General features: G+C 60.3%; 54 protein-coding genes (2 of these 54 only partly in view). 23 read left to right on the forward strand and 31 right to left on the reverse strand.

Going from position 1 to position 56035, the window contains the following annotated elements:
* The 3 genes from BKX93_RS01255 to BKX93_RS01265 all read right to left on the reverse strand — a co-directional run.
* Positions 1-105: the 5' end (the start) of a GMC family oxidoreductase gene (locus BKX93_RS01255; RefSeq protein ID WP_046155843.1), read on the reverse strand. It extends 1794 nt beyond the left edge of the window; only the first 105 of its 1899 coding nucleotides appear in the window; the start codon lies at positions 103-105; the stop codon falls past the left edge of the window.
* 33 nt (positions 106-138) lie between these two features.
* On the reverse strand, positions 139-585 hold the full coding sequence (locus tag BKX93_RS01260; RefSeq protein ID WP_070978257.1) for a hypothetical protein: 447 nt from the start codon (positions 583-585) through the stop codon (positions 139-141).
* An 820-nt stretch (positions 586-1405) separates the two neighbouring features.
* The gene (locus tag BKX93_RS01265; protein WP_052717529.1) at positions 1406-1828 is read right to left on the reverse strand and encodes an SRPBCC domain-containing protein; all 423 of its coding nucleotides are present in this window, start codon (positions 1826-1828) and stop codon (positions 1406-1408) included.
* A gap of 366 nt (positions 1829-2194) precedes the next feature.
* On the opposite strand from BKX93_RS01265, the gene BKX93_RS01270 reads away from it, so the two are divergent.
* A complete protein-coding gene (locus tag BKX93_RS01270; protein ID WP_070978259.1) occupies positions 2195-3169 on the forward strand; it encodes a glycoside hydrolase family 18 protein in 975 nt (324 codons plus the stop codon).
* Between the two features lie 272 nt (positions 3170-3441).
* Here BKX93_RS01270 and BKX93_RS01275 read toward each other — a convergent pair whose 3' ends face one another.
* Positions 3442-3978, reverse strand: coding sequence for a hypothetical protein (locus tag BKX93_RS01275; RefSeq protein ID WP_244887220.1), 537 nt, complete (start codon positions 3976-3978; stop codon positions 3442-3444).
* A gap of 70 nt (positions 3979-4048) precedes the next feature.
* Between BKX93_RS01275 and BKX93_RS01280 the strand changes: the two genes are divergently transcribed.
* From BKX93_RS01280 to BKX93_RS24310, 3 genes are all read left to right on the forward strand, one after another.
* Positions 4049-4513: a MarR family winged helix-turn-helix transcriptional regulator gene (locus tag BKX93_RS01280; RefSeq protein ID WP_046167778.1), complete on the forward strand. Its 465-nt coding sequence runs from the start codon at positions 4049-4051 to the stop codon at positions 4511-4513.
* Between the two features lie 131 nt (positions 4514-4644).
* Positions 4645-4830 carry a hypothetical protein gene (locus BKX93_RS01285; RefSeq protein ID WP_144408824.1) on the forward strand — a complete coding sequence of 62 codons (186 nt, stop codon included), beginning with the start codon at positions 4645-4647 and terminating at the stop codon, positions 4828-4830.
* A gap of 93 nt (positions 4831-4923) precedes the next feature.
* Positions 4924-5346: a hypothetical protein gene (locus BKX93_RS24310; protein WP_046167776.1), complete on the forward strand. Its 423-nt coding sequence runs from the start codon at positions 4924-4926 to the stop codon at positions 5344-5346.
* Between the two features lie 79 nt (positions 5347-5425).
* Here the strand turns inward: BKX93_RS24310 and BKX93_RS01295 are convergent, their stop codons facing one another.
* Positions 5426-6094 carry a BRO-N domain-containing protein gene (locus BKX93_RS01295; RefSeq protein WP_046167775.1) on the reverse strand — a complete coding sequence of 223 codons (669 nt, stop codon included), beginning with the start codon at positions 6092-6094 and terminating at the stop codon, positions 5426-5428.
* A 478-nt stretch (positions 6095-6572) separates the two neighbouring features.
* On the opposite strand from BKX93_RS01295, the gene BKX93_RS24315 reads away from it, so the two are divergent.
* Complete coding sequence (locus BKX93_RS24315) at positions 6573-6983, forward strand: CDI toxin immunity protein (protein WP_145929193.1); 411 nt, start codon at positions 6573-6575, stop codon at positions 6981-6983.
* 94 nt (positions 6984-7077) lie between these two features.
* On the forward strand, positions 7078-7359 hold the full coding sequence (locus BKX93_RS24320) for a hypothetical protein (protein WP_145929194.1): 282 nt from the start codon (positions 7078-7080) through the stop codon (positions 7357-7359).
* Positions 7360-7695: 336 nt separating this feature from the next.
* On the opposite strand, the gene BKX93_RS24325 is transcribed toward BKX93_RS24320, so the two are convergent.
* The 12 genes from BKX93_RS24325 to BKX93_RS01340 all read right to left on the reverse strand — a co-directional run bounded on the left by BKX93_RS24325 (position 7696) and on the right by BKX93_RS01340 (position 19759).
* Positions 7696-8253, reverse strand: a complete 558-nt coding sequence (locus BKX93_RS24325; RefSeq protein ID WP_145929195.1) for a hypothetical protein — start codon at positions 8251-8253, stop codon at positions 7696-7698.
* A gap of 179 nt (positions 8254-8432) precedes the next feature.
* A complete protein-coding gene (locus BKX93_RS24330; RefSeq protein WP_145929196.1) occupies positions 8433-9314 on the reverse strand; it encodes a hypothetical protein in 882 nt (293 codons plus the stop codon).
* 158 nt (positions 9315-9472) lie between these two features.
* Entirely contained in the window at positions 9473-10216 is a 744-nt protein-coding gene (locus BKX93_RS23290; RefSeq protein ID WP_083340379.1) for a class I SAM-dependent methyltransferase, read from the reverse strand.
* On the reverse strand, positions 10200-10844 hold the full coding sequence (locus BKX93_RS24335; RefSeq protein WP_145929197.1) for a hypothetical protein: 645 nt from the start codon (positions 10842-10844) through the stop codon (positions 10200-10202). The genes BKX93_RS23290 and BKX93_RS24335 overlap by 17 nt, the downstream gene beginning before the upstream one ends.
* A 24-nt stretch (positions 10845-10868) precedes the next feature.
* The gene (locus BKX93_RS01305) at positions 10869-11951 is read right to left on the reverse strand and encodes a ribonucleotide-diphosphate reductase subunit beta (protein WP_070978265.1); all 1083 of its coding nucleotides are present in this window, start codon (positions 11949-11951) and stop codon (positions 10869-10871) included.
* A 45-nt stretch (positions 11952-11996) separates the two neighbouring features.
* Positions 11997-12218, reverse strand: coding sequence for a hypothetical protein (locus BKX93_RS01310; protein ID WP_046156440.1), 222 nt, complete (start codon positions 12216-12218; stop codon positions 11997-11999).
* A 14-nt stretch (positions 12219-12232) separates the two neighbouring features.
* Positions 12233-12628, reverse strand: a complete 396-nt coding sequence (locus BKX93_RS01315; protein WP_070978267.1) for a hypothetical protein — start codon at positions 12626-12628, stop codon at positions 12233-12235.
* A gap of 61 nt (positions 12629-12689) precedes the next feature.
* Positions 12690-13115, reverse strand: coding sequence for a nuclear transport factor 2 family protein (locus BKX93_RS01320; RefSeq protein WP_070978268.1), 426 nt, complete (start codon positions 13113-13115; stop codon positions 12690-12692).
* A gap of 489 nt (positions 13116-13604) precedes the next feature.
* Complete coding sequence (locus BKX93_RS01325; RefSeq protein ID WP_070978270.1) at positions 13605-16451, reverse strand: ribonucleoside-diphosphate reductase subunit alpha; 2847 nt, start codon at positions 16449-16451, stop codon at positions 13605-13607.
* 936 nt (positions 16452-17387) lie between these two features.
* Positions 17388-17849: an RICIN domain-containing protein gene (locus BKX93_RS01330; protein WP_046156444.1), complete on the reverse strand. Its 462-nt coding sequence runs from the start codon at positions 17847-17849 to the stop codon at positions 17388-17390.
* A 201-nt stretch (positions 17850-18050) separates the two neighbouring features.
* The gene (locus tag BKX93_RS01335; protein WP_070978271.1) at positions 18051-19337 is read right to left on the reverse strand and encodes a Y-family DNA polymerase; all 1287 of its coding nucleotides are present in this window, start codon (positions 19335-19337) and stop codon (positions 18051-18053) included.
* Positions 19334-19759 carry a LexA family protein gene (locus BKX93_RS01340; protein WP_082107194.1) on the reverse strand — a complete coding sequence of 142 codons (426 nt, stop codon included), beginning with the start codon at positions 19757-19759 and terminating at the stop codon, positions 19334-19336. The genes BKX93_RS01335 and BKX93_RS01340 overlap by 4 nt, the downstream gene beginning before the upstream one ends.
* A 306-nt stretch (positions 19760-20065) precedes the next feature.
* Between BKX93_RS01340 and BKX93_RS01345 the strand changes: the two genes are divergently transcribed.
* The 8 genes from BKX93_RS01345 to serC all read left to right on the forward strand — a co-directional run bounded on the left by BKX93_RS01345 (position 20066) and on the right by serC (position 28492).
* Complete coding sequence (locus BKX93_RS01345) at positions 20066-20815, forward strand: endonuclease/exonuclease/phosphatase family protein (protein WP_046167770.1); 750 nt, start codon at positions 20066-20068, stop codon at positions 20813-20815.
* 310 nt (positions 20816-21125) lie between these two features.
* A complete protein-coding gene (locus BKX93_RS01350) occupies positions 21126-21863 on the forward strand; it encodes a methionine ABC transporter ATP-binding protein (protein WP_046167769.1) in 738 nt (245 codons plus the stop codon).
* Complete coding sequence (locus tag BKX93_RS01355) at positions 21864-22550, forward strand: methionine ABC transporter permease (protein ID WP_021476763.1); 687 nt, start codon at positions 21864-21866, stop codon at positions 22548-22550.
* A gap of 24 nt (positions 22551-22574) precedes the next feature.
* Positions 22575-23384, forward strand: a complete 810-nt coding sequence (locus BKX93_RS01360; protein ID WP_070978274.1) for a MetQ/NlpA family ABC transporter substrate-binding protein — start codon at positions 22575-22577, stop codon at positions 23382-23384.
* Positions 23385-23663: 279 nt separating this feature from the next.
* On the forward strand, positions 23664-26369 hold the full coding sequence (gene gyrA / locus BKX93_RS01365; protein WP_046156448.1) for a DNA gyrase subunit A: 2706 nt from the start codon (positions 23664-23666) through the stop codon (positions 26367-26369).
* Positions 26369-26836, forward strand: coding sequence for a PaaI family thioesterase (locus tag BKX93_RS01370; protein ID WP_021476766.1), 468 nt, complete (start codon positions 26369-26371; stop codon positions 26834-26836). Before gyrA ends, BKX93_RS01370 begins: the two co-directional genes overlap by 1 nt.
* Positions 26833-27273: a PaaI family thioesterase gene (locus BKX93_RS01375; RefSeq protein ID WP_046156449.1), complete on the forward strand. Its 441-nt coding sequence runs from the start codon at positions 26833-26835 to the stop codon at positions 27271-27273. The genes BKX93_RS01370 and BKX93_RS01375 overlap by 4 nt, the downstream gene beginning before the upstream one ends.
* A gap of 130 nt (positions 27274-27403) precedes the next feature.
* Positions 27404-28492 (forward strand): 3-phosphoserine/phosphohydroxythreonine transaminase, encoded by a 1089-nt coding sequence (gene serC, locus BKX93_RS01380; protein WP_070978276.1) that lies wholly within the window; start codon positions 27404-27406, stop codon positions 28490-28492.
* A 114-nt stretch (positions 28493-28606) separates the two neighbouring features.
* Here serC and BKX93_RS01385 read toward each other — a convergent pair whose 3' ends face one another.
* The 4 genes from BKX93_RS01385 to fliD all read right to left on the reverse strand — a co-directional run bounded on the left by BKX93_RS01385 (position 28607) and on the right by fliD (position 34466).
* Entirely contained in the window at positions 28607-29014 is a 408-nt protein-coding gene (locus tag BKX93_RS01385) for a hypothetical protein (RefSeq protein ID WP_021476769.1), read from the reverse strand.
* A 322-nt stretch (positions 29015-29336) separates the two neighbouring features.
* Positions 29337-31781, reverse strand: coding sequence for a S9 family peptidase (locus BKX93_RS01390; protein WP_070978278.1), 2445 nt, complete (start codon positions 31779-31781; stop codon positions 29337-29339).
* 86 nt (positions 31782-31867) lie between these two features.
* On the reverse strand, positions 31868-32851 hold the full coding sequence (locus BKX93_RS01395; RefSeq protein ID WP_235429462.1) for an LD-carboxypeptidase: 984 nt from the start codon (positions 32849-32851) through the stop codon (positions 31868-31870).
* A 238-nt stretch (positions 32852-33089) separates the two neighbouring features.
* Complete coding sequence (gene fliD / locus BKX93_RS01400; RefSeq protein WP_046156454.1) at positions 33090-34466, reverse strand: flagellar filament capping protein FliD; 1377 nt, start codon at positions 34464-34466, stop codon at positions 33090-33092.
* A gap of 345 nt (positions 34467-34811) precedes the next feature.
* Here fliD and cysD point away from each other — a divergent pair, with 345 nt between their 5' ends.
* Entirely contained in the window at positions 34812-35738 is a 927-nt protein-coding gene (gene cysD, locus BKX93_RS01405) for a sulfate adenylyltransferase subunit CysD (protein ID WP_046167764.1), read from the forward strand.
* A complete protein-coding gene (cysN, locus tag BKX93_RS01410; protein ID WP_070978279.1) occupies positions 35738-37171 on the forward strand; it encodes a sulfate adenylyltransferase subunit CysN in 1434 nt (477 codons plus the stop codon). Before cysD ends, cysN begins: the two co-directional genes overlap by 1 nt.
* Before the next feature lie 60 nt (positions 37172-37231).
* On the opposite strand, the gene BKX93_RS01415 is transcribed toward cysN, so the two are convergent.
* Positions 37232-39352 (reverse strand): putative bifunctional diguanylate cyclase/phosphodiesterase, encoded by a 2121-nt coding sequence (locus tag BKX93_RS01415; RefSeq protein WP_052717528.1) that lies wholly within the window; start codon positions 39350-39352, stop codon positions 37232-37234.
* A gap of 215 nt (positions 39353-39567) precedes the next feature.
* Here BKX93_RS01415 and BKX93_RS01420 point away from each other — a divergent pair, with 215 nt between their 5' ends.
* From BKX93_RS01420 to BKX93_RS01440, 5 genes are read left to right on the forward strand one after another with little or no spacing between them, the layout of a single operon-like run.
* On the forward strand, positions 39568-40599 hold the full coding sequence (locus tag BKX93_RS01420) for a PTS fructose transporter subunit IIC (RefSeq protein WP_070978281.1): 1032 nt from the start codon (positions 39568-39570) through the stop codon (positions 40597-40599).
* Positions 40600-40630: 31 nt separating this feature from the next.
* Positions 40631-40924: a PTS fructose transporter subunit IIB gene (locus BKX93_RS01425; protein ID WP_046156458.1), complete on the forward strand. Its 294-nt coding sequence runs from the start codon at positions 40631-40633 to the stop codon at positions 40922-40924.
* Positions 40925-40968: 44 nt separating this feature from the next.
* Complete coding sequence (ptsP, locus tag BKX93_RS01430) at positions 40969-43461, forward strand: phosphoenolpyruvate--protein phosphotransferase (RefSeq protein ID WP_070978283.1); 2493 nt, start codon at positions 40969-40971, stop codon at positions 43459-43461.
* Positions 43458-44654 carry a mannose-6-phosphate isomerase, class I gene (manA, locus tag BKX93_RS01435; protein WP_070978284.1) on the forward strand — a complete coding sequence of 399 codons (1197 nt, stop codon included), beginning with the start codon at positions 43458-43460 and terminating at the stop codon, positions 44652-44654. The genes ptsP and manA overlap by 4 nt, the downstream gene beginning before the upstream one ends.
* A 35-nt stretch (positions 44655-44689) precedes the next feature.
* The gene (locus BKX93_RS01440) at positions 44690-45508 is read left to right on the forward strand and encodes a helix-turn-helix transcriptional regulator (RefSeq protein ID WP_082107190.1); all 819 of its coding nucleotides are present in this window, start codon (positions 44690-44692) and stop codon (positions 45506-45508) included.
* Positions 45509-45545: 37 nt separating this feature from the next.
* Here BKX93_RS01440 and BKX93_RS01445 read toward each other — a convergent pair whose 3' ends face one another.
* The 3 genes from BKX93_RS01445 to BKX93_RS01460 all read right to left on the reverse strand — a co-directional run bounded on the left by BKX93_RS01445 (position 45546) and on the right by BKX93_RS01460 (position 49797).
* Positions 45546-47516, reverse strand: a complete 1971-nt coding sequence (locus BKX93_RS01445) for a peptidoglycan D,D-transpeptidase FtsI family protein (RefSeq protein WP_244887222.1) — start codon at positions 47514-47516, stop codon at positions 45546-45548.
* A gap of 36 nt (positions 47517-47552) precedes the next feature.
* Positions 47553-48818, reverse strand: a complete 1266-nt coding sequence (locus tag BKX93_RS01450; protein WP_145929198.1) for a tyrosine-type recombinase/integrase — start codon at positions 48816-48818, stop codon at positions 47553-47555.
* Between the two features lie 343 nt (positions 48819-49161).
* Positions 49162-49797, reverse strand: coding sequence for a nucleoside/nucleotide kinase family protein (locus BKX93_RS01460; RefSeq protein WP_070978290.1), 636 nt, complete (start codon positions 49795-49797; stop codon positions 49162-49164).
* A gap of 310 nt (positions 49798-50107) precedes the next feature.
* Between BKX93_RS01460 and BKX93_RS01465 the strand changes: the two genes are divergently transcribed.
* Complete coding sequence (locus BKX93_RS01465; protein WP_070978292.1) at positions 50108-50758, forward strand: hypothetical protein; 651 nt, start codon at positions 50108-50110, stop codon at positions 50756-50758.
* A gap of 176 nt (positions 50759-50934) precedes the next feature.
* Here BKX93_RS01465 and BKX93_RS01470 read toward each other — a convergent pair whose 3' ends face one another.
* From BKX93_RS01470 to BKX93_RS01490, 5 genes are read right to left on the reverse strand one after another with little or no spacing between them, the layout of a single operon-like run.
* Positions 50935-51231 carry a hypothetical protein gene (locus tag BKX93_RS01470; RefSeq protein ID WP_070978293.1) on the reverse strand — a complete coding sequence of 99 codons (297 nt, stop codon included), beginning with the start codon at positions 51229-51231 and terminating at the stop codon, positions 50935-50937.
* Positions 51224-52249, reverse strand: a complete 1026-nt coding sequence (locus tag BKX93_RS01475; protein WP_070978294.1) for a hypothetical protein — start codon at positions 52247-52249, stop codon at positions 51224-51226. Before BKX93_RS01475 ends, BKX93_RS01470 begins: the two co-directional genes overlap by 8 nt.
* Complete coding sequence (locus BKX93_RS01480) at positions 52237-52614, reverse strand: hypothetical protein (protein WP_070978295.1); 378 nt, start codon at positions 52612-52614, stop codon at positions 52237-52239. Before BKX93_RS01480 ends, BKX93_RS01475 begins: the two co-directional genes overlap by 13 nt.
* Positions 52614-53030 (reverse strand): hypothetical protein, encoded by a 417-nt coding sequence (locus tag BKX93_RS01485; RefSeq protein WP_070978296.1) that lies wholly within the window; start codon positions 53028-53030, stop codon positions 52614-52616. The genes BKX93_RS01480 and BKX93_RS01485 overlap by 1 nt, the downstream gene beginning before the upstream one ends.
* Positions 53031-53032: 2 nt before the next feature.
* Complete coding sequence (locus BKX93_RS01490; RefSeq protein ID WP_222103277.1) at positions 53033-53818, reverse strand: hypothetical protein; 786 nt, start codon at positions 53816-53818, stop codon at positions 53033-53035.
* A gap of 33 nt (positions 53819-53851) precedes the next feature.
* On the opposite strand from BKX93_RS01490, the gene BKX93_RS01495 reads away from it, so the two are divergent.
* A complete protein-coding gene (locus tag BKX93_RS01495; protein WP_070978303.1) occupies positions 53852-54097 on the forward strand; it encodes a hypothetical protein in 246 nt (81 codons plus the stop codon).
* A gap of 24 nt (positions 54098-54121) precedes the next feature.
* Here the strand turns inward: BKX93_RS01495 and BKX93_RS25650 are convergent, their stop codons facing one another.
* Positions 54122-56035: the 3' portion of a DNA cytosine methyltransferase gene (locus BKX93_RS25650; protein WP_070978304.1), read on the reverse strand. It continues 3 nt past the right edge of the window; the window shows 1914 of its 1917 coding nt (coding positions 4-1917); its start codon lies beyond the right edge, outside the window; its stop codon occupies positions 54122-54124.

Consider the following 56035-nt stretch of genomic DNA (forward strand, 5'->3'; position numbering starts at 1 on the left):
CTCCAGCATCAGCACCCGCTTGCCTGCCCGGGTGAGATTCTTGGCCAGCACGGCTCCGGCAATGCCCGTGCCGACGATGACTACGTCGTATTGTTGGTCGCGCATGGTGTGCTCGCTTGGCGGTAATCGAAAGAGAGGTCAGCCGGCGCCGAGCGGTTTTTCCGCCCAGGAGCCGAAGCCGGGTTGCTTGGCGCCGGGCGGATGGGTTTGCGCCGCGTTCCACACCAGGCCCTGGACATAGGCCTCTGGGCTGACGTTGTGCTGCATGGCCAGGCTGAGGCTCTGGTTGGCCGGCGGCCATTGGCCGAAGTACCAGAGATTGATGATGTTCTGCGCCAGGCAGCCGAACTTGTCTGCGGGGAACAGTTGCGAAGCCATCATCTGGTGGATCTCGTCTTCATTGCCGCGGCCATCCTTCAGGATTTGCCTGCCGCAGTTGAGGAAGCCATCCAGCATCGAGGGGGCGCTCTGGTACTGGACCGTGTCCCAGTAGACGCCGGACATGCCGGTGGCTTCCAGTTCCGTTACGCTGAAGCCGGTCAGATGAGATGAAATATCCAAAAACAAAAGCAGGGGCTCGTTCATTGGCTTTTCCCTCCAGATGCGTGAATGACGGCGTGTTTGAGCCGGAAATGCCAGGCGCGATCCCAGCCAGGCATGGCGCGGACTATTGCTGATTTTTACGGATTGATGCGGCGGGCGAGGTGCGGGGTGGATGTATTCAAGAGAGGAGATGCCGCCATGCGGCAATATTGAATATGCGATTCATTTGCATTTGTCCCCCTCTTGTTTTTTTATGAATGGCAAGAATTTCCGGGTATTCGCTTTTCACAACATATTGGTTATAAATTTCGCCGCAATGGAAATTCAATTAGTACTTATACGCAGCAGTTAAGCCGCGAAAAAGCCAGAAGGGAGGTCTGCAAGGGGGTGGGCGACAGGCGCCGCCATGCGCAGCCGATTAGATTGGATTGACTTTAGAGTCTGTTCAAAGTCTTTTTGCGGCAGCGGCCATTTTTTGCCGCGTTGCCGGGCTTGGAATAAGCCGGATCGATGACCGCTTCGAGCTGCGCCCAAGGCATGACCTTATCCATCTCGGCCAGGAAAATTTCGCGGAGGGTGCGTTTCTTCTTGCGGCGAGTTCGAGATCGAAGACGGTCATCTGCTGTCGGATGGCGGCGTCCCGGGGCTGGCTGAGATGGGGGCAGTTTACGGCAAGGCCGGGGGCTTGTTCAGACCTACTCTAGGGATGATCAATACCTACGCCTTGCATCTGGACAGCAACGATCTGATTTCGCATGTTTTTGCATGCATGTTCTGATCCAGCCTCATGAGCCGCCTCTGGCGCAGGAGCGGCGCCATCCTGCAGCGGCCTTGGAGGGACATCGCGCGCGGAACCTACTGGCTAGGGGTGTAGAACCTCGGCCTCCAGCCGCTTCAGGTTTTGTTCGTTGGCGGGAATGACGATGGAGGCCAAGCCCTCGGCCTGGCCGGCGTCTTCAAATAGTTGAGACCAGATCACCCGGGTGGAGCCCAGCCGGGTTTCCAGCGCAATCGTCAGGCGGAACGCGGGGCTGGAGACATGCTCCACAACTACTTTCTCCGGTTCGGCCACCTCGGCGAACACGCTTTCATTGGGATAGTTTTTGCCATCCGGACCATGCATGGTGAACGACCAGCGCCCGCCAGTCTGGAACTCGCATACATCGAAGGTGTTGCTGAAGCCGGCGGGGCCCCACCAGCGCGCCAGCCGCTCCGGCGAGCTGATCGCGGCGAAAATTTGCTCCCGGCTGGCGGGGATGTCGCGAGAGGCGGTGAACGTGGTCATCGTTTGCTCCATCTTTTGGTGGAAGTCAGTGAGAGACATCTACTGCTCGGCTTCATCCTATTCTAGCAGCATGCGGGCGATGCCGTTTTCTGCTTGATTGGATGGAAGAGAAAGGGCGCATCCCGCGAGGCGCGAAATACTGCTAACCAGTACAAGCTTGATGCGCCAGGCCATTTATTTGGAATAGCGGCTCTGGCGGTATCGTCGCTTTTTATCTCATCCCGATGAGTGTTGAGCTGGAGCCTGTCGATTCAGCAGGCATTCACGCATTTAAGCCCTGATCGTTATTCAAAGCGAGCGGCAGATTTTTCGGCTTATCCGGCAGGGTGGCGCGCTCAGTTTCGATAATTTCGTCAAGAGCAGATCATGGACCAAGAGATCAAGGCGGTATACCTGAAGGCAAGCCCGAAAAGCGATATCGATCAATTGTGCGATTCAGAATTCAATACGGTTATTGCCACCTTCGTCAGCTTTGCCAATGGCCAAGCCTGTGTCGACGGCCCGATGGCGGATTGGCAGCCTGGCGACTGGATCGATCGTCTGCACCGCAGCAACAAGAAAGTATTGTTCTCGATAGGCGGCGGAGCGGTGCTGCCGGAGACGCTGGAATTCCTGTTCCTATCCCCTGAGTCCACCGAGATCAGCCAGGCAGGTTATGCCCCGTTTCTGGCCGCGATTTGGCAGATTTTGCGGGGTGGGCCGATAACCGTGCATTCACTGTCGGGCGCTTTGTATCCAACCGATTATGGCCAGGGTTTCCATGGCATTGATCTTGATCTTGAAAACTTCGCTTCTTATAGCGGCGGCGTGCAAAGCGATTTTTGGGCCTGCCGCCTGGCCAACCTTAATCTGGCGCTGCGCCGGGATCTTCCATCGGGAGCGCTGTTGACGCATGCGCCGCAAACCCCCTATCTGCTGATCGGCGACTGGGGCGTTGGCGAGGTGAGCGCCAACCCCAACGGCTTGTACAGCAAGATGATGCAGCTTTCCGGCGAGGCGGTGAGTTGGTTGAATGTGCAGATATACAACCAGAGCGATTTCGCATCGCAGCAGGCGGTGGAAAACACCTTAGCCGTTTTGCTAAACGACTGGCCAATGGTGGCGGGCGCCAGCACCAGCGCTCGTCAGGTTGCGGTTACCGTTGCGATGGCGCCGCCGCCGGTTGAGTGCAGTTCCGGCTATGTCAGTCCCGCTCAGCTGAGGGATGCCTTGTCGGCGCTAAATGTCGCGCCGGGCGGGTTGAATGGCTGGTCGTATAGTTCGAACAATGCGGTTGCGCCTTCCTGGGACCAAGTATTCACGCAAATACTGAACGCCAAGCAAACGTCAGGCCGGCCGTAACGGCCGAGTCGAGACGGGATGCGCCTTAAGCGGTGCTTACCGGAGCGCGCCGCTCCGCCATGCTCTCAGTCCGCTCCGCCAGCGTTGCTGGTGACAGGCATCTTGCCTGGTTTGGCAATCAATGCCGCGCCTGAGAACTGACGCGGCATTCCTGCCAGTCTTGCCGAGCGGGGGGAGGAGAGGTGTCCGCGATTCGTCCGCCACCAGATCCGGCCGTACTGGCCGAGCCATGGGATGTCTCGTTCCCAAGGTTTGCGTCGTGCCTGCGGGACTCAGGCCGTTTGCGGGCGAGCGCGCAGTTTGCCGGCCAGCTTTAGGCCGTCGCGGAAGTTTTTCCCCATCATCGTCAGCTGCGCCAGCCCCACGGCCAGCTCCAGGGCCTGAACCGCGTAGAACACCGAGTCGAACACGCCGGCTTGCGCGCGCAGGTTTAGAAACAGCGCGCAGGGGATCATGATCAATAGACCGTTCATGGCGATGAGCGGCATCCGCTTCTTTTTGTTCTCCACCAGTTTGCCTTTGCGACCCTTGGCCAGCATGGCTCCGCTGGCGCCCGTCAACGCCATGGCTGTTACCAATACCGGCACACCGATGCAGGCGATAGCATGTTTGACGGCGGCGATGTCTCCATGGCCTAGGAACAGCTCGGAGACGACGGTGGCGCTCCAGAAGACGGCAATGGCCAAGGCGGCGACCGTGGCGGCGGCGGCGTGAAGAAGAGATTTGTTCATGCTTGAATCCTTGCTGCGAATGAAACGAAACGCGGTGCCGCCGCGCGCGCAGACAATGAGCGCTACATCGGCTAACATGGTTCATGTTTTCACATTGACACCATGATGTCAAAAAGACATTTTGTTGTCCGTTTGCAAGGTGGGAGAAATGCAACAGCAAAACGAAAGAACGGCCGCGGGCGAGGCGTTGTCGGATGTGGTGCTGGACTTATTCAGGGTAAACAACGGCTTGCTGACGCAGGGGGATAGATTGGTGGCGCCGCTGGGCCTCACCAGCGCCCGCTGGCAGGTGCTGGGCACGATAGTGGCGGCCGAGCGCCCGCAGCCGGTGGCATGGCTGGCGCGCGACATGGGCGGCAATCGCCAGAACGTTCAGCGCATCGTCAACGATTTGGCCAAGGAAGGCTGGGTGGCATTCGCCGACAACCCCCACCATCGCCGCGCCTCGCTGATTGTGCTGACCGATCTGGGCAGGGAAGCCTACAACGCCGCGATGAAGCTGCAAGCGCCGTGGGTCAACCGGCTGGCGGAGGGCATGGGCCTGGAGGACATCGCCGCGCTGCGGCGGGTGCTGTCCATGCTGCAGGCGCGGTTGGCGGAAGATGCGGGTTGAGCCGTTCATTCCGTCAGCTTTTGCCGATTCCGCGCCATAGACGCAGGGCGTGACTGAGAGGCAGAAATGAATATCCATAGGACGGGCTTGGCGAGATGCGGATAACAAAGATAAGTGAAGGGAAAAGGTTTTTGATCGTGGCAGCGCTTTATTGGGTGATTGCCATAGTTTGGTGTTGGCGCGCAACGGATGGAGAGTGGCTGTATTTCATCATTTTCTTGCAGATGGCCGCGATGTATTTCTTGCCGGCCATGGGCGTGTTGTGGATGGTGCTTTCAGCAGTTTTCCGGCTGCTTGCCTATGATGGGCGTAATTAAAGGAGATCGTACAATAGCGCATACCAAAGAGTATGTGGCAAGCTTGTGGTACTAACTGAAGCTTTATTGAGCACCATGCGCAAAGGAGGAAAAATGCTGTTATCCGCAATTTTAAAGCAAGAAACGATAGCAACTAGGCCCATTTTTGAACGCGGGGCTACACCCAATTTCCCCCAGCTACTGGATGCTGCAAAACCTAAAAGTAATTTTCCCGCGGCTGCGGCGCCACCCGAGCATCTCAACTTGAAAAGTATTACGACGGGAGAGGCTTATGATGTGTTGTCGGGCTTAGCCAATACGGGAAAGTTGAGTTCGGAAGAGTTCCAGAGCATGGTGCCTGCGGTTTATCTCCGCTTACTTAACGAACAGCAAGACGCGCCGCAAGCGGAGCGGTTTGATTTGCTAGCCGGTACGCAAAGCCTGATAGACAGCAGCAAGGCGTTTGGAACCCTGGCCCAAGTGCGCGCCGAAAGTCGCGGTCTAGAAGTGTTGAAGGCTTACCAGGCCAATAGCTGATGCTTGTGCTGGCGCTCCGCATAAAATGAAAACACCGCTTCGCAACGCAGAAGCGGTGTTTCTTAATTGAGATGCGCACTTAGCTGGCAAATTTGTCTACTCGCTCCGACAAACGCAACTGGCAGGCGGTGGCCAGCTTGAGCAACTCCGCGCTGGTGGCCGGCATTTTGCCGGGCGGGGCAATCAACTCCGCCATGCCGCTGAGCGTGGAGACGCAGCAGTTCAAGCCGATCAGCCTGCCGTGCGGCCAGCGTTGCTTGTTGTTGGGCGCGTAATCCAGCGCCACCACCCAGCGCGAATGCTGCCAGCGGCCGGGCTCGCTCAGCACCGCCTCCATCACCGCGCGGCTGACTTGCTGCGCCGCCTCGGCGGCGAGGGCCAGCGCCAGGTGCAGGGTTTCCGCCGTATTGGCCGCGCCGGCCTCATGCAGCAAGGCTGGCCGGGTTTCCTCCAGCCACCAGCGCCGCAGCCGCCGCGCGCCCGGTTTCTTGATGCGGCGAAACACCTCGTCCAGCTCGCCCTCGGACAGGCACAACACCGGTTCCGCCTCGTCCGCCAGCCGCAAGGGCCGCCCCAGCGGCTCGCCCAGCGCCTTCAGCAAATCCTTCACCTCCAGCTTCATAGACGCGGCCACATCCGCCGCCACCAGCCAGAACCCCTCCGGCCGCCGCAGCACCCGCATGGCCAGACCCTTGGCGAAATCCAGCCGCAGCGGCGTATTCACCTGCTGATCGATAGCCGCATTCATGGCCGAGCCTCCCCAATGAAACGTGCAAGCCATGCCGCCAGAAATGCAAGCCGATACGCGGCGCGCAGGCGCAACAATGCATACGACACGCGGTGGGGAGGGCGAATAAGAGGAGGAGAAAGAGAAACGACAAACACAAGACGAGCATCCATGGTCATGGACTCCTGACGGTTTTGTCTAAAGCGCCCCCTGTTGAGAGGGGCGGCCGGGTACTTCAACACCGCCGTCAGACGGCCCGCAGATTTCCCCCGTTGCCGGGGTATTGTATGGCTGCACGCTACCCGGCCATAAGCTTTGGACGCGCCGAGTGAGCGGCACGACAGGAAACCTATGGACGCAAAAAAGCCACGACTTACGGGCGCAGGCTAAACCGCTGACGGAGTGGTGTGTTGAGCACCAGCCGTCAATTTAACAGTGCAGCTGCTTGGGGTCAATCCAGTCAGGTAGAATGGACAGTAACTTGGTTTTGGAGATGGCTATGTCGGTTTTATTTGCCGAATGTTTGCAAGCTTTGGGTTGTGATGCGAAGGTTGTAAGTGCCAATGATGCTGAAGTTATTTTTTCTGATATTGAAAAGAATTTTCGATTTTCAGTATCTGGCAGTTTGCAAATTGGTGATGGGTGCCTCTCGAGGAGAGGAGAGGTCAGGAATCTACTAGACCAGTTCAATAAGGAAAGTGGAAGGCTCTATATTTTTTGGGATGATACCGCTGTTCCAATTTTAGAAATTCCAGCTTCGTGCATTTCAAAAGTTATAAGCTGTATTGATGATATTCTTGCCGTTGGATTCAAAACTTACATCTATCAATATGAGGCAGTGGCAATTGTGGAAGCATCGTCATCTGGAACTGGGCTTTTAGTTAGCCATAACTCTGCTGGAGAGGTATGAGCGTGTTGTTAGTACATGAGCGGGAGAGGTTAAAAGCGCAGCTTAATGAATTTCATGAAAATGCCTATGGAATCAGATTGAAACAGCCCTAAGTATGGAAAAGAAAAGAGAGATATTTCTTTACATCTTACGTTTGTTGTTTGATTCAAATCTAGTTAAATGGGGTTGTCGATCCGAGATTGTCCAAGATTTTAATGTTGTTCTTGAGATAATGGAGAACTGCTGGCCTGATGATGAGTTTGATGATGATCAATTTTTGACTGTACTGCCATACGACAGTGATGGAGTATCAAAGACACATGCTTGGATAGAGGGTGATTTAGTCTGGATCGATAATTATGGGAAGTATTTATGGTCTACGGATGCTGAATTATAAGCTTAGAAGTGTGATCGAACCAATTTGCCAGCAACCCCCTTCAGCGCAAGCCGGCTTTCAAACCAGACTCGGGGTTTTAAGCTGCCGGCTGTTCGACGCGGCGCGACGGTAGCGCGCCGCTAGTTCCGGCAGCTCCCCGAGTCTGGTTTGAGAGACGGGGTTTCGCAGCGCTGTAGGGGCGGCCTGGGGTTGCAAGGGGATTGGCCGCGCAATCCCCTTGCCCGTTTGCCGGGCGGAACCGGCATGTCAAACATTATCCGCGAAGCGGATTCCAGAAGATAATGACGATCTCAATGGGTTGCTTCAATTTCGCGGTAAACGTTGGGCTTCACAAGTTCAGCCCAACCTACCGTGCTGAGTGTAAATGGCGAAGTCATCAAGAGCATCTTGAATGACGCCTTCAAGTTCTTCCGCGTGTTTGGCCGGAATGTCTAATACTGCTTGCTGAAATTTCATCTTATCAATTTTGCCAAAATTGCGAGCCACTCCCGCAAGGCCATAAATAGCGCATCTATTTATATCTAAATCTTCATCGCCGATATGTGTCAGCAAGAAGCTTTGAGTCCACTCGAAGTCATCGATGTTGGATAGACTGGTTAGCATTTTGCAGATAAGGAGTTTGTCATCTGATTTTGAAATGACTTTTGCTTCTTCTTTTGAATAGTTTTCTTCAGGCAGGAATTGCATTTGCGCTGCTCCATATTTTATGGATTTTATTTTAGTGAGAATACACTTATTTTTAGCACTGACCAGTTTTATAACCAGTCCCAAGGCTTTAAGCTGTTGCTTGTTTGACTCGGCGCAACGGTAGCGCCCCGCTAGTCCCGGCAGCTCCCCGAGACTGATTTGAAAGACGGGGTTTCGCAGCGCTGTAGGGGCGGCCTGGGGTTGCAAGGGGATTGGCCGCGCAATCCCCTTGCCCGTTTGCCGGGCGGAACCGGCATATTAAACATTATCCGCGCAGCGGATTCCAGAAGATAATGACGATCTCAATGGGTTGCTTCAATTTCGCGGTAAACGTTGGGCTTCACAAGTTCAGCCCAACCTACCGTGCTGCAACCACTTGTGTGAATTTATGCTTCATTGATTTGTTTTGATTCATTTCGACTCTTGGTAGAGATTATTGCAGTGAGTGCCATTAGGGACTCTAATGTGAATCGTCTATAGAATTTTACAAAAGCTAGATAGAATAAGTAAGAGATTGAAAATGAAGAGATGAGAGCTATAAGATCAAATCTTGAAAATAATGACTTGTAGGTTTCTGCTTCTAGTAATATTTGAATGCTTTGTGCCAGCAGAAAAATTGTCAATAGACTGGATAGCAATGCAAATGAACGCAGTAGTCCGTATATTGCAACATAATTCTGTGCTTTGTTGAAGTGATTGACTGAGTGCTCAGTTATGTAGTGATAAATAAGGCGGTGAATGTCTTTGTTTTTTATTGCATCTTGGTTTTGTATTCCTTCTAAAGCTAACATTTCTAGTATTTTTTTATTTATTGTATCCACTAGGAATGAGTCAAGATTTTTTGCATATAGATGTCTGATGCTTAATGTTTTATCTAGTGTTGTGTCTATTGCATATATGGGAAGTATCGCCGCTGTAATTATCGTTCTTAATATCTTTCTTTTTATTTGGAATGGTTTGTCTTTGACGTCAAAATAACTTTTGAAGGTATGGTTGTCAAGTAAGTACCCTGTTGGGTAGCCGATAGTGTTTATTGAGTAATGTTCAACAGTTATAGAGGAGAGATAGTTAAAGAGATGGCCTGCTACATATGAAAGTATGGCTATATTAATTAGCTCTGCAGTGCTTGCACTGTTTATGTCGAGCGGTGGGATTTGACAGGGAGGGAGGAAGAGGGAAAGGTAGAGTCTACATAGTAAGAGAGAAGCATATCCAGGTATTAGATACCCTAGGAAGTCGTATAGGGAAAAAGGATTCTGCTTGGGCATAGTAGGTCATGCCATTTCTTTTGGTGTTGTCGATGTTTAATTTTAGGCTAGAGTGTTTAATTTTTCGAGATTTATTGCGAGTTAAGCATTTTTACTTGGCCTAATTGTTTTTAAAAGATATACCCTCCGTGTTTTGGATCTCCAAGGTAAAGCTGTTGTTAGAATAGTTTTCGGCATATCCCTGCGAGAAATCTGGGGTAGTTGGGTTGATTTTCTAGATTGAAATTGTCGTTTTTTATTGGCATTAACTCTGAAATGGTTTCAATTGAAAGCCCGTTGTTGTGGAAAGTGTTTATGTATTTCCATAAAGGATGGTGGGTGTGAGTGGTTTTGAAGGTGGTTTCTTCATTTGATATTTTGAAGAAAGCTTCAATTGGTATTGAGTCGCTATATTTGAACCAATCTTCATTTTCATATCCCCAGTAGCGAGGCCAAAAAAAAGGATGGGTTATCACCCAAATAAGATTTCCATTTTTTTTTAGTAAGCGGCTTAGTGCGGAAACTGTGTCGGTAAGAGATGGAGTGTCCATCAAAACCATGCAGCATATAATGGTAGTTGCTTTTAATTTTTTATTTTTCTTGGAAAATTCCTCAATTGAGCAGCAGTCAAATTTAGAGGTTTTGCATAGGTTGCGGGCAATGGAGATATTCTTCTTGCTAATATCGATACCAACAGATGCTTTTGCATGGCTTTCAATTTTACTTAGTAAAATTCCATTTCCACAGCCTGCGTCAATTAGGGATGTAAGGTCTGTTTTATTTGTACTGTCCAGAATGAATGGAGTTATTATTTTGTCGTAGCTGTTATCTATGCCGTTTGCCATTTGTTGATAACGCTTATCCGCTATCTCATCCCATTCTTTGGCTAATTCGGCATATGTTTTTTCATTTACTTTCTGCATTTAGTTGCTCGCCGGCTTGTTTTGCTATTTTTACGATGTCATCGGTCAGTGTGAATTGCTCATCTCCACTTTTGTGAGTCCAGATTATGTGCTTGCTGCCATTGTTATCTGCATCAGCGATTGCAACTCGAGCGGTATTTTTTCCATAGTCTATGAATGTAAAACGCGTTGCTATTGAAGGGCTTTTGTATAGAAGAATACTAGCTCCTTCATTTGCCAATTCTTGCAATTTATTTGTCTTGGCAGGTGCAATAATTGTTAAATCACCACTTTGGGCTTTGGATCTAAGTATTTCTAGAGCATCGCCATTTCCCCAGGATAGGTCATTCGTACTAATCACGATTTTTCCTGAGTGCTCAATCCATGAGCTAAGATACTGGTTTATGCCACGAATGTTACTCTTGTTGAATTTTTTAGGGCCCGTTTTCCACTCTTGGAATGCAGTAGCGGCACCAGTTAAAAGTGCAATTCCAATAGTTATGCCAAAAAAAACAGCACTCCCACCATTGATAGTGCTGGTTAATATAGAATAGATGAGACCGATAATTGAGCAAAACGCAGATAGTGGATTGATAATGTTTAACAATTTCATAATATGGATAATAAAAATGCATGCCGAGGCATGCATTTTTATTTATTGATTATGACTTTGTCAATCCCAGCTCAACGCCCCGCCAGTCTGATACTCGGTGACGCGAGTCTCAAAGAAGTTCTTCTCCTTCTTCAAGTCGATCATCTCGCTCATCCACGGGAAGGGGTTGTTCACGCCCGGGAACAGCGGGTCCAGGCCAATCTGCTGCATGCGGCGGTTGGCGATGAAGCGCAGGTATTCCTTGAACATGCTGGCGTTCAGGCCCAGCACGCCGCGCGGCATGGTGTCTTCGGCGTAGGCGTATTCCAGCTCCACGGCTTGCTTGAACAGCTCAACGATCTCGGCCTTGAAGCTGTCGGTCCACAGCAGCGGGTTTTCCAGCTTGATGGTGTTGATCAGATCGATGCCGAAGTTGCAGTGCATGGACTCGTCGCGCAGGATGTACTGGTACTGTTCGGCGGCGCCGGTCATCTTGTTCTGGCGGCCCAGGGCCAGGATCTGCACGAAGCCTACGTAGAAGAACAGGCCTTCCATGATGCAGGCGAACACGATCAGGGACTTGAGCAGCTTCTGGTCGTTTTCGACGGTGCCGGTTTTGAATTCCGGGTTGCACAGCACGTCGATGAACGGGATCAGGAATTCGTCCTTGTCGCGGATGGACTTCACTTCGTGATAGGCGTTGAACACTTCGCCTTCGTCCAGGCCCAGGCTTTCCACGATGTACTGGTAGGCGTGGGTGTGGATGGCTTCGTCAAAGGCCTGGCGCAGCAGGAACTGGCGGCATTCCGGGCTGGTGATCTGGCGGTAGGTGCCCAGCACGATGTTGTTGGCGGCCAGGGAGTCTGCGGTGACGAAGAAGCCCAGGTTGCGCTTGACGACGCGCATTTCGTCTTCGGTCAGTTGGCCGGTTTTCCATTGTTCGATGTCGCGCTGCATGTTCACTTCCTGCGGCATCCAGTGGTTGGCGCACTGCGCCAGGTACTTTTCCCAAGCCCATTTGTGCTTGAACGGTACCAACTGGTTGACGTCGGTTGTGCCGTTGATCACCTTCTTGTCCACCACGTTTACGCGGCCGCTGCCATGGGCGTCCATGGCGGAGGGGGCGGCGGACGGGGCGGGGACGGCGTCTTCGAAATTCAGCATGGGTGCTCCTGATTCTTGGTTTTGCCGCGCGGACGCGGCGGTTGCTTATGCGGATTTTACGGCTTTTTCCGGTTGCGGGGCCTGGGCCTGCATGGCTTGGGCCGGCTGCAGCTGGCTTTGCCGGGTGATTTCAATGCTGCCGGGCGCGGACGGCGCATCGTCCGGCGGGGCGGCCTGCACGCTGAGGGTGTGGGCGCCGGCGTCGGCCACCAGGGGCCTGCGGCCGCTCACGCTCTTGCGCAGCAGGTAATAGGCGGTGGTGCTCATGGCGTCTCCCGCGGCTAAAAGCGCAGTTGCTGGGCCAGTTGGCGGATCAGGCTGCGTTCACAGGCCTCTTCCTGCTCCACTTGTTCCTGCAGCCGCCGGCGCTGGATGCGCAGCGTCTGCAGCTGGCGGTATTGCTGATTGGCTACCGACAGGTCTTCCTTCAATTCTTCGATTTCCTGCTGCAGCTCTTCCGGCTGGCAGTACACCACCAGGGTGTCGCCTTCTATCCAGGCCTTGCGCCACAGCTGGGCGCGGGGCAGGCGGCGGGATTCGCTGAAAAAGTCTTTCCACTCGTTGGGCGGCGTGGCGCTCAGGTGCAGGTACATGTTGAACAGCAGGAACTGCTTGTCCGGGTTGTGCGATTTTTCTTCGCAAAATCCGGTAATGCCGATGTTTTCAAATGTCTGCATCTGACCCTCCCATGGCGCTGCCTGTTGCCGTGCCCGCCGGACCCGGCCGGCACGTTTCGCGTCAGCCGGCTTCGACTGGCGGCTGTGACGACGGCTGGGCCATCGTCTGCTGTTCCGGCGCGGTGTCGTATTGCACCACGCCGTAAATCTTCCATTGGCCGGCCGTCCGTTTCAGGTGGTAGCCGGTGCGGTAGCGCCAGGGCGGCTGGCCGTTGCGCTCCACGGTCCAGATCAGGGTGGCGCAGGCGGCGTCGTTGCCCATCGGCAGCACGCCTTCCACTTGGTGCGCCGCGCCGGCGAAGCCCTGGGCGCGGTACCACTCCAGCAGGGCCGAGGTGGTGGCGCGCAACGAGTACATGTCTTGCCAGCAGGCCAGGTCGCCGTGGTGGATGGTGGTGAAGGGCACGGTGAAGTGCGATATCACGGCATCCACGTCCAGCTGCGAATAGCCTTCTCGGTACTGCGCGAAAAATGCTTCCAGGCTCATTGCGGGGCTTTCGTCTCGTCATTGCGTCGGGGCATTGCATTTTTCCAGTCCGCCGCTATCCGCGCGGGGCCGGGGCTTGCATCCCGAAACCGCCTGGAGGCCAAGCGGCTTGAGGATGGGGAGGGTTGCGCCTCCCGGTTTGGCGGAGCCTCGCGAGAGGCTTTACCTGTTTTGTGAAACGCTATCGTTAGATGGTTTCCCAAGAGTGATGCCTCTTTTTCAACGCAACTTAGTTGAAATTGGTTTGAAGAAGAGGGCTGGCTGTATTGCACAGCCAGCAAAACCAAAAATTATTGGTCCAATTACTTCTTGTTGCTTACGGGGTTGAGCTCAAGTGAGCTTTTAATGCGAGGGGCACTAAGAGAGCCCTTCACCGAGTAACCGTTCGATACTGCGAAAACAATTACCCCTCCAATTACCAGCACAACCACTACAGCAACCACAGCCAGGCCTATGACAGAAGATTTATCCATGTGATGAGGCGATCCATCATTGGCAGGATTCGCAATCGGGGTTGTCGATGCTGCAGAACTTGGCGTCGGTGGCCGGGGTGTTGTCCACCGCGGCTGCCGGCGCGGATTGCGCCTGGCTGGACACGGCGTTCAGCTCGCCGCCGCGGCCGGTGGACTTCTCGGCGCTGGTGGCGGCCAGGGTGCGCAGGTAGTAGGTGGTCTTCAGGCCGCGCAGCCAGGCGTGCTTGTACAGCTCGTCCAGTTTCTTGCCGGAAGCGCCGGCCATGTACAGGTTCAGCGACTGCGCCTGGTCGATCCACTTCTGGCGGCGGGAAGCCGCTTCCACCAGCCATTTCGGGTCCACTTCGAAGGCGGTGGCGTAGATGGCTTTCAGTTCGGCCGGCACGCGGTCGATCTGGCCCAGGCTGCCGTCGAAGTATTTCAGGTCGGCCACCATCACTTCGTCCCACAGGCCGGCGGCTTTCAGATCGCGCACCAGGTATTCGTTGGTGACGGTGAATTCGCCGGACAGGTTGGATTTCACGAACAGGTTCTGGTAGGTCGGCTCGATGGATGCGGACACGCCAATGATGTTGGCGATGGTCGCGGTCGGGGCGATGGCCAGGCAGTTGCTGTTGCGCATGCCGTGCTGCTTGATGCGGTCGCGCAGCTTGTTCCAGTCCATGCGTTCGGTGCGGTCCACTTCCAGGTAGCCGCCGCGCTCGGCCGCCAGCAGGTTGATGCTGTCGTGCGGCAGCACGCCGCGGTCCCACAGGCTGCCGCTGTACGACGGGTAGCGGCCGCGCTCTTCGGCCAGCTCGGTGGAGGCCAGGTAGGCGAAGTAAGCCACCATTTCCATGGATTCGTCGGCGAATTCCACGGCGGCGTTGGAGCCGTACGGCACGCGCTTGATGTGCAGGCAGTCCTGGAAGCCCATCACGCCCATGCCCACCGGGCGGTGCTTCAGGTTGGAGTTGCGCGCCTTCTTCACCGGGTAGAAGTTGATGTCGATCACGTTGTCCAGCATGCGCAGCGCGGTGCGGACGGTGCGCTGCAGCTTGTCGGCGTCCATGCTGCCATCGGCCTTCAGGTGCACGGACAGATTCACGGAACCCAGGTTGCAGACGGCGATTTCGTCGTCATTGGTGTTCAGCGTGATCTCGGTGCACAGGTTGGAGCTGTGAACCACGCCCATGTGCTGCTGCGGGCTGCGGATGTTGCACGGGTCCTTGAAGGTGACCCACGGGTGGCCGGTTTCGAACAGCATGGTCAGCATCTTGCGCCACAGGCTCAGGGCCGGAATGCGCTTGTGCACCTTCAGCTCGCCGCGCGCGCCCTTGGCTTCGTAGGCGGTGTAGGCCTTTTCGAATGCCTGGCCGTACAGGTCGTGCAGGTCCGGAGTTTCGGACGGGGAGAACAGGCTCCACTCGCCGCCTTCCATCACGCGCTTCATGAACAGGTCCGGAATCCAGTTGGCGGTGTTCATGTCGTGGGTGCGGCGGCGGTCGTCGCCGGTGTTCTTGCGCAGCTCGAGGAATTCCTCGATGTCGGCGTGCCAGGTTTCCAGGTAGGCGCAGACGGCGCCCTTGCGCTTGCCGCCCTGGTTCACGGCGACGGCGGTGTCGTTCACCACTTTCAGGAACGGCACCACGCCTTGCGATTTGCCGTTGGTGCCCTTGATGTGCGAGCCCATGGCGCGCACCGGAGTCCAGTCGTTGCCCAGGCCGCCGGCGAACTTGGACAGCAGCGCGTTTTCCTTGATGCCTTCGTAGATGCCGTCCAGGTCATCCGCGATGGTGGTCAGGTAGCAGCTGGACAGCTGGCTGCGGCGGGTGCCGGAGTTGAACAGCGTCGGGGTGGACGACATGAAGTCGAAGCTGGACAGCACGTTGTAGAACTCGATGGCGCGGTCTTCGCGGTGCACTTCGTTCAGCGCCAGGCCCATGGCGACGCGCATGTAGAAAGCCTGCGGCATTTCGATGCGGGTGCCGTCCACGTGCAGGAAGTAGCGGTCGTACAGGGTTTGCAGGCCCAGGTAGCCGAATTGCAGGTCGCGTTCGGCGTCCAGCGCGGCGCCCAGCTTTTTCAGGTCGTATTCGGCCAGCTTTTCGTCCAGCAGCTCGGCGGCGATGCCCTTCTTGATGTAGTCGGCGAAGTAGGGCGCGTATTGCTTGCCCATTTCGTCCTGGCTCACGGCCTCGCCCAGGATTTCCAGGCGGATGTTGCCCATCAGCAGGCGCGCGGTCACGTAATCGTAGGCCGGATCCAGTTCGATCATCGAGCGGGCGGCCAGGATGGCGGACTTGCCCACTTCTTCTTCCGGCACGCCGTCGTAGATGTTCTTCAGGGTTTCGGCCAGGATGGCGTCCACGTCGATGCCGGCCAGGTTCTTGCTGGCGGCCTCGATGTTGGCGCGCAGGCGGGCCACGTCCAGCGGCAGCTTGCGGCCGTCCTTGCGCAGCACGTTGATTTGCACGCTGGTCAGCGCTTCGCCGCGGGCGGCGCGCTCTTGCGAGCGTTGCTCGCGGTACAGCACGTAGGCGCGGGCCACGTCGTGCTCGCCAAAGCGCATCAGCGACAGTTCAACCTGGTCCTGGATGTCTTCGATGTGGATGGCGCCGCCTTCGGGCTTGCGGCGCATCAGCGCGTTGACCACCTGTTCGGTCAGCTGGGCCACCTTGTCGCGGATGCTGGCGGAGGTGGCGCCTTGATGTCCCATCACCGCCAGGAAGGCCTTGGTCATGGCGATGGAGATCTTGACGGGCTCGAACGGCACCACCGCGCCATTGCGTCGGATGGTTTTGTACAGGCTGAAGTCGGCTTGCGGCGCTGCTGCGCGGCCGAGTTCCGCGGCGGTTTGCCCTTCAAAGGTGGTCAGTTGCATGTATCCCTCGATAAAGAGAAGTTTACGTCCGGCTGCGCTGCGTTCTTGAGGACAGGTCAGCTTGTGGACAATTCTGTTGAAAAGCTGTGTGCGGGCTGTGGGTAAACACAAGATGTACCGTCAGCACCGTCAAATCTGCCCAAATTCTAGTGGTGGGGGGGATGTAGTTCAAGTCTTGACTTTGGCCGGGAATCTGGCCGCGGGGAGGAAAGCCGCGCCGTTATTGGCTTTGCGGGGCGGGAAAATTTTTGGCGGATAAAATGGCGCGCGGATGCGGCTGTCAGAAAATTGCAGGAAACGCTGGATACGCTAGCAGCTGTTGCCCATGATTGGACGGCCACAAGATGTTGTAGACATGCACTGTTGCGTGGCCGCTACGACCATGGCGTGAAAGTTGCGGGCGCGGCGATGCCGGCGCGAGACGGCATGCCGGGCTTGTGGTGGGAGGCTGGCTTTCTTCCGGCGCTGCGCGGAGGAGCTGTTGTCCAAGTTGCTGGATGGCCTGATGAGCTGGCGAATGGCAGGCTCCCGGCGGCGCGCCGGCGCCTTGGGAGGTGTCTGGTCAGCGGCATGGAAGGGGGAGCATCGTTCTTGATGCCGGCGGTACGGTAGCGCGTGACCCCGCTCGCGGGCCTGCGTTGATGGCGCGGGCCTAGAATGGATCCATTTAACGTGGCAATGAGCGGCGGGGTAGCCGCCGCTCTGGATTGCCAAACATCCTGGTAAGGAATGGCTGAGTTTGCGCAAGGGATTGAAATAACTTCGCCGGCCATTGAAATATGCTTGAGGCTGGTTATTGCCAGTCAAGCAACGGGCGGCGTTTTCCGCGGGCAATGCGGTTATGGCGGCGCAGCAACACGCCGAGGCGTTTCCTGTTCGGAAATCATCACTCCCTTGGTATTGCTTGAACACCTTGCCGGCAAGGGCCGCGCGATATTATTTCGCGCCTGCGGCTTCCTCTTCGGCGACAGTCTTGAACAGCGCGACTTCCACCACCTGGAATTCCCAGTGCTGGTTGTTGCCGTTGTGATCGGTATACAGAATGATCGGATTGCCCAGTTCCACCACGGCGCCCTGGTTATCCACCACCATGCCGTTTCCGCTATTGATGATGGTTTGCGGCTTTTTCACCCAATCCCAAGTCTGGCTTTTCTTGCCGAACTGATAATTGGTGACGGTAAGCTGCGCGCCTTGCGTCTGGGGTGTGGCGTCCAGAACCAGTTGTTCCGACGAGGCGAGGCGAATCAAGCCGGTGAAGGGGTCCAGGGTCCAGCGGGTGCGGGTGGTGCCGCCTCTTTCATACTTGGCCAGCACGACTTTGCCGCCATTGGTGTCATCGACGACGCCGATGCAGTAGCGGTTGTCTTGGGTGGAACGGAGAACGTAGCGTTGTTCCATGATGGACTCCTCGAGTAATGAGCATGTGCCCATAGCAAGGATAGTTAATGTTCATGCTTTATCTATATGAGTAATTGCTTAAGTTTAAATGCTTAATTCGGGTGTAATTGGCTTCTTGTTTGTGCGTTTTACTTACACCCAAGGTTGTGATTTGGTATGTTGAATTAAATATCTCAATTTTATTTTTATTGAGAGGCTTATTTAATACTGATTGGTTGAATGATGCGAGCTGATGAGCAATAGCTCGCTCAGTTGGGTGGTGTATCGGGGCGACCGCACGTCCTGGCGCATTTCCCAATTGGGCGTCAGCGCCTCCGACGCCAGTTTGACGCAACCGTGGCCGTAGGTTTGGTTGATCGAGTCCAGCGTCCGCATCAGCCGCTGCCGGCGCGGATCTGGCGCGGCGGCGAACAAGTCGGCCTGCCGCCGCTCGCGCGGGGACAGCTCCATCAGCACCACGCCGGCTTTCTGATAGCGCAGGCCGCGGCGGTAGACGGCGCGCAGGCCTGCCAGCGCGGCGGCGGCCAGCGCCATGGTGTCGTCGCTGGGGTGGATCAGCGGCACGATGGTGTAGCCGTGGTAGGGATCGTCGCCGAAAGGACTGGTGCGCACGCTGACGCCGACCAGCCGCGCCGCGCTGCCTTGCTCGCGCAGCTTTTCGCCGGCGCGGGCGATGTGATGGCTGACGGCGGCAGTGAGCACGGCGAGGTCGGCGGTTTTTTCGCCGAAAGAGCGGCTGGATATGATCTGCTGGCGCGGCTGCGCCGCGTCTTCCAGGCTGAGGCAGCTGGCGCCGTTCAGCTCCGCCGCCGTGCGTTCCAGCGTCACGCTGAAATTCCGCTGCAGCCAGCGCGGGTCGGCGCGTTTCAGCTTCAGAGCGGTATCGATATGTTTGTCGATCAGCTTGGCCGCCAACCTGCGGCCGACGCCCCAGACCTTGCCGACCGGCAGCCGCGCCATCAGCGCGTCGGTTTCGGCCGGGGAGAGCCAGCTCCAGTCGAATACGCCATCGTCCCAGCCCTCTACGCGCTTGGAAACGTGGTTGGCCAGCTTGGCCAGCGTTTTGCTGGGGCCGATGCCGACGCTGACCGGAATGCCGATGCGGCGCCATACGTCTTCCCGCATCCGCCGGGCCAGCGCATCGGTGTCGGACATGCCGGCCAGATCCAGAAAACACTCGTCTATCGAATAGACTTCCTGGCAGGGGGCGTGCTGGGCCAGTATCGCCATCATGCGCCGGCTCATGTCGCCGTACAGCGCGTAATTGCTGGAAAACACCGTGACGCCGTGTTTCCGGCACAGGCCGGCGATTTCGAAGTAAGGACCGAACATCTGGAAGCCCAATGCCTTGGCTTCGGCGCTGGCGGCCACCACGCAGCCGTCGTTATTGCTCAACACCACGATGGGCTTGTCCGCCAGGTCGGGCCGGAACACCCTCTCGCAGCTGGCGTAGAAATTATTGCCGTCCACCAGGGCGAAAACGCTCACTTCAGCTTCCTCACGCAGGCGGTCACCACGCCCCAGATCTGCAACTCCTGGCCATCCGCGGGCTCAATGGCAGGGTAGGCGGGGTTGGCGGCGAGCAGCAGGCACCGGCTTTCCTTGCGGTGCAGCCGCTTGACGGTGAACTCGCCATCCATCACGGCGATCACGATATCGCCATGCCGGGGCGGCAGGCCTTTGTCGACCACCAGTATGTCGTTGTCCAGGATGCCGGCGTCGCGCATCGAGTCGCCCCGAACCCGTACCATGAAGGTGGCCAGCGGGTCGGCCACCAGGTAGTCGTGCAGGTTGATGGCGTTATCCATGTGGTCGCTGGCCGGAGACGGAAACCCGGCGCGCACCGGGTGCCCGGCCATGGGGATGGCGGCTGGCTGGCGATGGATGGTCGGCATGCTGGAAATGTCCATGGCGCTTTTTTGAAATTGTACAAATTCAAATTACTATAGGCGCCGCCCGTTTGCCAAGCGGAATTCGATGAGCGGCGACTTTATGCGCTCGCGGTTTGAGCTTGCATGGCGAGGTGGTCTATCCCGAATGACGGGCGCGCGGCGGCGGCTCGTATCGGATGCCGGGACGTGTCGTAAAATGTAGAAAGCTGGTTCACATGCTTAGGCTGGGAGCGCTGCGCAAGCATTTGATTTTTAATGAATCGATGGAGCGCTGCTTTGTTGAGGCTTAACTCTGGATGATTGTTTCAAGTCATTGATAATCATATGAAAAGCATAACGATATGCACTTACAACATCCACAAGGGCATGTCCCCGCTGAACCGGCATGTGAGGGTGGGCGGCATGGCCGAGGCTTTGGCGGATTTGTCGCCGGACATGCTGTTTCTGCAGGAGGTGCAAGGCAAGAACCTGGAGCGGGCTTTGCGCCACCAGATCTGGCCTGTCCAGCCGCAGCACCACTATTTGGCCGGCAGGCTGGCGCATCGCGCGGTGTACGGGCTGAACGCCAGCTATCGGCACGGCCATCATGGCAATGCCTTGCTGACTCGTTTTCATGTCCGCGAGTGGTGCAACCGCGATATCTCGGTCAATCGTTTCGAGAGCCGCGGCGTGCTGCAGTGCCTGTTGCAGCCGGATGGCTGGCCGCAGCCGGTGGTGGCGTTGTGCGGCCATTTCAATCTGCTGGCCTTCGACCGGCGCAGGCAATATCGCGGGCTGGCCGATTACGTGCGGCAGGGGATAGCGGATCATCTGCCGCTGATCCTGGCTGGGGACTTCAATGACTGGCGCGGCGAGGCCAGCGCGCTGCTGCGGCAGGAGCTGGGCCTGGAGGAGGCGTTTTTGACGCTGCATGGCCGCCATGCGCAAAGTTTTCCGGCGCGGATGCCGATGCTGGCGCTGGACCGCATCTATGTGCGCGGTTTGAAGGTGGAGTCGGCCAGGGTGTTGGGCGGCCGGCCGTGGTCCGGCTTGTCTGACCATTTGCCGCTGTGCGCGGAGATCCGGCCGTTGTAGCAACAACTATAACAAAGAGAAATATGAAAATTCCTTGCAATTATATTGCAAAGAATTTTTCGCAATAACGAGACGATTGCTTATATTTTTTCAAAAGGGTGTTGACGCTAAGCGAAAAAAGATGTTCAATCTCAATCAAATTTATCGCCGATTTGAACACAGCTTGCGGGCGTAAAACAGCTAAAGCGTGGGTAGACAGACCCAGCAACACCTAAACCTGTCTACATAAGTCTCCCGGAATATTCCGAAGATTTCCACAGCAAAGCCCGCCGCAGCAATCGGTGGGCTTTATGCTTTGGGAGTGTTTGGAATGATTCATCTGCAAAATGTCCGTAAACGGTTCCGTCGCCCCGAGGGCGGCTGGTTCGATGCCGTCGCGGAAACCTCATTGACCATCAAGGCCGGCGAAGTCTTCGGCCTGATCGGTTTCTCCGGCGCCGGCAAATCCACTTTGCTGCGCCTGATCAATCTGCTGGAGCGCCCTGACGCCGGCGCGGTGATCGTCGACGGCCAGGATTTGACCAGCCTGTCTCCCAAGGCGCTGCGCGCGGCTCGCCAAAACATCGGCATGGTGTTCCAGCAATTCAATCTGCTGGCCAACCGCACCGTGGCCGGCAATGTCGCCTTCCCGCTGGAGATCGCCGGCTGGAGCAAGGCGGATATCGAGAAGCGCGTCGCCGAGTGTCTGGCCGTGGTCGGCCTGGAAGATCGCGCCAATCATTATCCGGCCCAGCTGTCCGGCGGCCAGAAGCAGCGCGTCGGCATCGCCCGCGCCCTGGCTCCGCGTCCGCATGTGATCCTGGCCGACGAGCCCACCTCGGCGCTGGACCCGAAAACCACTCAATCCATTCTGGACTGCCTGCAGGACATCAACACGCGCTTCGGCGTCACCGTAGTGATCGTCACCCATGAAATGAACGTGGTGCGCAGCATCTGCCATCGCGCCGCCGTGCTGGACCAAGGGCGCGTGGTGGAGGTGGTCGATGTGAACAATCGCGAAGTGGAGGCCGATTCCGATCTGGCCCGTTCGCTGCTGGAGGCCGCGTAAATGGATGCCGCAACTCTGAACGAAGCGCTGCAGAACCTGCAGTCCATGGGGCCGGAAATCTGGCAGGCCATTCTGGAGACCGGCGTGATGCTGGGCGTGGGCCTAGCCGCCGCCATCCTGCTTGGCGGCCCGTTGGGCGTGATCCTGTATCTGTCCCAGCCCGGCCAGATGTTCGCCAACCGCACCGTCAACGGCGTGCTGAGCTGGCTGGTGAACCTGGTGCGCTCCTTCCCCTTCATCATTCTGATGGTGGTGCTGATTCCGCTGACCCGCGCGCTGGTGGGCAGCACCATCGGCCCGGTGGCCGCGTCGGTGCCGCTGTCCTTCGCCGCCATTCCGTACTTCGCCCGCCTGGTGGAGCAGACGCTGCGCGAGATTCCGCGCGGCGTGGTGGAGGCCGCCGAGGCGATGGGCGCCAGCCCGGCCCAGATCATTTTCAAGGTGCTGGTGAACGAGGCCCGCTCCGGCCTGATCTCCAGCCTCACCATCCTGACCATCAGCTTCCTCAGTTACACCGCGGTGGCGGGCGTGGTGGGCGGCGGCGGCATCGGCGACCTCGCCATTCGCTACGGCTACTACCGCTTCCAGACCGACGTGATGGTGGCCATGGTGCTGCTGCTGGTGGTGCTGGTGCAAATCATCCAGCTGCTGGGCAACCGCCTGGCGGCAAAACTCGACAAGCGCTGATTTCAAAATTTAAAGGAGAGAATAATGCGTAGATTCGTGATCAAGGCAGTTGCCGCATCCATCGTGGGCCTGGCGCTGTCCGGCCAGGTTCTGGCTGCCGACCCGGCCAAGAGGCAGATCGTCATCGGCACCACCGTCGGCGACTTCGGCGACATGGTCAAACAGTCGATCAAGCCCCAGCTGGAAAAGCAGGGCTACACCGTGAAGCTGGTGGAGTTCACCGACTATGTCCGCCCGAACCTGGCGCTGCAGGAAGGCTCGCTGGACGTGAACGTGTTCCAGCACAAGCCCTATCTCGACAACTTCGCCAAAGAGCACAAGCTGTCGCTGAAAGAGGCGTTCCAGGTGCCGACCGCGCCGCTGGGCATCTACCCGGGCAAGCTGAAGTCGCTGAAGGATGTGAAGCCGGGCGTGACCATCGCCGCGCCTAACGATCCGTCCAACTTCGCCCGCGCGCTGGTGATGCTGAGCGATCTGGGCTGGGTGAAGCTGAAGCCGGGCATCAATCCGCTGACCGCTTCCGAGCGCGACATCGCCGACAACGTGAAGAAAGTGAAGATCGTGCCGCTGGAAGCCGCCCAGCTGCCGCGCTCCCGCAGCGACGTGGACTTCGCCGTGATCAACGGCAACTACGCCACCAGCTCCGGCATCAAGCTGACCGACGCCGTCTTCCAGGAGAAGAGCTACGCCTACGTGAACTGGGGCGTGGTGCGCGCGGCGGACGCCGGCAAGCCCTGGGCCAAGGACGTGGTCGCCGCCTACAATTCGCCGGCGTTCAAGTCCTACACCAAACAGAAGTTCGCCGGCTACAAGCTGCCGCAGAACTGGAACTGAGTTTTTCTTGTAACACTCCTGGCTACAAGACTTGCGGAGGGCTTCGGCCCTCCTTTTTTATGCCCGTCGCGAAGGCGCGCATCCCGATGCCTCATATATGCCCGACGCCGCGCCGCTTGCGGCCCGCCGCGCTTGCGCCGCAGGCATGGGTCATGCCTTTCGTGGTAGAATGGAAAGATTGTCACATCCGTCGGCCAGCGCCGGTGCGGGCGCGAAATCGCACATGCGAAGCGCGCCGCCGCGGCGCTGGCCGGATCATCCTTACGAATCAAGATACTTATGACCGATAACCTGTTCGCCAAGGAAACGCTTCCCATCAGCCTCGAAGAGGAGATGCGCCGTTCTTACCTGGATTACGCGATGAGCGTGATCGTGGGCCGGGCGCTGCCGGACGTGCGCGATGGCCTGAAGCCGGTGCACCGCCGCGTGCTGTTCGCGATGCACGAGCTGTCCAATGACTGGAACCGCGCCTATAAGAAATCGGCCCGTATCGTTGGCGATGTGATCGGTAAATACCACCCGCACGGCGACACCGCCGTGTACGACACCATCGTGCGCCTGGCGCAGGACTTCTCGCTGCGCTACCCGCTGGTGGACGGCCAGGGCAACTTCGGCTCGGTGGACGGCGACAACGCCGCCGCCATGCGTTACACCGAAATCCGCATGGCGCGCATCGCGCATGAGCTCTTGGCCGACATCGAAAAAGAAACCGTGGATTTCGGCCCCAACTACGACGGCTCCGAGCATGAGCCGCTGATCCTGCCGGCCAAAGTCCCGAACCTGCTGGTCAACGGCTCGTCCGGCATCGCCGTGGGCATGGCCACCAACATCCCGCCGCACAACCTGAACGAGGTGGTGGACGCCTGCCTGGCGCTGCTGGCCAACAGCGATCTGACCATCGACGAGCTGATCGACATCATCCCGGCGCCGGACTTCCCGACCGCCGGCATCATTTACGGCACCGCCGGCGTCAAGGAAGGCTACCGCACCGGCCGCGGCCGCGTGATCATGCGCGCGCGCACCCATACCGAGCCGATCGGCAAGGGCGACCGCGAAGCGATCATCGTCGACGAGATTCCGTACCAGGTGAACAAGGCCCGCCTGCTGGAGCGCATCAGCGAACTGGTGCGCGACAAGCAGATCGAGGGCATCTCCGACCTGCGCGACGAGTCCGACAAGTCCGGCATGCGCGTGGTGATCGAGCTCAAGCGCGGCGAAATGCCGGAAGTGGTGCTCAACCACCTGTACAAGATGACCCAGCTGCAGGACAGCTTCGGCATGAACATGGTGGCGCTGGTCGACGGCCAGCCGCGCCTGCTGAACCTGAAGCAGATTCTGGAAGAGTTCCTGCGCCACCGCCGCGAAGTGGTCACCCGCCGCACCATCTTCGAACTGAAGAAGGCGCGCGAACGCGGCCACGTGCTGGAAGGCCTGGCCGTCGCGCTGTCCAACGTCGACGAGATCATCGCGCTGATCAAGGCGTCCGAAGCGCCGCCGCAAGCCAAGGCCTCGCTGATGGCGCGCGCCTGGCGCTCCTCGCTGGTGGAGGACATGCTGTCCCGCGTCGAGGGCGACAAGGCGCGTCCGGAGAACATTGACCCGTCCTTCGGCATGAAGGACGACGGCTACCACCTGTCAGACACCCAGGCCCAGGCCATCCTGGACATGCGCCTGCAGCGCCTGACCGGCCTGGAGCAGGACAAGATCGTCGGCGAATACCGCGAGATCATGGACGTGATCCAGGACCTGCTGGACATCCTGGCCCGCCCGGAGCGCATCAGCCAGATCATCAGCGAAGAGCTGAACGCCATTCGCGCCCAGTTCGGCGACGCGCGCCGCTCGGAAATCGAGCCGTACGGCGGCGACATCAATATCGAAGACCTGATCACCCCGCAGGACATGGTGGTGACCATCTCGCATACCGGCTACATCAAGGCGCAGCCGATCGACGACTACAGCTCGCAGCGCCGGGGCGGCCGCGGCAAGCAGGCGGCGGCCACCAAGGACGACGACTTCATCGAGACGCTGTTCGTCGCCAACACCCACGACTACGTGCTGTGCTTCTCCAGCCGCGGCCGCTGCTACTGGCGCAAGGTGTACGACCTGCCGCAGGGCGGCCGCCAGAGCCGCGGCAAGCCCATGGTCAATGTGTTGCCGCTGGAAGACGGCGAGAAGATCAATGCGCTGCTGCCGGTCAAGGAATTCCGCGACGATCAGTACGTGTTCATGGCCACTGCCGACGGCACGGTGAAGAAGACGCCGCTGCGCGCCTTCTCCAAGCCGCGCGCGGCCGGCATCATCGCCATCAATCTGGATGAGGGCAACTACCTGGTGGGCGTGGCGCTGACCTGCGGCAAGAGCGTGGCGGGCCAGGGCGATGACGAAGATGACGTGGTGTCCGAGGACGAAACCATCATCGAAGGCGAGCTGATTGAAGACGCCCAATCTGTCGAAGGCGATCAGGTGATGCTGTTCTCCGACGCCGGCAAGTCGGTGCGCTTCAGCGAAAGCCAGGTGCGTCCGATGGGCCGCACTTCCCGCGGCGTGCGCGGCATGAAGCTGGGCGAAGGCCAGAAGCTGATTTCCCTACTGGTGACCAACTCCGAAGACCAGATGGTGTTGACCGCCAGCGACGGCGGCTACGGCAAGCGCACCTGCGTCGGCGATTTCCGCCGCACCAGCCGCGGCACCCAGGGCGTGATCGCCATGGACCTGACCGACAAGACCGGCTTCAAGCTGGTGGCGGCCAGCCTGGTGGAGGAAACCGACGACATCATGCTGATCACCACCGGCGGCGTGCTGATCCGCACCAAGGTGGCGGAAGTGCGCGAAACCGGCCGCTCGGCCCAGGGCGTGCGCCTGATCAATCTGGACGAGGGCGAGAAGCTGATCGGCCTGGAGATCGTGGCCGAATCCGAAGCCGAGTGCGTGGAAGGCGAGAGCGAAGTTGACGGCGACGCCGCGCCGGAGCAGGGCGAGGCGTGATGATTCCGACACCGGCCAATCCCCGGGTGTTGGAGATGATGAGCCAGCTCTTCGTCTCCTTCCCGCACTGCGCGACCCTGGGTTTCGAATACGTCGGCACCGATGGGCGCAAGCCCACGCTGAAGCTGGCGTGGCGCGAGGACTTGGTCGGCAATCCGGCCACCGGCATCCTGCACGGCGGGGTGATCACCTCGCTGGTAGACACCTGCAGCGCCATCGCGGTCACCGCGCAGCTGGCGGAGGTGGAAACCATCGCCACGCTGGATCTGCGCATCGACTATCTGAAGTCCGCGACGCCGGGCAAGGCCATCCACTGCACCGCCGAGTGCTACCGGCTGGCCAGCCAGATCGCCTTCACCCGCGCGGTGTGCTATCACGACGATCCGGCCGACCCGATCGCGCACGGCGTGGCCACTTTCATGCGCGAGTCCAGCCGTACGCCGATGGTGCAGGAGGGCGGGCAATGAGCGAATTCATGCAACGCTTCGCCGGGCTGCGCGACCGCAAGGCCTACGCGGAGGTCGTGGACGCGCTGCCCTACGTCAAATTGATGGGCACGTTGATGGCCGAGGACGAGCGGGGCGAGCTGCGCTTCGAGCTGCCGTTTCTCCCGCGCAACGTCGGCAACACCACGTTGCCGGCGCTGCACGGCGGCCTGATCGGCGGCTTCATGGAAAGCGCGGCGATGATACATCTGATGTGGAACCGCGAGTCGCTGGAAGCGCCGAAGATCGTGGACTTTTCGTTGGACTATCTGCGTCCCGGCCGGCCGCAGACGCTGTTCGCCCAGTGCGAGATCACCAAGCAGGGCAAGCGGGTGGCCCATGTGCTGATCGAAGCCTGGCAGGACGACCGCTCCAAGCCGGTGGCGGTGGCGCGGGCCCATTTCCTGCTGACCAATTGAACAGTTTGTTTGTACTGTCCGCAGACAAACCGGCGCATCCCTGGCGGGAGACGCCGGTTTTTTTATACACTCGTAGCAACGCAGCCCGGAGCAGGCTGACCCGACACACGCAAAGAAACAGAGGATAGACATGGCCAAGGTGTACAACTTTTCCGCCGGTCCCGCCGTATTGCCGCACCAGGTGCTGGCCGAGGCGCAAAGCGAGTTGCTGGATTGGCACGGCTCCGGCATGAGCGTGATGGAGATGAGCCATCGCGGCAAGGAGTTCATGGAGATCATCCATGACGCCGAACAGGATCTGCGCCAGTTGATGGGCATTCCGGCCGGTTACAAGGTGCTGTTCCTGCAGGGCGGCGCGTCGCTGCAGTTCGCGATGGCGCCGTTGAACCTGCTGGGCGGCAAGGACAGCATCGACATCGTCAATACCGGCCACTGGTCCAAGCTGGCCATCAAGGAGGCGAAGCGCTACGCCAAGGTGAATGTGGCGGCCAGCAGCGAGGACCGCAACTTCTGTTACATCCCGGAAGAGGCAAGCTGGCAGCGCGACCCGAACGCCGCCTACCTGCATTACACCTCCAACGAGACCATCGGCGGCCTGCAGTTTCCGTACATCCCGGCCGAGCAGCATGGCGTGCCGCTGGTCTGCGACATGTCGTCCGATTTCCTGTCGCGCGAGATCGACGTCAGCCGCTTCGGCATGATCTATGCCGGCGCGCAGAAAAACATCGGGCCGTCAGGCCTGACCGTGCTGGTGATCCGCGAGGACTTGCTGGGCAAGGCGCGCGCCGATATCCCGACCATGCTCAACTATCAGGTCCACGCCGATGCCGACTCGATGTACAACACGCCGGGCACTTACCCGATCTACATCGCCGGCCTGGTGTTCAAGTGGTTGAAGGAGCAGGGCGGGGTCAAGGGAATCGCGACCCGCAACGAGGAAAAAGCCGGCTTGCTGTACCACGTGATCGACAGCAGCGGCGGTTTCTACTCCACCCATATCGAGCAACCGTTCCGCTCCAAGATGAACGTGGTGTTCAAGCTGAAGGACGAGGCGCTGGACGAGATCTTCCTGTTGGAGGCGCGCAAGAATGGCCTGGCGCAGCTGAAGGGCCACCGCGCGGTGGGCGGCATGCGCGCGTCGATCTACAACGCGATGCCGATCGAGGGCGTGAAGTCGCTGGTCAACTTCATGCAGGATTTCGCGCGGCAATACGGCTGATCCGGCGCGGCCGAGGACGGGAGCGCTGGCTTGGCCGGGCTCCCGTTTTTTTGCGCCTTAAAGAGGGGAGTCGGCTGGCCCCATTGCGAATCGCCAGGTTTTTCGCTATTTGGCTTAGGCTGCCGCCGGCTTGGGCAATTCATCGCAGTCGGCGTCGGCGCGGACTCTCAGCGCCAGCCGTATGCCTTTGCTGATGTTTCCGCCTCCCAACTCCATCGCGATATCGATGCTTTCGGCGTCGAGATAGACATTATGGCGCGCGCCGCCCTGCATTTTGGGAGGCGCGCCGGCATTGGTGCCGATGCCCAGCGCCATTTTCACCCGCCGCTGATCCAATGGCCGCAATATGCCTGAATTGGCCATGCTGTAGATGCCGTTGCTGTATTTTCTCACCAATGCGCCGCTTCGGCCGGCGAGGGTGATCACTCCTACCACTTCGTAGCCGTTCAGATCATCGAATTGATACAGCCTGGGTCGGCCTGGCTGTTCGATGTGAAGGCGGTGGCCGCTGTCCTTGTGCATGGGATGTCCCGCTTTTACCGGCAAGCGTTATTAAAGCATTTCAATGCTCGCCATAATCAATTTTGTACACACAGAATCAAAGCGCAAGCTGAAATATGCGCGCAGGGCAGCGGAAGTGCGGGGTGAATGGCATTTCGCCGATTTTCTAGTGTTCTCAGGACGAGGAAAATAGGATGACGAGGAAAAAAAGATAGCCAGCCTTTGAGTGAATAGCCGGTTTTCTTGTGGAAAATCATAAAGCCCGGCAGAGCCGGGCTTCAGGAGTTTTTCCTTCTCGCAAGCCAAGCCGGTTAAAACTCGCCGGCCCTGCGCTCGTTGAAATTTACTGCGGTCCGGTTTCCTGGGCGCGCGGTTTCGCATGCTTCACATATTGATCCAGCCAGCGGTCTTCTTCCCACAGCATGTGCAGAATGGATTCCCGGGCCCGGTAGCCGTGGCTTTCCGCGGGCAGCATCGCCAGCCGAACCGTGGCGCCCAGGCCTTGCAGCGCCTGGTACATCCGCTCGCTCTGGATCGGGAAGGTGCCGGGATTGTTGTCCGCCTCGCCGTGGATCAGCAGCAGCGCATCCTTGATCTGTTCGGCGTAATTGAACGGCGACATGGTCTGATAGATGTCTTTGGCCTGCCAGAAGTCGCGCTCCTCGGATTGGAAGCCGAATGGCGTCAGCGTGCGGTTGTAGGCACCGGAGCGGGCGATGCCGGCGCGGAACAGCCGAGTGTGGGCCAGCAGGTTGGCGGTCATGAAGGCGCCGTACGAGTGCCCGCCGATGGCGATGCGGTCGCGGTCGGCCACGCCCAGCCGCACGACTTCGTCCACCGCCGCCTGCGCGTCCATCTTCAGTTGAGGCAGGTAGCTGTCGTTGGGCTCCTGCTTGCCGGCGCCGACGATGGGCATGGATGGATCGTCCAGCACGGCGTAGCCGCGCGCCAGCAGCGCTTCCGGTCCCCAGTAGCCGACGCGGTTGAAGCGATATGGCGAGTCTGTGACCTGGCTGGCGGCGTCGGCGCTCTTGAATTCGGTGGGATAGGCCCACATCAGCATCGGCAGCGGTCCGTCGCGCTTGGCGTCGTGGCCGGGAGGCAAATACAGCGTGGCGGTCAGATCAATGCCATCCGCGCGCTTGTAGCGCAGCTGCCGCTTCTGCACATTCTTGAGCTGGGGCGTCGGATGCGGGAAGAAGGTCAGTTGCCTCAGCCCGCCGTCCTGGTCCAGGGCTTTCAGGTACAGATTGGGCGGCGCATCGGCCTGCTCGCGGCTGAGCAGCGCGCGCTCGCCGCCGTTCAACACCGCCAGCGGGGCTTCGTACCATGGCGCTTGCGAGCGCCATAGCCGGGTGGTCTTGTTGTCGGCGAGACTCAGACGGTCGATGAAGGGGCGGTCGCCCTCGGGGCTTGCGCCGTCTCCCAGCAGGTACAGGCTGCCGCCATCCGGGCTGGTTTGCAGCACCGGCAAGCCGTCGGCGTTGCTGACCATGGCCGGGCTGCCGGGGTCGGCGTAGCGGTCTTCGGAGCTGCGCTGCTTCAGCAGCGCCGGCGGTTGTCCCGGCTCGGCGGGACGCACGCGCCAGACCTTCAGATCGCGTGTTTTCCACCAGTACTCGCTGATCAGGGCCAGATCGTTCCGTCCCCACTGGACGTCGGCGAAGCGGCTGGCCAGCTCCTGCAGCTTGAACGGCGCTTGTTTGAACGGCGCCGGTTGCAGGAACAAGGCATCGCGCACCTTGGCGTCCACCGACGGATCGCCGCCGTCCTGCGCTTCCGCCCAGAACAGCGTGGCCGGCGCGTCGGCGCGCCAGCCGATTTCGCGCGGGCCGGTCGCCACCGCGTCGTTGCCGGACGGCATCCGTTCCAGCAGCGGCCGCCTGGCCACCTGGCGCACGCTGCGGCCCTGCAGGTCGATCACTTCGACCAGCCGCGGGAAGCGGCTGATCGGCACCAGCGTGGAATAGGGGCGCAGCAAGCGCGTCGCCAGCAGGTACTGGCGGTCGGGCGAGGCCTGCACCGACAGGTAGCGGTCGGGCTTGCCGATCAGCTTCGCCTTGCCGCTGATGTCCACCAGCGCCAGCTGGCTGCTGAGCTCGTAGTCCAGCAAGTCGGCGTCGTAAGGCGTTTTCAGCAGGTCGGGATAAGTCCGGGTTTGCGACAGCGCGCCGCCGGCGCTCTGCTGGATATTGGGGCCGGCCGGCGCGGCAGGCTTCTCCGGCGCCGGGCCTTGTTCGGCGGGGAGCCGTTTGACCAGCAGCTGTTGGCCCATCCAGGCGAAGCCGCGGCCGCTGGCGGCGTTCAGATGGAAATCGCCCAGCCGGCGCGCGCGGGCGCTGGCCGCGTCCAGCAGCCATAGCTCCACGCCGCGCTCGCCCCACAGGCTCAGCGCCACCTGCTTGCCGTCCGGCGACCAGGCGCTATCGGCGATGCGGGGCTTGACCGGCAGACCGGTCACGGCGCGGCTTTTGCCGCTGGCTACGTCGAGCAGCGACAGCGCGTTGCCGAAGTCGAAGCGGCTGGCCGCGCGCATCTTGGGATTCAGCCTCAGCCCCGCCAGCTTCAGCTCAGGCTGGGCGACGTCGGCGATGCCGGGCAGGCCGGGGCGGTGCGTTTGCAGCACGGTATCGTTGCGGGGATTCAGCGACTGCAGCGGCGCGCGGGGGGCGTCGACCAGCGCGGCCAACTCGGGCGGCGGGGTCTGATAGCCTTCGGCAAGGGCGGTGAGCGGGACAAGCAGGCCGGCCAGCAAAGGGCCGGCCAGGAGATTCTGGCTGCGGATCATGCGATTTCCTGATCATTCATGCGATGGGCGGGACGCGGACAGCCAAATTGCACCAGCCTGGCCGTCCGGTCAAGCGGATGGCATTTTCAGATGGGTCGCTCGGCCAGCAATGCCGGAATCTGGATGGCGGAGGCATCCACCGTGGGGTAGTCGAGGAATTGCAGCGTCACGCCATCGCCTTCAGCCTGGAAACGTGCGGGGAAGCCCAGCGGCATGGTGGTTTTGGCGGCGATGTGGCCGAAGGGCAGCCCGGTGAACACCGGCACGCCGCTGATGCGCCGCAACTCGGCCACCACGGCGTCGAAATTGTAGTGAGGATCGTAGACATCCACGTGTCGCTGCATCGAGAAATCGCCAAGGAAGATGGCTTTCTGCTTGCCAAGCACGCCGGCCAGATGCAGTTGCTGCAGCATCCTTTCGACACGGTACGGCTGTTCGCCCACGTCCTCCAGGAACAGCAGGCCGCCCTTGATGTCGGGCAGGTAGGGCGTGCCGGCCAGGCTGGAGAGCACGCTGAGATTGCCGCCCCAGAAAATGCCCTCGCCGCGGGCTTGCGGCTGCGAGCCGGCGATGCGCAGGCTGCGCTGCGGCGTGGAGATGCCGGCGATGAACTCGTTGATCGCATAAGCGTTGGGCGCGGCGCTGCCGAAATCGCCCAGCATCGGCCCGGCGAAGCTGCCGGCGCCGCTCTTGGCCAGCAGCGCCAGCTGGATCGCGCAGAAGTCGCTGTAGCCTATCAGCAGCGAGCGGGACTCCTTGAGCCGCGCGCCCAGCCGCGCCAGGTCCAGCCGGGGCAGCAGGCGCATCGCGCCGTATCCGCCGCGTCCGGCCATGATCAGCTGCGGCCATTGCGGCTGGTCCAGCAGCGTTTGCAGATCGGACAGCCGTTCGCTATCGGTGCCGGAGAAGCGCTGGTAAACGCGGTTCAGCGCGGCGGCGTTTTCCAGCGAGAAGCCGGCGTGGGCCAGACGCGGCAACGCCAGCTGGCGTTGCTTCTCCGGCACGATGCCGGAGCAGGCGGTCAGATAGAGGCGGAGGCTGGCCTGGGAGGGCTGCGCTGGGGAGGACATGGAGCTGCATCCTTGCAATATGCCGGCGCCGGCGCCGAGGGCGAGCATCTGCAGCAACTGGCGGCGGGATGGATTGATATCGGGAGTCATGGAAATCGGACGGATTGGCGGGATTCAAGTTCCGGATGCCGCCCAAGGCGGTCCGGTTCGCACGAGTATACGCCAAAAGAAAAGGCGGCCTCCAGAAGGGAGGCCGCCTGCAAGGCCAGTATGGCCGGCTAGAGTCAGCCGACCAGGATCAACCGATCAGGTTGGCCATACTGGTGGAGGACTGTTCCATTGCGGCCAGCTCGCTATTGAGGTTGGAGTATTCGGTCAGCAAGTTGGTCTGCTCGGTGCTCAGCTGGCTTTGCAACTGCTGCTGCAACTGCTGTTCCGAGGTCACCTTGCTGTTGAGGTTGTTCTGGTTGCTGGTGATCATGCCGCCTGGTCCAAGCAAGGAGTTGATGGTGCTGTTGAACACGTTGCCGATGCCGGTGTTCTGGGGGTTGCCGAACAGATTGCTTACCGCGGACGGATTGGCCGCCAGCGCGGCGTTGAAAGCGGTGGAGTTCAGCGACAGCGTGCCGTCGGCGCCCTGAGTAATGCCCACCTGCGCCAGATAGGCGTAGGAGTTGACCGGGTCCACGCCCGCCACCGGCGTGCCGAGCAAGCCGGCCAACCGCTCGTGCAGGCCGGTGAGGTCGGAGCTGATGTCGGTATTGGCCGGCGTGCTGCCCACGGTGGTGGAGCTGGTGGTGGCCGAATTGGTGGTGCTGACCACCTGGTTGTAGGCGGAAATGAAGCTTTGCAGCGTCGACGCGATGCCCGATGTGTTCTGGCTCATGTTGATGGTGGTCTGGCCCAGTTTTTCCAGCGTGATGCTGGCGCCGTTGACCACGTTGGTCACGGTGTTGCTGCTGGACGAAACATTGACGCCGTTCACCGTCATCAGCGCGTTCTGGGCATTGGTCGACTCGCTGGCAGCGGTGCCGCTCTGCTGCAGGCCGGCAAGCGTATTGCCCGAAGTGTTGTTGCTGTCGGTGCCGCCGGACGTGATGGAAAAGCTGTTGCTGGTGCCGCCCTGGGCCGAGCTGAGCACCAGCGAATAGTTGTTGTTGTATTGCACGATGGAGGCATTGATGCCGATGCCGGCGCCATTGATGCTGCTGGCGATCGACGACAAGGAGGCGTTGCTGCCCAGTTGCACCGTGCTGCTGGTGCCGCCGACATTGAAGGTCAGAGAAGACGGCGCGCCGGCCAAGGTGGCGTTCTGGTCTGTGATGGAGGCGCCGCCGGAGGTCTGGTCGAACACCAGCTGCCGCGATTGCGCCATCTGCGTCACGTTCAGCGCGTAAGTGCCTGCCGCGCCGCCGGATGTGGTGGTGACGGCGGCTACGGTGGTGTCGGACGAGGCGGCGGAGAATTGCTGCAGAAAGGTGCCGGACGATAGCGTCGAGGCCGCGCTCTGCAAGCTGGACAGCGCCGAGCTGACCTGGCCTATCGTGCTGAGTTCGGACTGGAAGTTGCTGACGCGCTGCTGGCTTTGGGTAAGCGGCTGCGAGTCGGCCTGGATCAGCTGGCTGACAATGGATTGCACGTCCAAGGGACCTGCGCTGGCGCTGATGGATGACATGACGTCGTCTCCCGGGCCGCCTGATCTGCCGTCAGGCGGGCATGTTGCTATTTAGGGCGGGTTGCCAAGCTGTCATCACGGTTGCGGTCTTGCGCCGCGGTCTTTTGGGTATGGCAAGGTGTGGTAGTCACCACTTGCTGCTCTTATCGACATTGTCTGGGGAAACTTTAATCGACTGTCTGCATTGATCTTACACTGTCGTTTGATAACGGGCTTGCGCCAAATCCATATTCCAGCTTTGAAGTTTTTAAGATTTGCTAAGCTTATATTGATATATCCAATCGGTTTTGAATGCCTGCGAATATTTCCGGTAGATTGGCTGCAACCATAGAACAGGCTGCAAGCATGGATATCGATCAAGCAAGGCTGACCCACCTCCAGCAACTGGAGGCGGAGTCCATCCACATCATCCGCGAGGTGGCGGCGGAATTCGAGAACCCGGTGATGCTGTATTCCATCGGCAAAGACTCCGCGGTGATGCTGCACCTGGCGAAAAAGGCGTTCTATCCCGGCAAGCCGCCGTTCCCCTTGATGCATGTCGACACCACCTGGAAATTCCGCGAAATGATCGCGCTGCGCGACAAGCAGGCCAGGGAAAACGGCTGGGATCTGATCGTCCATATCAATCAGGATGGCGTGGACGCCGGCATCAACCCCTTCACCGCCGGCAGCGCCAAGCATACCGATGTGATGAAGACCGAGGGCCTGAAGCAGGCGCTGAACAAGCACAAATTCGACGCGGCCTTCGGCGGCGCGCGCCGCGACGAGGAAAAAAGCCGCGCCAAGGAGCGCGTGTACTCGTTCCGCGACAAGAACCATCGCTGGGACCCGAAAAGCCAGCGTCCGGAGCTGTGGAACATCTACAACGGCAAGATAGACAAGGGCGAGAGCATCCGCGTGTTCCCCTTGTCCAACTGGACCGAGCTGGACATCTGGCAATACATCTATCTGGAAGGCATCGAGATCGTGCCGCTGTATTTCGCCGCCGAGCGTCCGGTGGTGGAGCGCGACGGCATGCTGATCATGATCGACGACGACCGCATCCTCGAATACCTGACGCCGGAGGAAAAGGCCAGCATCCAGACGCGCAAGGTGCGCTTCCGCACGCTGGGCTGCTACCCGCTGACCGGCGCGGTTGAGTCCGAGGCCGCCACGCTGCCGGAAATCATTCAGGAAATGCTGCTGACCAAAACCTCCGAGCGGCAGGGCCGGCTGATCGACCATGACAGCGCCGGCTCGATGGAAAAGAAGAAAATGGAAGGGTATTTCTGATGTCTCACCAATCCGAACTGATCGCCGGGGATATCCTGGAATACTTGAGCCAGCATGAGAACAAGGACATGCTGCGCTTCATCACCTGTGGCAGCGTGGACGACGGCAAGTCCACGCTGATCGGCCGGCTGCTGCACGATTCCAAGCTGATCTTCGAAGACCAGCTGGCGGCGATCGAGCGCGACTCGAAAAAGTACAACACCACCGACCAGGAGATCGACCTGGCGTTGCTGGTGGATGGCCTGCAGGCCGAGCGCGAGCAGGGCATCACCATCGATGTCGCCTACCGCTATTTCAGCACGGAGAAGCGCAAGTTCATCATCGCCGACTGCCCGGGCCACGAGCAGTACACCCGCAACATGGCCACCGGCGCGTCCACCAGCAACCTGGCCATCATCCTGATCGACGCGCGGCGCGGCGTGCAGACGCAGACCCGCCGCCACAGCTACATCGTCAGCCTGCTGGGCATCCGCCACGTGATCGTCGCGGTCAACAAGATGGATCTGGTGGATTACAGCGAGGACGTGTACAACCGCATCCGCGACGAATACCTGACCTTCGCCGAGCATCTGGATATCCCGGACATCCATTTCGTGCCGATCTCCGCGCTGCGCGGCGACAATGTGGTCAGCCGCACCGAGGCCGCGTCGTGGTACAAGGGCGCGACGCTGATGCATCTGCTGGAAACGATACAGATCGGCCACGACGCGCCGCTGTCCGCCTTCCGTCTGCCGGTGCAGTACGTGAACCGGCCCAACCTGGATTTCCGCGGCTTCTGCGGCACCATCGCCAGCGGCACCGTGCATCCGGGCGACGCGGTGGTGGCGCTGCCTTCAGGCAAGGAAAGCCGGGTCAAGGATATCGTCACCTTCGACGGCTGCCTGTCTCGAGCCTGCGCCGGCCAGGCGGTGACGCTGACGCTGGAGGACGAGATCGACATTTCCCGCGGCGACATGCTGGTGCGCGCCGACGAGGCGCGGCCGCAGGTGTCGCGCAGCTTCGACGCCCATCTGGTGGCGATGGGGGAAGAGCCGCTGCGGCCGGGCAAGGAGTATGGTTTCAAGCTGGCCGGCAAGTACGTGACCGGCCGCATCGAAGCCATCCTGCATCGCACTGACGTCAACACGCTGCAGGACAGCCCGGCCAGCGCGCTGGCGTTGAATGAGATCGGCCTGTGCCGGATTTCCCTCAACAGCCCGGCGGCGTTCGATCCGTACCGCGATTGCCGCGGCAGCGGCAGCCTGATCCTGATCGACAGGCTGAGCAACGGCACGGTGGCCGCCGGCATGATCGTCGCCCGCAGCGAGGAATCGTCTCCCGCCGCGCTGTCGCCGTGGGAGCTGTTCGAGCAGGAGCTGGACCAGTTGCTGCAGCGCCACTTCCCGCAGATGACGCGCGCCGAGCTGGCGCGGCGCTTGCAAGACGGGCTTTGATCCGTTTTCGCGCCAGATGAAAAACAGCCCCGATACGGGGCTGTTTTTTTGGGCTGGCTGCTACGGGTGGGCCGGCGTATGGAGCCGCTCGCGCCAGTCTGAAGCGAATGCCTCTTCGTGCAAGGGCCGGGAATAGAGGAAGCCCTGGATCACATGGCAGCCGGCTGCGCGCAGGAACTCGAGCTGATACGGCTCTTCCACGCCTTCCGCCACGGTTTCCAGGCCCAGATTGGAGGACAGCGCCAGGATGGCGTGCACGATGGCTTCTCCCCCCTTGCCGATGCCGAGTATGAAGCTGCGGTCTATTTTCAGCACTTGCACCGGCAGCTGCCGCAGATAGGAGAGGGAGGAGTAGCCGGTGCCGAAATCATCGATCGACAGGCGGATGCCCAGCGCGCGCAGCTCGGCCAGGATGTTGACGGCGTTGTCCGTCTCCATGATCACGCTTTCGGTGATTTCCAGCTCCAGATGCCCGGGCTGCAGCTGGTAACGCTGCAACAGCCTGGCGACATGTTGCGGAAAGTCTTGCCGCTCCAACTGCCGGGTCGACAAGTTGACGGAAATCGATGGCAGTTCGAAGCCGTTCCGGCGCCAGCTCGCCAATTGGCGCAGCGATTTCTCCAGGATTTGATCGCCCAGAGACACGATGAGGCCGCATTCCTCGGCGATCGGAATGAAGCGCGACGGCGGCACCATGCCCAGGGTGGGGTGTCGCCAGCGCGCCAGCGCTTCGGCGCCGACCAGTTTTCCCGTGGCCGCGTCCACCTGGGGCTGGTAGTGGGCCGTGATCTCGTCGTTTTCCAGCGCCTGGCGCAGCTGCCGCTCCAACACCACTCGCTGTTCGGCTTCGGCCGACATTTGCGGGGTGTAATGCTGGCAGCGGTTGCGGCCAGCGCTCTTCGCAGCGTACATCGCGATATCGGCATGGCGCAGCAGGGTGTCAACATCGGCGCCGTCGTGGCTGGCGAAGCTGATGCCTATGCTCGCCGACAGGTAAAGATCGTTGCCGTTGATGCAAAACGGCTGCCGGAACAGCGCCAGCAGCTTGCCGGCCACATCAGAGGCCATGTCGCGGTCCGCGATGTTTTCCAGCACGCAGATGAATTCATCTCCGCCCAGGCGGGCCAGCATGTCTTCGGCGCGCATGCCGTCGGCCAGACGGGCGGCCACCGCGTTCAGCAACTGGTCGCCGATGTAGTGCCCCAGCGTGTCGTTCACGTCCTTGAAACGGTCCAGATCGATGAACAGCATGGCCAGCTTGTATGCGGGAAGATCGGGAACGCTCAGCGCGCGGCTCAGCCGTTTCTGGAACAGCAGCCGGTTTGGCAGGCCGGTCAGTGGGTCGTGGTGGGCCAGATGGTCCAGTTTTTCCTCGGCGCGGCGGCGTTCCTGGATTTCGCCCTCCAGGTTGGCGTTGGCGTTGGCGAGCTCCCAGGTGCGGGCCGCCACGCGGTTGTCCAGCTCCCGGTTGGTTTCGGACAAGGCCGCCGCCTGGCGGTCTATGATGCGGCCAGCCAGGCGCACCACCAGCATCTGGGCGAGGAATAGCACCGCCATCAGCGCGCAGATGGCTAGCGTCACCCAGCGCAGCTGGCGGTCGCTGTCGACGACGAAGGACGTGGCATCCAGGTAGACCTCCAGAACGCCTTCTATCTTGCCGGCTGGATCGTGCATCGGCACGTAGGTGGAGATGATGTCGCGGTCGGTCAGCGTGCGTTCGAAGGCATCGATGCTGTGGCTGTGCACCAGCTCGCTGGCGGGGGTGCCGGCGGAGGCGTAACGGTAGCCTTCATCATCGTTTTCGTCCTCGCCTATCTGCTTGGGATCGGTGGAAAACAGAGTGACGCCATTGAGCGCGTACATCTTGACCCGGATCACGTCCGTGCCGCTCATCAGCCGTATCACGGCTTCGCGCAAACGCGGCTGGCCGGCCACCTGCTTCAGCTTGGCCGGATCGCTGGCCAAGGGCAGCAGCGGGCGAAAGTCGGCCCACAGCGAGTTTTCGAAAATCTGCACCAGCGACGCGGCGCGGCTTTTCTCCAGCTTGAGCAGCTGCTCGCTGGAGTAGTGGCGCAGGTAGCCAGCCATCAGGACGGTCGCTCCCGCCATCAGCAGCAGCGACAACAAGAAGAAGTAGGGCACCAGGCGGAACGGCCGGCCGGATGTGAACAGGTTGCGCATGGCGCGGGCTCTCTTTGGGTGTGGAGCTTATTCAGTTTAGAACCCTGAATCCCGATTCCGAGGCCGGCTTGCATGCCTGCGTGAACGCAGTCTTCGGACAGACGGCCATTGATGTCTGCGATGTCACAAAAATCCAGTCGCGGCTGATCTCGCCACTATATGGGCCAGGCGCGCCTGCTGTAGCCTTTCCCCACACATCAAGAGGAGGAGAGGACATGCAGGCCCGTCTGGAACAATGGAAGCAGTATTTGCTCACCGGGGTATCGCATGTGATCCCCTTCATCGCCAGTGGCGGCATCCTGATCGCGCTGGCCATTTCGCTGGCGCCGATGACCGGCAAGGGGCCGGATTTCAGCCACGCGCCCTTGCTCAAGCTGATCCTGGACATAGGCGGCAGCGCTTTCGCGCTGCTGCTGCCGGTGCTGGCCGGCTACATTGCGTATGCCCGCTCAGGCAAGCCCGCGCTGGTGGCCGGCATGGTGGGCGGCCAGATCGCCCATACTGTCAACGCAGGCTTCCTTGGCGCGCTGATCGCCGGTCTGCTGGCCGGCTGGGTGGTGGAGCTGCTGAAGAAGATGCCAGTGGCCAAGGCGTTGAAACCGCTGATGCCCATCCTGATCATTCCCATCCTGTCGTCGTTTGCGATCGGAACGTTGATGTTCGAGGTGCTGGGCGTGCCGATCGCCGACCTGATGGTGACGATGGGCGCCTGGCTCAAATCCATGGGCGGCGCCAACGCGATGGTCTTGGGCGCCTTGCTGGGCGCGATGGTGGCCTTCGACATGGGTGGCCCGGTCAACAAGGTGGCTTTCTTTTTCGGCGCCAGCATGATCGCGGAAGGCCAGTATCAGGTGATGGGAGCGGTGGCCGCCGCAGTCAGCATTCCTCCATTGGGCCTCGGCTTGGCCACCAAGCTGCGCAAGTCACTGTGGAGCGAGCAGGAGCGGGAGGCCGGTTCCACCGCGCTGGGCATGGGCATGATAGGCATCACCGAGGGCGCCATTCCGTTTGCCGCCGCCGATCCGCTGCGGGTGATTCCCACCATTGTCGCCGGCTCGGCGCTGGGCGGCATGATCGCGATGCTGGGCGGCGTGGGCGACCACGCGCCGCACGGCGGCCCCATCGTGCTGCCGGTGGTGGACAACCGGCTGATGTTCGGCCTGGCCATCGCCTGCGGCGTGCTGCTGGTCGCCATCGTCATCAACCTGCTCAAGGCCAGGAGCGGCGCATCCGCGCCGACCGCCTGAACCGCCGCATCACTGCCAAAGGAAATCGATCATGAAAGTTGTCGCCATCACCGCTTGCCCGACCGGCATCGCCCACACCTATATGGCCGCGGAAAAACTGGAGAGCATAGGCCGCCAGCTGGGCCACGACGTCAAGGTGGAAACCCAGGGCGCGATAGGCATAGAGAACGAGCTGTCCAACCGGGACATCCTGGCTGCCGACGTGGTGTTGCTGGCGGTGGACATCGCCATCGAGGGCGAGGAGCGCTTCGAGGACAAGCGCGTTGTGCGGGTGCCGATCCAGAAGGTGTTGAAAGACGCCACCGCGGTTTTCGCGCTTCTGTGAACCCGGCCGGGCCGCCCGGCCCGGCGCATCAGGAAAGCAGTCGTATGTCACATAGCCTTACTTTGATCTGTCCGCTGCCCAATGGCATCCATGCCCGCCCCGCCAGCCGGATCGCGGAGTTCTGCGCCGGTTTCGGCGCCGCCATCCGCTGGCGCAACCAGCGCAACGGCCAATGGGCCGACGCCAAGAGCGTGCTCAGCCTGATAGGAGGGGACATCCTGTTCAACGACGTCGTCGATATCGAAATCGACGGCGAGGGCGCTGCGCGGGTCGCGGACGAATTGGGCCGCTTCTTGAGGCAGACGCTGCCGTGCTGCGACGAGCCGGTGGCGGCGGCTCCCGCGGCCAGCCGGGCGTTGCCGCGAAGCCTGGCCGAACTCTCGCCGTCGCCATGTTTCGGCCAGCCGGCGGGACTGGGCGTGGCGATTGGAGAGCTGTGCGTTCATCGCGGCTTCCGCATGCCGGAGCCGGCCGAGCTGCCCTTGTCCACGGACCGCGATGCCGATCTTGCCGCGCTGGCTGTGGCGCGCCGCGCGCTGGCTGAGCAACTGCGGCAGCAGGCAGAGCGCCAGGGCGGCGAGGCGGCGGGGGTGTCGCGCGCCCATCTGGCCATTCTGAGCGATCCGGATTTCCGCGCCCGGCTGGATGCCGCCGTGGCCGACGGCGCGGGTCCCGCGCGGGCGGTGGCGGTTGTGGTCGCCCATTACCGCGCGCAGTTGTCCAAGTCGGCCAGCGAATACCTGCGCGAGCGGGAGATGGATATCCGCGATGTCGGACGCCGGTTGCTGGAGGCGCTCGCGCCGGAAATCCAGCGGGCGGGGGAGGCATTGCCGGAAGCCGCGCTGCTATGGGCGGAGGATCTGGCGCCCAGCGAGCTGCTGGCGCTGGATAGGGACAAGGTCAAAGGGCTGCTGCTGGCGCGCGGCGGGTTGACCTCGCACACCATCATTCTGGCGCGGGCGTTTTCACTGCCGGTCTTGACCGGCGTGCAGCGGGCCGCCATCGCCGACGGCATCGGCCGGACCGCGGTGCTGGATGCAGGCTTGGGGGCCCTGTTCCAGAGCCCGGATACGGTCGTGCTCGATTACTATCGAGAAGAAGAGGCGCTGCTGGCTGCGCAGCGGCAACGATTGGCCAAGGCCAGCGGCGGCATCGCCGCCAGCGCCGACGGCCATCGGCTGGAGCTGGCGGTGAACATCGCCTCCGTCGCTGAGGCGCAGCTGGGCTTCGCCCAAGGCGCGGACGGGGTGGGGCTGTTTCGCACGGAAATGCTGTTCATGGATGCCGACGAACCGCCGGGCGAGGATGAGCAATTCCAATGCTACGCCGAGGTGGTGAGGCTGGCGGCCGGCCGGCCGGTGATCATCCGAACCTTCGACATCGGCGGTGACAAGCCCGCGCGTTGCCTCCCCGCGCCGCAGGAGAGCAACCCCTTTCTCGGCTACCGCGCCATCCGCATGTACCCGGACCAGGAGGCGGCGTTCCGCGCCCAGCTCCGGGCGATCTTGCGCGCCAGCGCGCTGGGGCCGGTCAAGGTCATGATCCCCATGGTCGCGACGCTGGGCGAAGCGCGCTGGGCCAGAAGGTTGCTGGAGGAGGAGCGCGCCGCGCTGGGAAGGGCGGAGCCGGTTCCACTCGGCATCATGCTGGAGGTGCCGTCGGTGCTGTTCCAACTGGACGCCTTCTGCCGCGAGGTAGACTTCTTCAGCGTGGGCAGCAACGACCTGACGCAGTATCTGTTCGCCGCCGATCGGGACAACGAACGGGTGGGCAATCTGTACGACAGCCTGCACCCGGCTTTTCTGGCGGCGCTGAATCAGGCCGCGGCCACCATCCATCGACATGGGCGCTGGATAGGGCTGTGCGGCGAGGCCGCCGCCGCGCCGCACGCGTTGCCGTTGTTCCTGGGCATGGGACTGGACGAATTGAGCATGAGCGCGCCCTCGCTGCAGGAATGCCGGCGGCGTCTGCGCGAACTGGACGCCGACCGCTGCCGCGAGCTGCTGGGGCGGGCGCTGGCATGCGCAGACGGCGCGGAGGTGAGGGCGCTGGTGGCCGCAGCTGCGGCCCGGCCGGCGTTGCCGATGCTGACCGCCGACTGCCTGATGCCCGATGCCGCCTGGGGCAGCAAGGCGGCGGCGATCAAAGGCCTGGTGGACAGGCTGTGGCTGCTGGAGCGTTGCGATGACCGCTACGGCATGGAGGAAGACCTGTGGCTGCGCGAGCAGGCTTACTCCACCGGCCTGGGGCATGGTTTCGCCATTCCTCATGCCAAGTCGGGGCATGTGCTGCATCCCACGCTGTGCTTGGCCCGATTGGCGCAACCGGTGGACTGGGGCGCCAGCGACGGGCAGCCGGTGGACATGGTGCTGCTGCTGGCTTTCAACGCGGCCGACGCCGGCGCCGCGCATTTGAAATTCTTCTCGCGGCTGGCCCGGCTGGTGATGCACGAGGATTTCCGCCAGGCGCTGCGCGCAGAGCGCGATCCCGAACGCTTGCTGGCGCTGCTGCGGGACAGACTGGAGGGCGCGGCATGAGCGCGTTTCCCATGCACGGGCTGGCCCAGCACTATGCCTGGGGCGGGCGTCGATTCATTCCCGGCATGCTGGGTCTGGACAACGCCGGACAACAGCATTTCGCCGAGTGGTGGCTGGGCGCGCACGAAGAGGCGCCATCGGTGATCGCGACGCCGCAGGGCCCGCAGCCGCTGCACTATGCCATTGCCCATCAGCCGCTAGCCTTTCTGGGCGAAGCGGTGATCCGCCGCCATGGCCCCCGGCTGCCTTTTCTGATGAAGGTGCTTGATGTGGATGCGCCCTTGTCGATCCAGGCGCATCCGGACGAGGCGCAGGCGAGGGAGGGCTTCGCCCGCGACAACGCCGCCGGACTGGCCCTGGGCGATCCGCGCCGCAATTATCGCGACTCCTACCCCAAACCGGAGATGATGGTGGCGCTGTCTCCGTTCTGGCTGTTGCATGGATTGCGGCCGGATGCGCAGATCGACGCGCTGTTGGCGCGCCAGCCGGAGTGGCAACCATTGCGTGAGCGGTTGGCGCGGGAAGGCGGCGCGGGGCTGCATCGCCATTTGCTTAGATTGCCGCAGGAGGAGATCGCCGCGTTGCTGCGCCCGCTGTGGCGCAGGCTGACGGCGGACGGCGATGCCGGGCCGGATGATCCGGATCATTGGGCGCGGCGGCTGGTGGGCATTCGGACCGAGGACCGGGGCGTATTCGGCTGCTATCTGCTCAATCTGGTGGGGTTGAGGCCGGGCGAGGCCATCTTTCAGCCGGCGCGCTTGCCGCACGCCTATCTGCATGGCCGCAATATCGAGCTGATGGCCAATTCCGACAATGTGCTGCGCGCCGGCCTCACCGACAAACCGGTGGATGTGGAAGCGTTGCTGGCGGTGATGGACGACGCGCCGGTCAGCCCCAGGGTGATGGCCGCGCCGGATGGCTGCGGGTTGAGAGCGTATCCGCGTTGCGGCGGGGATTATTTCGCGCTGGACCAGTTGCTGTTGGGCGAGGGAGAGGGCGCAGCGTGGCGCAGCGAAGGTCCGGAAGTGTTGCTGGTGGTGGACGGCAGCCTGAGCCTGCGGCATGCTGCTGGCGAGCTGGCGCTGGAACAGGGGCAGAGCGCCTTGCTGCAACCCGGACTGACGTGCGAAGCGCGCGCCGGACGACTGGCGTTGGCTTATCGGGCGTTTTGCCCGCTGGCCGGCGGGTGGTAAGGTGGCGGATAGTTCAGATTGAGACCGGATAAGACATGGCGCCGCACCCGTCCTTTCGCCTGAGCTGGCCGTCCACCTTGGCGCGCTTGAGCCATGCGCCGGCTGGAAAACACATGCCGGCAGGCGCTTACCAGGTGCATTTCCCACGCCTGGATCTGGTGCTGTCCAACCGCTATCACTACAGTCACGAAGGGTGCGAGAATGCTTGCCTGTCGGCGCAGGAAGCGCTTTTCATCCCGGCCGAGCACTGGACCTTGCCTAACTGGTGCGCCAACGGCGAGGTGCTGCACATCCTGTTCGACTACGCGCGGATAGGTTTCAGCCTGGTGCGATCCGGCCCGCAGGGCGTGATCAGCACCCACAAGGAAAGCATGGTGCTGGCTCAGCGCGGCAGCCTGAACGGCATGCTGGATGTGATGGCCGGCCTGTGCCGGGACGGCGCAGCCCCTGAGGCGCTGCGTTTTCAAGGCCAGGCGCTGCTGGCCTTGCTGCAGGCGCTATACGATGAGGCGCGCGACAGCCAGTGGCAGCAGGGCGGCAATCAGTTTCGCGCCATCTGCCTGTACATCAGCGAGCACCTGTACGCGCCGCTGACGCGCGAGGACGTGTCGCTGCGTTTCGGCATCTCCACCACCCACCTGTCCCGGCTGTTTCGCCAGCATCTGGGACACGGTTTCTGCGAATTTTTGGCTCATGCCCGGCTGGACCTGGCCAAGGCCTTGTTGCGCCAGGGCCAGCTGCCGCTGAGCGCAGTCGCCGCCCGCTGCGGCTACGTCGATGTCAATTATTTTCATCGAGTCTTCAAGCAGCGTTTCGCGATAACGCCCTGCGCGTATCGACGGGAATTCGCCTGAGGCCATTGCTTGGGATCGGGCCGCAGCGGGTTGGATATCAGGCATCAGGCGCGATTTCCAGTTGATCCGGCGACAGGATGGGCTGGCCCGGTTCGTCCAGTTTCACGTTGAGGATGCGCAGCGCATCGCCGGCGACGCGCGCGAAAATCGGGGCCGCCACCGCGCCGCCGTAGTATTTCCCCGCGCTTGGCTCGTCCACGGTCACCGCGACGATGACGCGCGGATGCTGGCCAGGGGCGAAGCCAATGAAGGAAGCGCGGTGCTTGTCGGCCACGTAGCGGCCCTCGATCAGCTTGCGCGCAGTGCCGGGCTTGCCGCCCATGCTGTAGCCGGGCACGCGCGCAGCCAGCGCGCCGCCGCCCTGTCGACTGTTGGCGACCAGCAATTCGCGCATGGTCGCAGCGATGCGTTCATCGATGACTCTCTGCGCCGGCGGGGATGTTTCCCGGGAATGAAGCGATACCGGCAGCAGCAATCCACCGGTAGTGAAGACCGTGTAGGCGCGGGCCAGATGCAGCAGGCTGCCGGAGATGCCGTAGCCGAACGACATCGTCGCCTGGTCTATCGGACGCCATTTCCTCCAGTCGCGCAGCGTGCCCCTGGCCTCTCCCGGGAAGCCCGTCCCGGGCGCCTTGCCGAATCCCAAGTCGTTGTAGAAATGCCAGAACCGCTCTGGTTTGGACATCAGGGCCAGTTTGCTGGTGCCGACATTGGAGGATTTTTGCAGGATGCCCAGCATGTCGAGGCTGGCGCGCGGCGCCACGTCCCGGATCAGGGCGGGCCCTATCTTGTAGCTTTGCGTATCCAGCACCGTTTGCGGCGTGACATGGCCGTCTTGCAGCGCCAGAGCCATCGCGAACGGTTTCATTACCGACCCCGCTTCAAACGCGTCCACCATGCCCCGGTTGCGCATGGCCTCAGGCTGCGCCGATCGGCGATTGTTGGGATTGAACGTAGGGTAGTTGGCGGCGGCCAGCAACTCGCCGTTTTGCGCGTCCAACACGATTACGCTGCCGGATCTGGCCTTGTGCTCCGCCACGGCAAACGCTATCGCCTTGTGCGCCTGATACTGGATGCGGGCGTCGATGGTCAGAGCGACAGTCTGGCCGTCCGTCGGGAGCAGGATGCGGGAGGCGTCCGCTATGATCTGGCCGCGCAGGTCTTTCAGCACCTGCCGCGTCCCATCCTTGCCGGCGAGCTTGCGCTCCAGGCTCAGTTCGATTCCCTCTTGCCCTTTGCCGTCGGCATCGGTCAAGCCCACCAGATGGGCGGCCGCGTCGCCTGCAGGGTAAAAGCGCATGTACTCGGAATCGGAAAAAATGCCTGGAATGCGCAACGCCATGATCTTGCCTGCCGTGTGTGGGTCGAGCCGCCGCTTCAGGTAGACAAAGTCGCGGCCGTCGCCGGTGAGTTTGCGGCGCAGCGACTCCGGGGAAAGGTCCAGCAACTCGGCCAGATCGCGCAACTGCGAGGTAGCCAGAGCGGGAAGCATCTCCGGACTGGCCCAAATATTTTTCACCGGGCTGCTGGAAGCCAGCAGCCGGCCGTGACGGTCGACGATGGCGCCGCGGCCGGCTTCCAGCGTCAGCGTGCGCAAGAAACGGATTTCTCCCTGCTTTTGCAGAAAATCCTGTTGAACGAATTGCAGGTAGGCTGCGCGAAGCAACAGCGTGATGAGGCCAAGGCCAAGCAGGCCGGCGACCATGCGGGCGCGGAAAGTCGACATTTTCGCGCCGACGCGCGTCGAAGAGGGCTGGCGATGACGGACGGGCATGCCGCGGATACCTTTAGCCTTGCTGGGAGTGAATCTCCGGATGCTAGGCGAGGCAGGGGGCGGCGTAAACGCGGCTTTCTGTAACGAATGTAACGGAGGGGCTCGTGATGAAGAGCCTGTATGGACAAGCGACGGGACAGCTCCAGCTTGCCTGGGGCTGGCGTTGAGTGGAGCAATAAAAAGCCATTTTGAAAATGGCTTTTTATTGGCGGAAGCGGTGAGATTCGAACTCACCGAACAAGCCTTGTCGTATAAGGGTTTGACGATAGCTTATGCCAACTTGGGGCGCTGGCGGGGCGTTTCGTCAATCCGGCCAAACTCATCATATTCCCCAGCAAGCTTGAGGCCATCTGCCGACTTTATATATCTGCCATAGTGCCTGCGGACCATTTCCACTGTCGTGTGCCCAAGTAGCTTGGCCACAAGAAGCTCAGGCTCCCCTGAGAGCAAGAGCTTTGATGCAAAGGTGTGCCTGGTCTGATAAGGATTGCGGTATCGGATGCCTGAGGCAGTGACGACCTTTCTCCAGTGATCGATCAATGTTCTCTCGCCGCTCCAGCGCCGACGTGTGTTTGGATTTATGAAGATGTATCCGCCGATGGCTAGAAGCCTGGTAATAGGCTTCATTGAGGCTATGGCATCCCTGGCGGCAGGGAGTAGCGGCACCTCTCTGACTCGATTCGTCTTTGTTCCTTTTTCGACTAGCCCTTCTTCTGAGTCGACGGCATTGTCACGGACCTGAATCATCCCCCTGGATTCGTCTATATGCTCCCACTTTAGAGCGATAAGTTCGCCGATTCTAAGGCTAGTGCTAAAAGCGAACTGAATAAGCGACCTATATTCGGTCGATTTGCAAGCCGTTAAAAGCGCTTTCACCTCTTCGTCATTGAATGGGTCCGCCTCATCCTCCGTTGGCTTTTGTTTTCTCGCAATAACAGTCCTGAGTTTTATGGGATCAAGTGGATTATTTGGAATGAGCTGGTCTGTCGCCGCTTGTGACAGGATATTAGAGACGATACCAACGCAGCTTTTAATCGACTTGGAAGACAGGGACTCATTTAGGGATATAATCCAATCCCGCAGGTCGGGTGTTGATATTTCATTGAGTTTGTAATCTCCCCATTTCGGAAGCACTCGGGCCTTTGCCCATTTCTTCATGCTCAGTATTGAGGAGGGGGAGAGGATGGCGAGTTTTTTGGCTCCATCAATATAGGCATCCCATGCTGCTTGGAATGTTTGGCGTTTTGGGGTTCCTGACTTGCGAGCCTCGGAGGATTTTGGAAAGAATCTGGCGTAATCGAAGGTGCCGCGCTCAATCGCATTAAGTACCTCACTGCGGTATCTGGATGCATACTTGATATTTGATGCAGTCGCTTCGATTTTTAGTGATTCCTTGCGCCGCTCGCCATTCCAGATAAAGCTGATTCTTATGCTGCTTCCTCGCGATCCTTCCCGGACTTCGACCCCTTCTGGAAGACTCCTTCGACGTTCGGCTGTTGCTCGACCCATTTTGCTGCCTCTATCAAATTGATCCAAAGAACGCGCTGCGCCGTGCGTTTATAATGCTTGCCGGCTGCCCAATGGCCTTCTCGTATTCTGACCGAAACGGCGTCCATGGGCTCGCCTGTGCAACGGCAATACATGTCAGCTCGGACCCAAGTAATGGGAAGGTAGGCGATCTGGTTATCCATTTTCCCTCCTTATATCATTTCTTGCGATGAGTGCTTTCGCGGCCAGTGCGCCGGGCTGAACGACTGGCCCTTGTTGTGCCGCTCCAGATGGAGGGTAGAGGGCAGGGCGCGCATACTCTCCGGCACGGCTTGCGGAAACAACAAGGCCGCCAACGTGGGCGGCCTTTTCGTGAGCGGGGTGTTCTGCTTCATGCCAGTGCCCCGATGGTCAGGTCGACGACTTCGAGCAGTGCCTCGACGTCGCTGTCGTTGTCGATGGTGAGGTCGCGCGCGTGGCGCGGTAGGGCGATTTCTGTCGTGTGCTCGGCTGACGCCTCGAAGCCTGGCCGGTCGATGTGCCAGACCCAGCCGCCCAGCTGCCGGATCAAATCGGCCTCGGCGGTCGGGATCGGGGCGCTTGCGGCATTGCGTAGGCCGGACACGACAACCGGCGCCGTTGATGCCTCGATGCGCTCGCGCACCGCGCAGATGAAATAGTCCCAGCCGGCCGTCGCGCGGCGGTAGTCGCCCCACTGCTGCTGGAGCCAGCGGGGAGATCGGGCATAGCGATAGTCGCTTGCTGAGTGTTCGAGTATTTTCCGATGCACAAGCCAGGCGACAAATGCATGATCAGCGCAAAACATAATCGCCAAAGCGGGATCAATATTCTCCTTGATGTCTTGGTTTGTGAAGTCATGCCAAGCAGAGGGGAATGCAATGGTCTGCAGCTCCTCCCTGATCTTGTCCGCGAAACCGACCTTCACGAAGCCGTGCCTGGCGACGAGGTAGTCGGCGATGGTGTCTTTGCCGGACTTCAGAGGCCCGGCTAGGCCTATCAGTTGCATTGATTTCTCCAAATAGAAAGGTCCGCTCTAAGGCGGCCTAAGCATGAAACTATATAATTCTCATGGTAATATTAACCTAGACTTAAAGTCGATCAGCCTAATTAGAATAATTTCTAAATACACCTCGCGATTCGATAAATCTCTAATCATAAATAAATATTTGATTCCTACTTTAACAAATGCAGTTCTTTTTGCCAGAATTTCCACCTCAAATACACAAGCAAATAAATAAATTAACTATAAAATCCCATTACGCCTCAGCCTCATTGGTGATGCGTAAATATTCCATACTTAACTTTGGGAGTGGGAAATGAGCGATATTTTCGAAAAGGCTTCAACAGTGATGGGAAGTACACGTGTTTACAACACGGTTGTCACCAGTACGGTCTCGGTCAAGGCAAGCTACAAGGCCATTTCCGCATCCAGGGATTCTAGGATTGGTATATGGCCAGGGTTTCAGGCTACTGGCAACCCAGTTGCAATAGCAGCGGCAACAGATCTTGAGGGAGAGGTAACTCTCACGGTTCAAGGCTACGACTTTAACGACGGACCGTACACGGTCGGTTTTATCGTGAATAACAACACCGGCAACGATTCCATTTGCGCCACTGTAGTATTGGTCAATGGGCAATACTTGAAATCCGAAGTAACAACATTGATCGTAACCAACCAGAAGAACCAAGATGGGAAAACCTATCTCACTGTCCAGTACTCTACTCCCGATGGCAATACGCCGAACCGAAGCCTCGACTGGATATACTTATTTAATGGCAGCCAAGTTGTTTCTCCCGGCCAAGCAGTGCAGCATACCCCGGTCCCGAGCAACGACAGCAGGGGCTCCATTGTCATTGTGACAGATAGCCCTTTGACATTTGGCAACGATTACATCATTGAATATAATCCCGGCAGATCGACAACCGCGATCAGCGCCTACTACACGTTCAAATTCGGCGGCCGTTAAAATTAATTATTACCGCGCATGGCTTGGAAATCTATATAAGCCATGTGCGGCAATTAAATTAGTTTCAGCCTCCACTCCCCTGAAAATAGCAGGCGATTCCCACGTTAACGTTGCTGGGTCTCCTTCGTAGTTGGCTCGCATGTCGTCAACGTAGACGGCCATCACTCACCCCTTTCCTACGGCTGCGGTGCCACCAGCTTCTCGACAGCACGTAGTCCATCGACCAGCCCGCGAATCGTGCCAGTGCGCTGCACTTCAACATGAGGCCAAAACGCATCAAGCAGTTCGTCGTCGGTGATCGTGCGTTGCTGGGCCGGCAGCGGCGCGGCGTCGTGAAGCTGTTTGATCACATCAAGGGCGGCCTCGACGGTCTGTCTCTGATATGTCGCCCACTTCGGCCCGGCTTTCCACGGACTGTTTAGGGCTGCATAAAGGCGACGTAGTGCTTCCTTTTCCCCTACTATTTCAGTCATGGCTGCTCCCTTCCTTCGGCTGCGGCGCGGCGGCACGGTCGATCCGCTCCAACTCGGCCACAATTAGCGCGCCGGCTTTAACCAAATTTTGGCGGCGCGTTCCGGGATTCAGCCTAGGTGAATCGAATGGCCACCAGCGATGAGATGCCCCGATAGACCATCCAGCACCCAGCCGCGCGTAGCACGATGCCGCATCTGCCAGCTGTCCGCCGGTGTGCTGGTCATCATGCTCAGGCGTCCATCCCTCGACCTCGATCTGCCGCCGGCGCTCGGCGGCGATCTCTTCGATCACGGCAGGCTGCTGGGGCTGGGCCAGCTGCGGCGCGGCGGCGAGCAAGCGGCGCAAAGCCCATTCCGCCTTACCAGCCGGCCCGAGTGTGTAGCCGGGCTTGTCGTCCGGTAATTCATCCAGCCCATCCAGCTGGGCACTGATAAAGTCGAAATTGTCGGAGTCGATCAGGTGTACCCGTCCTTCCTCCTCGCTATCATCCATCGCCAGGGTGACGAACCTGGTCAACTCGACCAGGTTTGCTATGACGTCAAGTTCGACTTGCGTCATCGCCGGCGCGGGCTGCTGGAGGTCGATACAACGTCCGGCGTTGTAAAGAGCGCAGATGGTTTCATGGGTTTGTCGATTGCGGTCTTTTCCAGCGGCCGACATGTAGGGATCCAGGGCGCGCATTAGGCTGAGTGTGACGTATGCTGACTCAAGCTCCAGATCATCCCTCGCTGGCGCGCCGTGGATCCTGGCGATGTAGTCCAGTGCCATCTGAGCGGCCATGCACAATACTTCGTCTCTGGAATTGCCACTATGCTTGGTGGCCGGCAACAGTTCGTCGCGGGCCGCGGCGGCGTCTGCGGATATCGCCATGCGGGCGAACTCACGCGCCAGTTCTGCCGGCCTGAAGTTTTCCAGCCCCAGGATGATGCGCGGCAGTTGGCGGTGGAAATAGTCGGCGTCTACGCCGTATGGGCCGCGCCCGCTCTGCGAGTCCGCCAGTTGGGTCAGGGGTTGCATGTTGCCTCCTCCATATCCGCTTCGGTAATGGTGTGCTGCCGGACGTTTACGACCAGGAAGAAGCTGGCCACGCAGTGTTCTGCCTGCCAACGCGCCAGGAATGCATCCAACTCGGCCTTGGCCTCGGCCGACACGTCCGGGAAGTCGTCCGCAAACTCGCCGCCATAATCGGCGCCGCGGTCGGCGATCTGTTCGATCACGTCACTGGCGTCTATCCAGTCAGTGCCATGCTCCTCCACGTCGCCGATATGCACGACATCGCCGGGCTCGAGACCGTATTTGTTGATCAGCTCGCGCAGGGTGTCGCATGGGAATGTGTCGTTGTTGTGGCTCCATGCCTGGCGGGGTTTGGTGTTGGGTTGCATCACGCGGTCTCCTTGTCTTCTTTGTCACGCTGCGCTTGGAGCGCTGCCCGGGCGGATTCAAAATGCTCCGGTCCCTGGCCGTCGCCATCACCGCCGTAGAGCGCGATGCGGATCACATCCAGCGTCAACTTGATGGTCCAGGTGTCCCACCCCTCATTCGTTAGCTCGGCTCCGAGGTGGCACAGCTCGTCCTCGGCCTCTTTCAGCGCCGCCTGCAGCATCGAGATGGCTTTCAGCGCCTGCGCGCCATCGGCCTCATTGACGACGCGCCGCCCGTTATCCCAGGCGGCCATCATGTCCGGAGTGATAGGCCCGGCATGCTGCGCCGATACCATCGCCTGGCAGGCATTGAACGCGCGGGCGTAGGATGTGGCCACGAACTCCGGCGGCGTGACGGGTTTGGTGTTGGGTTGCATGGTCACTTCTCCACTCGTTTGAACTCAATCACCCACACCCACGGGTTTGCGTCCCAGCTGCCGGCGCCGTTGAGCCGATTCCACAGCCAGTGGTATGCGCCTGCAGCTGTCGGCCCGTAGCAGCCGATGTCCTCGCAGCTCTGCCGCGAGTGGTCGCAAGGCTCAGCGACGCACCCCTCAGCCACCGCATCCGCCTCGCTAATGTCCTGCAGCTGCTCGACGCGGACGTCGGTGATTTCCAGCAGGATGCGGCTGGCAGTGCGCGGCATGTGAATGCTGGGCTTCCATGCCGACCGAGGCTCACCGCCGCCATCGTCATCGCCCGCCCACTCCATATAGCCGTCGGCCGCATAGATGACGTGGCCGGAGTAGTAAACTCGGCCGAATGGCAGTTCTAGGATTGGTGTGGCCGGCCGATCCGGCACCCAATCGACCATATTGCCGGCCTTGTCCCAAGAGTGGCTGATCACCCCCCAGGTCTCCCGTACCCACAGCCTGTCGCCAGGTTGGCCGTATGGGCATGCGCGGTTAATGACATGCTGTGGTTCGCGTTCCAGCACCATGGCACCTGGTTCGTACAGGTTGCCAAAATCTGGATGCTTCACCGGCTTTGCCACCCGCCGCGTCTGCGTCTTAGTGCCGGCCAGTAGCGCACGGACCATTTCGGCGCAGAACAGGATCGGCTTCTCATTGACGTTGGGCATGGTCACTCCTTCCGCGTGGGCCGCGTTGGCTGCTGCCAGCGCCGCGCCGGTGTCGGGTATCAGTTCCAGGTGGTGCGGGTTCATGGGAAAATCCTTCCTTTTGCATAAGGGGCGGCCATGGAGCTGCTAAAAGGCATCCTTTTCCATGTCCTGATGACGTTCAGGGGAATGATTCAGGCGGTGCTAAAAATCGCTGGGGGTTTAATGATGCTGGCGGCGATTGTGTGGGGCATTTATGGCCAGTACACCCTGGCGGGCGGCCTCGCAGTCTGCGCAGTCGTGGTTAATGCTGTTGGCTGGGGATATGACTCGATAGTGCTGAAGTTGGCCCCTCCGGGGTCTGACCTGGGGCTGTATCGCTAACGTGCCGGATGTAGAAGGGAAAGGTCATGCGGCGATGCTCCGGCGTTGCTTCATCTCGGCGCTACTCCAGGCCATCATGTCCGCGCAGTTGGCGCGCACCAGCGCTTCAGCCAACGGTGGGCAGACGCTGTTGCCGGCCATCCGGACTTGCGCGTGCTTCGGCAGGCGCCGGCCGTTGATGACGGGGTCGATTACGTAGGTCTTCGGGAAGCCCTGCGCCGCGTAGAGTTCGCGCGGCTCCAGCATCCGCATGCCGATGTCGGCAATTTGGTAGTCGACGCCGGCGACGGTCACAAGGCCCATGCGGTCCTTGGTGGGAACGGTATGCAGTGGGTCATACAGGCTCTGATCCTGGCCGCCCTCGCTGTAGTACTTCACGAGGAAGGCTCGGACCTCGGCGATGTGGTTGCCGCCGGCAGTCACCGTGGGCATGGGCTGGCTGACGGGCTGTCCGTCCTGGCTGGTGCCGTACAGCTTCAGCAGGTTGGCGGCCACCAGTTGGGTCTTGCCTCCGCCGCCAGCAGTGACAGTTCCGACCGGCGCGCCGGCCGGCGCGGCGTCGCTATTACCGAATTGGCGGACCAGATGGGCGGCGACAACTCCCATCGCATGCGGCGCGCCGGCGGGGTTTTCTTTTGGGCCGGCCGTCACCGTGTGTAGCGGTTCGTCGGCTCCAGATCCGGTCGATCCGGATCGGAACTTGGTGATGTGGGCGGCGACCAGTGCGTGATGGTCAACGGTAGTAGTTGTGTGCATCGGCCCAGCCAGATCCACGCCGGCACCCTTGTAGTTGCCTCCGTAGTGCTTGATCAAGGTCGCGGCCGCAACAGCGTGGTGCGACTCGGTCGTCAGCGTCGGCATGGCTTGGTCGACCGCTCGCGGCTTGCCGCCATAGGACGGACCGCCAGCCCCCACCAGCGTCGCGCCGATCAATGCATGATGCCCGCCCTTCACTTCAGCGCAGACCGTGCGCAGCGGCTCATCGGCCGGCATGCAGCGCTGGCTGCTGGCATTGGCGCACTCGGTCAACACCGGCGCTACCAGGCCATAGCCGTGCTTGGCGGTAACGGTCTGCATGGGGTCGTCGATCGCTTGTCCGCGGAAATAATCGTAACCGTGGTTTACTTTGACGATGAACGGCTTCGCCGTGTTCAGGACATAGCGGTTGATGCCGCGGGCGATGCGGCGCAACGTGTTTTCCGCCAACGGACGCGTGCGCTCGAAAATGCTCGGGCACGGAATGCTCCAGTCGATCACGTCATTGCCCGCCGTTGGCCAAGGTTTGAGCTTGCCGGCCTTCACCTCGGCGCTGTCCGGATCTCCATGGGTAGGGGCTGGCCAGACGATGGCCTGGCCATCACTGCGGGCAATGAGGAACAGGCGTTTTCGGATGGTCGGCGCGCCGTAGTCCATGCCGCGCAGCTCTCGGTGCTCGACCTTGTATCCGTGTCGAGCAAGGGCGTTCAGAAAGCTATTGAAGGTGCGGCCCTTTTTCTTCGGGCACGGCTTGCCATCGCTCAGCAGCGGCCCCCATGTGCGGAACTCCTCCACGTTCTCCAGGAAGATCACGCGTGGTTTGCTGGGACACGGAAGCGACGCCCAGCGCAGCGTCACCCAGGCCAGGCCGCGGATGCGCTTGTTGCGCGGCTTTCCGCCCTTGGCTTTGCTGAAGTGTTTGCAGTCCGGGCTGAACCAGATCAGACCGATCGGGCGCCCCTGTGTCACGTCGCGAGGGTTCACATCCCAAACGCTTTCGCAATGGTGGTCGGTCTGCGGATGGTTGATGCTGTGGAGCGCCACGGCCTCAGGATCGTGGTTGATGGCGATGTCGACGTGCCTCCCAAGCGCAAGTTCGATACCGGTGGAAGCGCCGCCGCCGCCGGCGAAGTTATCGATGATGAGCTCGCGGTTCAGGTCGAGCGTGAATTGGTCGCGGAT

Source organism: Chromobacterium vaccinii (genome assembly GCF_001855275.1).
GTDB classification, from domain to species: domain Bacteria; phylum Pseudomonadota; class Gammaproteobacteria; order Burkholderiales; family Chromobacteriaceae; genus Chromobacterium; species Chromobacterium vaccinii.

Excerpts from the sequence above, each read along its gene's own strand:
- BKX93_RS01260 (WP_070978257.1), bottom strand. The coding sequence starts at position 585 with ATGAACGAGCCCCTGCTTTTGTTTTTGGATATTTCATCTCATCTGACC.
- BKX93_RS01265 (WP_052717529.1), bottom strand. The coding sequence starts at position 1,828 with ATGACCACGTTCACCGCCTCTCGCGACATCCCCGCCAGCCGGGAGCAA.
- BKX93_RS01270 (WP_070978259.1), top strand. The coding sequence starts at position 2,195 with ATGGACCAAGAGATCAAGGCGGTATACCTGAAGGCAAGCCCGAAAAGC.
- BKX93_RS01275 (WP_244887220.1), bottom strand. The coding sequence starts at position 3,978 with ATGTTAGCCGATGTAGCGCTCATTGTCTGCGCGCGCGGCGGCACCGCG.
- BKX93_RS01280 (WP_046167778.1), top strand. The coding sequence starts at position 4,049 with ATGCAACAGCAAAACGAAAGAACGGCCGCGGGCGAGGCGTTGTCGGAT.
- BKX93_RS24310 (WP_046167776.1), top strand. The coding sequence starts at position 4,924 with ATGCTGTTATCCGCAATTTTAAAGCAAGAAACGATAGCAACTAGGCCC.
- BKX93_RS01295 (WP_046167775.1), bottom strand. The coding sequence starts at position 6,094 with ATGAATGCGGCTATCGATCAGCAGGTGAATACGCCGCTGCGGCTGGAT.
- BKX93_RS24315 (WP_145929193.1), top strand. The coding sequence starts at position 6,573 with ATGTCGGTTTTATTTGCCGAATGTTTGCAAGCTTTGGGTTGTGATGCG.
- BKX93_RS24320 (WP_145929194.1), top strand. The coding sequence starts at position 7,078 with ATGGAAAAGAAAAGAGAGATATTTCTTTACATCTTACGTTTGTTGTTT.
- BKX93_RS24330 (WP_145929196.1), bottom strand. The coding sequence starts at position 9,314 with ATGCCCAAGCAGAATCCTTTTTCCCTATACGACTTCCTAGGGTATCTA.
- BKX93_RS23290 (WP_083340379.1), bottom strand. The coding sequence starts at position 10,216 with ATGCAGAAAGTAAATGAAAAAACATATGCCGAATTAGCCAAAGAATGG.
- BKX93_RS24335 (WP_145929197.1), bottom strand. The coding sequence starts at position 10,844 with ATGCATGCCTCGGCATGCATTTTTATTATCCATATTATGAAATTGTTA.
- BKX93_RS01305 (WP_070978265.1), bottom strand. The coding sequence starts at position 11,951 with ATGCTGAATTTCGAAGACGCCGTCCCCGCCCCGTCCGCCGCCCCCTCC.
- BKX93_RS01310 (WP_046156440.1), bottom strand. The coding sequence starts at position 12,218 with ATGAGCACCACCGCCTATTACCTGCTGCGCAAGAGCGTGAGCGGCCGC.
- BKX93_RS01315 (WP_070978267.1), bottom strand. The coding sequence starts at position 12,628 with ATGCAGACATTTGAAAACATCGGCATTACCGGATTTTGCGAAGAAAAA.
- BKX93_RS01320 (WP_070978268.1), bottom strand. The coding sequence starts at position 13,115 with ATGAGCCTGGAAGCATTTTTCGCGCAGTACCGAGAAGGCTATTCGCAG.
- BKX93_RS01325 (WP_070978270.1), bottom strand. The coding sequence starts at position 16,451 with ATGCAACTGACCACCTTTGAAGGGCAAACCGCCGCGGAACTCGGCCGC.
- BKX93_RS01330 (WP_046156444.1), bottom strand. The coding sequence starts at position 17,849 with ATGGAACAACGCTACGTTCTCCGTTCCACCCAAGACAACCGCTACTGC.
- BKX93_RS01340 (WP_082107194.1), bottom strand. The coding sequence starts at position 19,759 with ATGGACATTTCCAGCATGCCGACCATCCATCGCCAGCCAGCCGCCATC.
- BKX93_RS01345 (WP_046167770.1), top strand. The coding sequence starts at position 20,066 with ATGAAAAGCATAACGATATGCACTTACAACATCCACAAGGGCATGTCC.
- BKX93_RS01350 (WP_046167769.1), top strand. The coding sequence starts at position 21,126 with ATGATTCATCTGCAAAATGTCCGTAAACGGTTCCGTCGCCCCGAGGGC.
- BKX93_RS01355 (WP_021476763.1), top strand. The coding sequence starts at position 21,864 with ATGGATGCCGCAACTCTGAACGAAGCGCTGCAGAACCTGCAGTCCATG.
- BKX93_RS01360 (WP_070978274.1), top strand. The coding sequence starts at position 22,575 with ATGCGTAGATTCGTGATCAAGGCAGTTGCCGCATCCATCGTGGGCCTG.
- gyrA (WP_046156448.1), top strand. The coding sequence starts at position 23,664 with ATGACCGATAACCTGTTCGCCAAGGAAACGCTTCCCATCAGCCTCGAA.
- BKX93_RS01370 (WP_021476766.1), top strand. The coding sequence starts at position 26,369 with ATGATTCCGACACCGGCCAATCCCCGGGTGTTGGAGATGATGAGCCAG.
- BKX93_RS01375 (WP_046156449.1), top strand. The coding sequence starts at position 26,833 with ATGAGCGAATTCATGCAACGCTTCGCCGGGCTGCGCGACCGCAAGGCC.
- serC (WP_070978276.1), top strand. The coding sequence starts at position 27,404 with ATGGCCAAGGTGTACAACTTTTCCGCCGGTCCCGCCGTATTGCCGCAC.
- BKX93_RS01385 (WP_021476769.1), bottom strand. The coding sequence starts at position 29,014 with ATGCACAAGGACAGCGGCCACCGCCTTCACATCGAACAGCCAGGCCGA.
- BKX93_RS01390 (WP_070978278.1), bottom strand. The coding sequence starts at position 31,781 with ATGATCCGCAGCCAGAATCTCCTGGCCGGCCCTTTGCTGGCCGGCCTG.
- BKX93_RS01395 (WP_235429462.1), bottom strand. The coding sequence starts at position 32,851 with ATGTCCTCCCCAGCGCAGCCCTCCCAGGCCAGCCTCCGCCTCTATCTG.
- fliD (WP_046156454.1), bottom strand. The coding sequence starts at position 34,466 with ATGTCATCCATCAGCGCCAGCGCAGGTCCCTTGGACGTGCAATCCATT.
- cysD (WP_046167764.1), top strand. The coding sequence starts at position 34,812 with ATGGATATCGATCAAGCAAGGCTGACCCACCTCCAGCAACTGGAGGCG.
- cysN (WP_070978279.1), top strand. The coding sequence starts at position 35,738 with ATGTCTCACCAATCCGAACTGATCGCCGGGGATATCCTGGAATACTTG.
- BKX93_RS01415 (WP_052717528.1), bottom strand. The coding sequence starts at position 39,352 with ATGCGCAACCTGTTCACATCCGGCCGGCCGTTCCGCCTGGTGCCCTAC.
- BKX93_RS01420 (WP_070978281.1), top strand. The coding sequence starts at position 39,568 with ATGCAGGCCCGTCTGGAACAATGGAAGCAGTATTTGCTCACCGGGGTA.
- BKX93_RS01425 (WP_046156458.1), top strand. The coding sequence starts at position 40,631 with ATGAAAGTTGTCGCCATCACCGCTTGCCCGACCGGCATCGCCCACACC.
- ptsP (WP_070978283.1), top strand. The coding sequence starts at position 40,969 with ATGTCACATAGCCTTACTTTGATCTGTCCGCTGCCCAATGGCATCCAT.
- manA (WP_070978284.1), top strand. The coding sequence starts at position 43,458 with ATGAGCGCGTTTCCCATGCACGGGCTGGCCCAGCACTATGCCTGGGGC.
- BKX93_RS01440 (WP_082107190.1), top strand. The coding sequence starts at position 44,690 with ATGGCGCCGCACCCGTCCTTTCGCCTGAGCTGGCCGTCCACCTTGGCG.
- BKX93_RS01460 (WP_070978290.1), bottom strand. The coding sequence starts at position 49,797 with ATGCAACTGATAGGCCTAGCCGGGCCTCTGAAGTCCGGCAAAGACACC.
- BKX93_RS01465 (WP_070978292.1), top strand. The coding sequence starts at position 50,108 with ATGAGCGATATTTTCGAAAAGGCTTCAACAGTGATGGGAAGTACACGT.
- BKX93_RS01470 (WP_070978293.1), bottom strand. The coding sequence starts at position 51,231 with ATGACTGAAATAGTAGGGGAAAAGGAAGCACTACGTCGCCTTTATGCA.
- BKX93_RS01475 (WP_070978294.1), bottom strand. The coding sequence starts at position 52,249 with ATGCAACCCCTGACCCAACTGGCGGACTCGCAGAGCGGGCGCGGCCCA.
- BKX93_RS01480 (WP_070978295.1), bottom strand. The coding sequence starts at position 52,614 with ATGCAACCCAACACCAAACCCCGCCAGGCATGGAGCCACAACAACGAC.
- BKX93_RS01485 (WP_070978296.1), bottom strand. The coding sequence starts at position 53,030 with ATGCAACCCAACACCAAACCCGTCACGCCGCCGGAGTTCGTGGCCACA.
- BKX93_RS01490 (WP_222103277.1), bottom strand. The coding sequence starts at position 53,818 with ATGAACCCGCACCACCTGGAACTGATACCCGACACCGGCGCGGCGCTG.
- BKX93_RS01495 (WP_070978303.1), top strand. The coding sequence starts at position 53,852 with ATGGAGCTGCTAAAAGGCATCCTTTTCCATGTCCTGATGACGTTCAGG.